The organism is Bacillus sp. AFS073361 (assembly GCF_002567005.1).
Lineage (GTDB): Bacteria > Bacillota > Bacilli > Bacillales > Cytobacillaceae > Neobacillus.
In genome coordinates this window covers 1-52,901 of record NZ_NUZU01000218.1, presented here as the reverse complement: position 1 = coordinate 52,901, position 52,901 = coordinate 1, and the positions used below count along the sequence as shown (strand labels likewise).

The 52,901-nt window shown below is 38.1% G+C and carries 56 protein-coding genes, 5 pseudogenes and 1 riboswitch; of the genes and pseudogenes, 18 read left to right on the top strand and 43 right to left on the bottom strand.

The window, feature by feature from the left end:
- A pseudogene (locus tag COJ96_RS26370) lies at positions 1–894 on the bottom strand (reverse transcriptase domain-containing protein); the annotation flags it as partial.
- Positions 895–976: 82 nt separating this feature from the next.
- Here COJ96_RS26370 and COJ96_RS26365 point away from each other — a divergent pair.
- Positions 977–2,902, top strand: coding sequence for a tyrosine-type recombinase/integrase (locus COJ96_RS26365; protein WP_098576609.1), 1,926 nt, complete (start codon positions 977–979; stop codon positions 2,900–2,902).
- Positions 2,892–3,854 (top strand): site-specific tyrosine recombinase/integron integrase, encoded by a 963-nt coding sequence (gene xerA, locus COJ96_RS26360; RefSeq protein WP_098576608.1) that lies wholly within the window; start codon positions 2,892–2,894, stop codon positions 3,852–3,854. Before COJ96_RS26365 ends, xerA begins: the two co-directional genes overlap by 11 nt.
- 92 nt (positions 3,855–3,946) lie before the next feature.
- Here xerA and COJ96_RS26355 read toward each other — a convergent pair.
- From COJ96_RS26355 to COJ96_RS26345, 4 genes and pseudogenes are all read right to left on the bottom strand, one after another.
- A pseudogene (locus tag COJ96_RS26355) lies at positions 3,947–4,477 on the bottom strand (reverse transcriptase domain-containing protein); the annotation flags it as partial.
- 874 nt (positions 4,478–5,351) lie between these two features.
- Entirely contained in the window at positions 5,352–5,537 is a 186-nt protein-coding gene (locus tag COJ96_RS29445; RefSeq protein WP_373561751.1) for a GNAT family N-acetyltransferase, read from the bottom strand.
- A gap of 60 nt (positions 5,538–5,597) precedes the next feature.
- Positions 5,598–5,816, bottom strand: coding sequence for a hypothetical protein (locus COJ96_RS29440; RefSeq protein ID WP_257148646.1), 219 nt, complete (start codon positions 5,814–5,816; stop codon positions 5,598–5,600).
- A gap of 140 nt (positions 5,817–5,956) precedes the next feature.
- Complete coding sequence (locus tag COJ96_RS26345) at positions 5,957–6,451, bottom strand: hypothetical protein (protein ID WP_098576606.1); 495 nt, start codon at positions 6,449–6,451, stop codon at positions 5,957–5,959.
- Between the two features lie 60 nt (positions 6,452–6,511).
- Here COJ96_RS26345 and COJ96_RS26340 point away from each other — a divergent pair.
- Both COJ96_RS26340 and COJ96_RS28960 read left to right on the top strand, forming a co-directional pair.
- Positions 6,512–7,750, top strand: a pseudogene (locus COJ96_RS26340) (IS110 family RNA-guided transposase).
- 403 nt (positions 7,751–8,153) lie between these two features.
- Positions 8,154–8,300 carry a hypothetical protein gene (locus COJ96_RS28960; protein ID WP_180230274.1) on the top strand — a complete coding sequence of 49 codons (147 nt, stop codon included), beginning with the start codon at positions 8,154–8,156 and terminating at the stop codon, positions 8,298–8,300.
- Positions 8,301–8,655: 355 nt separating this feature from the next.
- Here the strand turns inward: COJ96_RS28960 and COJ96_RS26335 are convergent, their stop codons facing one another.
- From COJ96_RS26335 to COJ96_RS26305, 8 genes are all read right to left on the bottom strand, one after another.
- Positions 8,656–9,759 (bottom strand): Ger(x)C family spore germination protein, encoded by a 1,104-nt coding sequence (locus COJ96_RS26335; RefSeq protein WP_098576605.1) that lies wholly within the window; start codon positions 9,757–9,759, stop codon positions 8,656–8,658.
- Positions 9,756–10,856: a GerAB/ArcD/ProY family transporter gene (locus COJ96_RS26330; RefSeq protein WP_098576604.1), complete on the bottom strand. Its 1,101-nt coding sequence runs from the start codon at positions 10,854–10,856 to the stop codon at positions 9,756–9,758. Before COJ96_RS26330 ends, COJ96_RS26335 begins: the two co-directional genes overlap by 4 nt.
- A 4-nt stretch (positions 10,857–10,860) precedes the next feature.
- The gene (locus tag COJ96_RS26325; protein ID WP_098576603.1) at positions 10,861–12,408 is read right to left on the bottom strand and encodes a spore germination protein; all 1,548 of its coding nucleotides are present in this window, start codon (positions 12,406–12,408) and stop codon (positions 10,861–10,863) included.
- 449 nt (positions 12,409–12,857) lie between these two features.
- Complete coding sequence (locus tag COJ96_RS26320) at positions 12,858–13,472, bottom strand: nitroreductase family protein (RefSeq protein ID WP_257148645.1); 615 nt, start codon at positions 13,470–13,472, stop codon at positions 12,858–12,860.
- 15 nt (positions 13,473–13,487) lie between these two features.
- A complete protein-coding gene (locus COJ96_RS29435) occupies positions 13,488–13,610 on the bottom strand; it encodes a hypothetical protein (protein WP_257148644.1) in 123 nt (40 codons plus the stop codon).
- A 290-nt stretch (positions 13,611–13,900) separates the two neighbouring features.
- Positions 13,901–15,607, bottom strand: coding sequence for a hydroxysqualene dehydroxylase (locus tag COJ96_RS26315; protein ID WP_098576602.1), 1,707 nt, complete (start codon positions 15,605–15,607; stop codon positions 13,901–13,903).
- 213 nt (positions 15,608–15,820) lie between these two features.
- Positions 15,821–18,445: a phosphoenolpyruvate synthase gene (gene ppsA / locus COJ96_RS26310; RefSeq protein WP_098576601.1), complete on the bottom strand. Its 2,625-nt coding sequence runs from the start codon at positions 18,443–18,445 to the stop codon at positions 15,821–15,823.
- Between the two features lie 328 nt (positions 18,446–18,773).
- The gene (locus COJ96_RS26305) at positions 18,774–19,364 is read right to left on the bottom strand and encodes a molybdopterin-dependent oxidoreductase (protein WP_098576600.1); all 591 of its coding nucleotides are present in this window, start codon (positions 19,362–19,364) and stop codon (positions 18,774–18,776) included.
- A 385-nt stretch (positions 19,365–19,749) separates the two neighbouring features.
- On the opposite strand from COJ96_RS26305, the gene COJ96_RS28955 reads away from it, so the two are divergent.
- Both COJ96_RS28955 and COJ96_RS26300 read left to right on the top strand, forming a co-directional pair.
- Positions 19,750–19,920, top strand: a complete 171-nt coding sequence (locus COJ96_RS28955) for a hypothetical protein (protein ID WP_180230273.1) — start codon at positions 19,750–19,752, stop codon at positions 19,918–19,920.
- Positions 19,921–20,046: 126 nt separating this feature from the next.
- Positions 20,047–23,079 (top strand): efflux RND transporter permease subunit, encoded by a 3,033-nt coding sequence (locus COJ96_RS26300; RefSeq protein ID WP_098576599.1) that lies wholly within the window; start codon positions 20,047–20,049, stop codon positions 23,077–23,079.
- A gap of 48 nt (positions 23,080–23,127) precedes the next feature.
- Here the strand turns inward: COJ96_RS26300 and COJ96_RS26295 are convergent, their stop codons facing one another.
- The 5 genes from COJ96_RS26295 to COJ96_RS26275 all read right to left on the bottom strand — a co-directional run bounded on the left by COJ96_RS26295 (position 23,128) and on the right by COJ96_RS26275 (position 26,510).
- The gene (locus tag COJ96_RS26295; protein WP_098576598.1) at positions 23,128–24,495 is read right to left on the bottom strand and encodes a dipeptidase; all 1,368 of its coding nucleotides are present in this window, start codon (positions 24,493–24,495) and stop codon (positions 23,128–23,130) included.
- A 217-nt stretch (positions 24,496–24,712) separates the two neighbouring features.
- Positions 24,713–24,985 carry a hypothetical protein gene (locus COJ96_RS26290; RefSeq protein ID WP_098576597.1) on the bottom strand — a complete coding sequence of 91 codons (273 nt, stop codon included), beginning with the start codon at positions 24,983–24,985 and terminating at the stop codon, positions 24,713–24,715.
- 49 nt (positions 24,986–25,034) lie between these two features.
- Complete coding sequence (locus COJ96_RS26285) at positions 25,035–25,235, bottom strand: hypothetical protein (protein WP_098576596.1); 201 nt, start codon at positions 25,233–25,235, stop codon at positions 25,035–25,037.
- 204 nt (positions 25,236–25,439) lie between these two features.
- On the bottom strand, positions 25,440–25,937 hold the full coding sequence (locus tag COJ96_RS26280) for a DinB family protein (RefSeq protein ID WP_098576595.1): 498 nt from the start codon (positions 25,935–25,937) through the stop codon (positions 25,440–25,442).
- Positions 25,938–26,084: 147 nt separating this feature from the next.
- Positions 26,085–26,510: a MarR family winged helix-turn-helix transcriptional regulator gene (locus COJ96_RS26275; RefSeq protein ID WP_098576594.1), complete on the bottom strand. Its 426-nt coding sequence runs from the start codon at positions 26,508–26,510 to the stop codon at positions 26,085–26,087.
- A 169-nt stretch (positions 26,511–26,679) separates the two neighbouring features.
- Between COJ96_RS26275 and COJ96_RS26270 the strand changes: the two genes are divergently transcribed.
- The 3 genes from COJ96_RS26270 (at position 26,680) to COJ96_RS26260 (ending at position 29,781) form a co-directional block, all read left to right on the top strand.
- Positions 26,680–27,996, top strand: coding sequence for an MDR family MFS transporter (locus COJ96_RS26270; protein WP_257148643.1), 1,317 nt, complete (start codon positions 26,680–26,682; stop codon positions 27,994–27,996).
- Positions 27,997–28,440: 444 nt separating this feature from the next.
- Positions 28,441–28,857, top strand: a complete 417-nt coding sequence (locus COJ96_RS26265) for a DUF1284 domain-containing protein (protein WP_098576593.1) — start codon at positions 28,441–28,443, stop codon at positions 28,855–28,857.
- Between the two features lie 126 nt (positions 28,858–28,983).
- Complete coding sequence (locus COJ96_RS26260; RefSeq protein ID WP_098576592.1) at positions 28,984–29,781, top strand: HAD family hydrolase; 798 nt, start codon at positions 28,984–28,986, stop codon at positions 29,779–29,781.
- A gap of 83 nt (positions 29,782–29,864) precedes the next feature.
- On the opposite strand, the gene COJ96_RS26255 is transcribed toward COJ96_RS26260, so the two are convergent.
- The 7 genes from COJ96_RS26255 to COJ96_RS28950 all read right to left on the bottom strand — a co-directional run bounded on the left by COJ96_RS26255 (position 29,865) and on the right by COJ96_RS28950 (position 34,433).
- Positions 29,865–30,404 carry a VUT family protein gene (locus COJ96_RS26255; RefSeq protein WP_098576591.1) on the bottom strand — a complete coding sequence of 180 codons (540 nt, stop codon included), beginning with the start codon at positions 30,402–30,404 and terminating at the stop codon, positions 29,865–29,867.
- Between the two features lie 26 nt (positions 30,405–30,430).
- Complete coding sequence (gene queE / locus COJ96_RS26250; RefSeq protein WP_098576590.1) at positions 30,431–31,159, bottom strand: 7-carboxy-7-deazaguanine synthase QueE; 729 nt, start codon at positions 31,157–31,159, stop codon at positions 30,431–30,433.
- Positions 31,156–31,632, bottom strand: a complete 477-nt coding sequence (gene queD / locus COJ96_RS26245; RefSeq protein ID WP_098576589.1) for a 6-carboxytetrahydropterin synthase QueD — start codon at positions 31,630–31,632, stop codon at positions 31,156–31,158. The genes queE and queD overlap by 4 nt, the downstream gene beginning before the upstream one ends.
- Positions 31,633–31,634: 2 nt before the next feature.
- Entirely contained in the window at positions 31,635–32,288 is a 654-nt protein-coding gene (gene queC / locus COJ96_RS26240) for a 7-cyano-7-deazaguanine synthase QueC (protein WP_098576612.1), read from the bottom strand.
- A gap of 229 nt (positions 32,289–32,517) precedes the next feature.
- Positions 32,518–33,390: a YitT family protein gene (locus COJ96_RS26235; protein WP_098576588.1), complete on the bottom strand. Its 873-nt coding sequence runs from the start codon at positions 33,388–33,390 to the stop codon at positions 32,518–32,520.
- Positions 33,391–33,457: 67 nt separating this feature from the next.
- Entirely contained in the window at positions 33,458–34,024 is a 567-nt protein-coding gene (locus tag COJ96_RS26230) for a tyrosine-type recombinase/integrase (protein ID WP_098576587.1), read from the bottom strand.
- A 235-nt stretch (positions 34,025–34,259) separates the two neighbouring features.
- Complete coding sequence (locus COJ96_RS28950; RefSeq protein ID WP_180230272.1) at positions 34,260–34,433, bottom strand: hypothetical protein; 174 nt, start codon at positions 34,431–34,433, stop codon at positions 34,260–34,262.
- A gap of 222 nt (positions 34,434–34,655) precedes the next feature.
- Here COJ96_RS28950 and COJ96_RS26225 point away from each other — a divergent pair, with 222 nt between their 5' ends.
- The 5 genes from COJ96_RS26225 to COJ96_RS26205 all read left to right on the top strand — a co-directional run bounded on the left by COJ96_RS26225 (position 34,656) and on the right by COJ96_RS26205 (position 37,774).
- On the top strand, positions 34,656–35,114 hold the full coding sequence (locus tag COJ96_RS26225; RefSeq protein ID WP_098576586.1) for a hypothetical protein: 459 nt from the start codon (positions 34,656–34,658) through the stop codon (positions 35,112–35,114).
- 162 nt (positions 35,115–35,276) lie between these two features.
- Positions 35,277–35,504 (top strand): acyl carrier protein, encoded by a 228-nt coding sequence (acpP, locus tag COJ96_RS26220; protein WP_098576585.1) that lies wholly within the window; start codon positions 35,277–35,279, stop codon positions 35,502–35,504.
- 365 nt (positions 35,505–35,869) lie between these two features.
- The gene (locus COJ96_RS26215; protein WP_098576584.1) at positions 35,870–36,451 is read left to right on the top strand and encodes a hypothetical protein; all 582 of its coding nucleotides are present in this window, start codon (positions 35,870–35,872) and stop codon (positions 36,449–36,451) included.
- Between the two features lie 179 nt (positions 36,452–36,630).
- Positions 36,631–36,714: riboswitch (cyclic di-GMP riboswitch) on the top strand.
- A 20-nt stretch (positions 36,715–36,734) separates the two neighbouring features.
- Positions 36,735–36,926, top strand: coding sequence for a hypothetical protein (locus COJ96_RS26210; RefSeq protein ID WP_098576583.1), 192 nt, complete (start codon positions 36,735–36,737; stop codon positions 36,924–36,926).
- Between the two features lie 221 nt (positions 36,927–37,147).
- Positions 37,148–37,774: a metal-dependent hydrolase gene (locus tag COJ96_RS26205; RefSeq protein WP_098576582.1), complete on the top strand. Its 627-nt coding sequence runs from the start codon at positions 37,148–37,150 to the stop codon at positions 37,772–37,774.
- A 121-nt stretch (positions 37,775–37,895) separates the two neighbouring features.
- On the opposite strand, the gene COJ96_RS26200 is transcribed toward COJ96_RS26205, so the two are convergent.
- From COJ96_RS26200 to COJ96_RS30585, 7 genes are all read right to left on the bottom strand, one after another.
- Complete coding sequence (locus COJ96_RS26200) at positions 37,896–38,339, bottom strand: DinB family protein (protein ID WP_257148648.1); 444 nt, start codon at positions 38,337–38,339, stop codon at positions 37,896–37,898.
- Between the two features lie 447 nt (positions 38,340–38,786).
- Positions 38,787–39,128: an IDEAL domain-containing protein gene (locus COJ96_RS26195; RefSeq protein ID WP_098576581.1), complete on the bottom strand. Its 342-nt coding sequence runs from the start codon at positions 39,126–39,128 to the stop codon at positions 38,787–38,789.
- Positions 39,129–39,238: 110 nt separating this feature from the next.
- Positions 39,239–39,652, bottom strand: coding sequence for an RrF2 family transcriptional regulator (locus COJ96_RS26190; protein ID WP_098576580.1), 414 nt, complete (start codon positions 39,650–39,652; stop codon positions 39,239–39,241).
- Between the two features lie 115 nt (positions 39,653–39,767).
- Positions 39,768–39,902 carry a BA3454 family stress response protein gene (locus tag COJ96_RS26185; protein WP_098576579.1) on the bottom strand — a complete coding sequence of 45 codons (135 nt, stop codon included), beginning with the start codon at positions 39,900–39,902 and terminating at the stop codon, positions 39,768–39,770.
- Positions 39,903–39,953: 51 nt separating this feature from the next.
- Positions 39,954–40,349, bottom strand: coding sequence for a transcriptional regulator SpxA (spxA, locus tag COJ96_RS26180; RefSeq protein WP_098576611.1), 396 nt, complete (start codon positions 40,347–40,349; stop codon positions 39,954–39,956).
- A 228-nt stretch (positions 40,350–40,577) separates the two neighbouring features.
- Positions 40,578–41,399 (bottom strand): DUF817 domain-containing protein, encoded by an 822-nt coding sequence (locus COJ96_RS26175; protein WP_180230275.1) that lies wholly within the window; start codon positions 41,397–41,399, stop codon positions 40,578–40,580.
- Between the two features lie 297 nt (positions 41,400–41,696).
- On the bottom strand, positions 41,697–41,900 hold the full coding sequence (locus COJ96_RS30585; RefSeq protein WP_483861188.1) for a YoqH family protein: 204 nt from the start codon (positions 41,898–41,900) through the stop codon (positions 41,697–41,699).
- Positions 41,901–42,117: 217 nt separating this feature from the next.
- On the opposite strand from COJ96_RS30585, the gene COJ96_RS26170 reads away from it, so the two are divergent.
- Both COJ96_RS26170 and COJ96_RS26165 read left to right on the top strand, forming a co-directional pair.
- The gene (locus COJ96_RS26170) at positions 42,118–42,489 is read left to right on the top strand and encodes a VOC family protein (protein ID WP_098576577.1); all 372 of its coding nucleotides are present in this window, start codon (positions 42,118–42,120) and stop codon (positions 42,487–42,489) included.
- Between the two features lie 21 nt (positions 42,490–42,510).
- Positions 42,511–42,909: a nuclear transport factor 2 family protein gene (locus COJ96_RS26165; protein ID WP_098576576.1), complete on the top strand. Its 399-nt coding sequence runs from the start codon at positions 42,511–42,513 to the stop codon at positions 42,907–42,909.
- A 225-nt stretch (positions 42,910–43,134) separates the two neighbouring features.
- Here COJ96_RS26165 and COJ96_RS26160 read toward each other — a convergent pair.
- Positions 43,135–43,647, bottom strand: a pseudogene (locus COJ96_RS26160) (GNAT family N-acetyltransferase).
- 156 nt (positions 43,648–43,803) lie between these two features.
- Between COJ96_RS26160 and COJ96_RS26155 the strand changes: the two are divergent.
- Positions 43,804–44,292, top strand: a pseudogene (locus COJ96_RS26155) (pyridoxamine 5'-phosphate oxidase family protein).
- 106 nt (positions 44,293–44,398) lie between these two features.
- On the opposite strand, the gene COJ96_RS29425 reads toward COJ96_RS26155, so the two are convergent.
- The 3 genes from COJ96_RS29425 to COJ96_RS26145 form a co-directional block, all read right to left on the bottom strand.
- On the bottom strand, positions 44,399–44,863 hold the full coding sequence (locus COJ96_RS29425; protein WP_098576575.1) for a CBO0543 family protein: 465 nt from the start codon (positions 44,861–44,863) through the stop codon (positions 44,399–44,401).
- Between the two features lie 171 nt (positions 44,864–45,034).
- Positions 45,035–45,202 carry a hypothetical protein gene (locus COJ96_RS28945; protein WP_180230271.1) on the bottom strand — a complete coding sequence of 56 codons (168 nt, stop codon included), beginning with the start codon at positions 45,200–45,202 and terminating at the stop codon, positions 45,035–45,037.
- A 149-nt stretch (positions 45,203–45,351) separates the two neighbouring features.
- A complete protein-coding gene (locus COJ96_RS26145) occupies positions 45,352–45,486 on the bottom strand; it encodes a BA3454 family stress response protein (protein WP_098576574.1) in 135 nt (44 codons plus the stop codon).
- A gap of 457 nt (positions 45,487–45,943) precedes the next feature.
- On the opposite strand from COJ96_RS26145, the gene COJ96_RS26140 reads away from it, so the two are divergent.
- Complete coding sequence (locus COJ96_RS26140; protein WP_098576573.1) at positions 45,944–46,417, top strand: hypothetical protein; 474 nt, start codon at positions 45,944–45,946, stop codon at positions 46,415–46,417.
- A 61-nt stretch (positions 46,418–46,478) separates the two neighbouring features.
- Here COJ96_RS26140 and COJ96_RS26135 read toward each other — a convergent pair whose 3' ends face one another.
- From COJ96_RS26135 to COJ96_RS26095, 7 genes are all read right to left on the bottom strand, one after another.
- Entirely contained in the window at positions 46,479–46,910 is a 432-nt protein-coding gene (locus COJ96_RS26135) for a DUF192 domain-containing protein (RefSeq protein WP_218936554.1), read from the bottom strand.
- Positions 46,911–47,374: 464 nt separating this feature from the next.
- Positions 47,375–47,689: a DMT family transporter gene (locus tag COJ96_RS26130; protein ID WP_098576572.1), complete on the bottom strand. Its 315-nt coding sequence runs from the start codon at positions 47,687–47,689 to the stop codon at positions 47,375–47,377.
- Between the two features lies 1 nt (position 47,690).
- On the bottom strand, positions 47,691–48,032 hold the full coding sequence (locus tag COJ96_RS26125; RefSeq protein ID WP_098576571.1) for a DMT family transporter: 342 nt from the start codon (positions 48,030–48,032) through the stop codon (positions 47,691–47,693).
- Positions 48,033–48,056: 24 nt separating this feature from the next.
- Positions 48,057–48,638 (bottom strand): TetR/AcrR family transcriptional regulator, encoded by a 582-nt coding sequence (locus COJ96_RS26120; RefSeq protein ID WP_098576570.1) that lies wholly within the window; start codon positions 48,636–48,638, stop codon positions 48,057–48,059.
- 145 nt (positions 48,639–48,783) lie between these two features.
- Complete coding sequence (locus tag COJ96_RS26115) at positions 48,784–49,755, bottom strand: tRNA dihydrouridine synthase (RefSeq protein WP_098576569.1); 972 nt, start codon at positions 49,753–49,755, stop codon at positions 48,784–48,786.
- A gap of 529 nt (positions 49,756–50,284) precedes the next feature.
- Positions 50,285–51,034: a GerAB/ArcD/ProY family transporter gene (locus COJ96_RS26105; RefSeq protein ID WP_180230270.1), complete on the bottom strand. Its 750-nt coding sequence runs from the start codon at positions 51,032–51,034 to the stop codon at positions 50,285–50,287.
- Positions 51,035–51,451: 417 nt separating this feature from the next.
- A complete protein-coding gene (locus COJ96_RS26095; protein WP_098576565.1) occupies positions 51,452–52,660 on the bottom strand; it encodes an MFS transporter in 1,209 nt (402 codons plus the stop codon).
- Between the last annotated feature and the right edge of the window lie 241 nt (positions 52,661–52,901).

The following is a 52,901-nucleotide window of genomic DNA, read 5'->3' as shown; positions in this document are numbered from 1 at the left end:
TTTATAATTCGGGCTTACTGTCTTTTTCCACCGTTGTGCGTGGATGGGGACAAAAACCATTTTTTGTATCATATACAGTTTTGCCTTATATCCCTTGTATCTTTTCTGTAAGGTTTTATTCATCTGATGGAAACTTGCCTCGGTTCTAATGTTCTTTAATTGATTATATAACGTTCTGGGTAGATGGGAGTTTAACTCATTCAGATTAATAGTGATGTTAGTAGCGACCGAGTAATAATTTTGGATGCCCATGACGACTGTATTGAAATTCCAAACTGTCTGAATGCAAGGCTTTTTCTTGATTGCCTTTATAGCTTCCTTAATATTTCGAAAGGCGTTTTCTTTAGCCTTTTTCGACATATCAGACCTTGCTACATAGCCAAATCTTGTTTTTCCTTTCCTTACAACTTTCATTGAAAATCCAAGGAACTCGGAAGAGTTTTTCTTTAGATTAATAACCTTCGATTTATCCTCACTTGTTTCCAAATAAAGTCTTTTTCTCAAGAAGTCTTTCAATGCGTAGTTCATTTTTATTGCGTGTGACCTAGTTCGGCATATTACCTTGAAATCGTCCGCATAGCGAACGATGAAGCACTCTTTCAATTCAGTTTTCTTTAAATGCTGATACTTACTACCATTGGTAGAGTAAGTATATTGGCTTTCAAATGTTTCCCATTGGTCACTAATCCACCAATCCAATTCATTTAATACAATGTTGGATAATAAAGGTGACAGAATACCTCCTTGCGGAGTACCTTTTGTAGGAATACCTTCTCCCTCAATCTCTGCTTTTAAAAGTTTGGATATTATAGAAAGAAGTGATTTATCCCTTATACCTAGTGACCACATTTGTTTTAAAAGTTTACTGTGATTAACATTATCAAAGAAACCTTTTTTAGCGATATAAGATAGAACTATAAATAAATTGTCCATAAGATCGAAAGATCTTGTAATCTATTTTAGAGGAGAAATTATTATGGATTCTATTATTGAAACATATCGTGAACATCAGACTGTAATCCAGGGATATACCCCTAAGGTTGTTTTAAGTTCTTGGAGGGGATTGAAGAAGCTAATTAAACATCTAGAAGATCGATCTCTTAACTTCGATACTGTTACCCTTGGCGATCTTGAAAACTATTGTATCGAACGAACAGATGGTAAATCCCTCGGTTACCGAAATCTAATAATTAGTCAGATTCGTACTTTTTTTACCTACTACCAACAACAGGAGTATCGGATGGACAATCCTAGCTCCCATTTGTCTTATACTAATCTAGATGCCCATCAGGAACTACCTGAAATAGCTTCTTTAGAGGAAATTCAAGATTGTATTAAAGAGTTAAGAAGACAAATTGTTTCCAGTTTAAATAGGCGTCAGTTTGATCCCATACGAAAACGGAATTTAGCCTTGTTCTCCCTTATGTATGCCACCGGCATACGAGCTGGGGAAACTGCTAATCTTCTTCTCCGTGATGTCATTTGGGAAGAGCAGGTGCTTTGTATCCGAGCGGGTAAAGGACGTAAGGATCGACGAGTACCTCTAATTGGGGAGGTTCTAGAATTGCTTCAAGAATATCTAGCCACACGTAAGGACCTGGATGGCGATGCCCCACTGTTTCTTACCTGGAGAAAAGAAGCAATGAACAATAATCTAATTGGGGTTACCTTTAAATCTTACTCTGAGATGTGGACCAAACCCTTACGACCACATCAGTTACGGCATACCTGTGCGACACACCTCTTTCAACAAGGGGGAAACATTGTACAAATAAAAGATTGGCTAGGTCATAAGAAAATTACTACAACACTACATTATGCAAGAATACAAAACCCAGAAATTGCAGCTACGATAGAATCTCATCCCATTAATGAATTGGCAATTTCGAAGCAACCGAAGCTCAAATCAATGGATAAAAATTCAAAGAAACCGATGAATACGTTACGGCGGCAATACACCGTCACTTTGCCTTTAGCGGAACCCCTTATCGGAAAGTTAGAGGAACAGATCGAGGAGTTTCTACGAACGGCAAAAGGGATGAATAAGTACACAAAAAGCACAATAAAGGAATTCCGTTTTAGCCTAACTCGATTTGCTATAGGTTGTCCTAACTGTCTTGAGAATGGCATTGAATCATTGCGAGGTGTGGACGTAATTCGCTGGTTGAGCTCTCGTAGACAGGCTGGGATTTCTCAATGTACCATAGATAAAAATTTGTCCCACCTTCGGTCTTTTATTTCCTATGCCATGGATCGTGGTTGGAGATCGGACAACCCAATGGAGGCGTTGAAAATAGTTCCAAAACAATCAAAAGAACAATCTTATTTAACAGAAGATGAAATGCTGTCTTTACTATCCGCACCTGACCGTTCTACTCAAGAAGGTTTTACTGACTATATGACTCTTCTTGTTCTATACACTACTGGTCTTCGTGTAGGTGAACTTAGTAACCTTAATATTGAAGACGTTGATGTGAAAAAGGGATGGGTTCATGTTCGTGAGGGTAAAGGGCGTGACAGACAAGTTTCCATTCCAAAAGCTGCTTTGAATGACTTCAAGCAATATCTTGGATTATATCGCAAGGAAAAATCCGGTCCATTCTTATTAAATCTTCAGGGCTCGCAGATAAAACCTTGGACTGTAACTAGACGCATTCGTCACTATTCAGAAATCGCAAAAATACAAAAACCTGTGAGCCCACATACAATTCGTCACACTTTTACAACTCACCTCATTCAACGTGGTGGGAGAATTGAAGTTATCGCAAAGGCTTTAGGACACAAGACATTAGCTGAAACAAGTACCTATGATCATTCAGATTTTGAAGATCTTAGAAAAGCAGTGAGCTTGTTACGTAAAAATATCCCACCATTGTTAGGAGATCATACAAATGATGAATGAATCTACGATTCAAGACTTTCTAGAATATTCACAAATGGTTCGAGGTTGCCGTCCAAAAACAGCTGAAGCTTATGCCATTGACCTAAAAGTATATAATACTTTTTGTGCTGTTCATTATCCACATGTGGATAATCCCTCAAAAGCTAAAATAGTTGTGGATTATATTCGTTATCTTCGCATTGAACGAAACAATGCCTCAGCTGCGGTCGGACGGAAGTTGGCTACTCTTTCTGCCTTTATTGACTTTCTTATCCTGATGGAATTGCTAGATTCAAAACAAGATCAACGTAAAAAGTGGCCGAAATTACTGGATACACCAAAGCGCCTTCCAGACGTCCTTGAAAACAAGGAAATGCAAGATATTCTCTCACAACCAGATACTACGACAATTCTTGGACGGCGTGATCGGGTTATTCTTACGTTGATGTATTCCGCTGGCTTGCGCGTTAGTGAAATCTGCTCATTAAGATTAATAGATATCAGTTTCACTGAAAAACGGATTCTTATTTGTGGAAAAGGAGGTCGTGAACGGTACGTCCCACTTGATACCATTGTTGAGGAAGCCCTGGAAGAGTACTTGGCTTCAAGAACTAGTGAGATTTCAGAACTCTTTGTAAGCAAAAAAGGAGGGGCACTTACTCCACGAGCAATTCAATACATGGTCAAAAAATATGCAGAAACAGCTAAAATCCAGAAAAAAGTGACTCCACATAAATTGCGGCATACCTGTGCTACTCATCTTCTTCAAGAGGGGGCTCATTTGGTGTCCATTCAAAAGTTACTTGGGCATAAAAGTTTATCCACAACTCAAATTTATTTACACATTACAATTACAGACTTAAAAGAACTTTCAAAGCAGCACCCAATGCGTAAAATGCGGACTATCATGGGATTAAAGGGAGATTCCATCAGTTCTTTTCAGACACCTTACGGTGCTCGAACAGGATCATAACGAAATAAGAAACAATACTGCGAATAAGCTAGCATACAGAAGGATTTTTGTTATTTACTTACCTAAACGGCATTATTCCGTCCTAAATTAATGTCGCTAAAAAAGGTAATATCTACATCGACACAATGATGTAGTCCAGATTGATTGATAAGAAATTCTAGCCTAGCTTTTGCATGATGAGTGCTGCGATTTGGTCTAAATCCGTAACTATGTTTATGAAATTTTGCTTCACAAATTGGCTCTAAAATTTGAAGTACACATTGTTGAAAGATTCTATCCCAAATCGTTGGAATCCCCAAAGGTCTTGTTTTTCCTTTACCTTTTGGAATGAATACACGCCTTACTGCTTGCGGTTTATACCATTTGAACATGGTTTGAACCTTTGCAATTACATTTTCCACTGTTAAAGGTAAAATATCGTTAATGGTTAATTTATCTGTTCCCGCAGTTTTGCTACCAGTGTTTCTTTTGATGCTTCGGTAGGCAAGTTGTATATTATCTTTAGAACTCTTTAATTCTGTTAAGTCATAGAAGTGATGACCGCTGACACTTTGAGCATATAGTTTGTCAAAACAATCTTGCATACTATAATATTCGCTGTGTCTCAGTTTCTTCCGTTTCAATAAGTTGGTGACTCCTTTCGGAGTTAAACCTCTTTTAGTCTCACAAGAACCTTATTAATCGATAAAGAACTGCCTTACGGTTGAATAAATCTTTGTTAGTCTAGTGGCTATCCCTCCATGTGGATTAGACATTTCATTGGTACTGTGCCACCACTTTCACTGATATAAAGACAAGTTATACAGTAACTAGTGTCATTAGTGCCTTCCTTGCAAACGTTTCATTAGAAGTAAGTCCTCCACGTTATCAGCTTACAACGTTGAGTTATATCTATTATAGAATGAACTTAGGTGCTTCCTCTAAGCCTGTCAGAATTCATACGCCTGTAACGTATCATGGACTTTCATATTAGCGATTCTTACTAATCCACATCTAATCTCACAATTTGGTGATATACACATTTCTATGTATTGCAGGTATAGACCCGTACATTCGGAAGTTTGTCAGCTTTACCTTTTATTGTAGGCAGATTTGCATTCTCACCATATTCATTCAACTCAAGCATCATGAATTACACCACTCCATCGAGTAGGCTTTCGTCAGCCGAACTGGTACTTTAATTTCTCACGCCTTTTCACCGAGCTTATAACAGTGTCATTCTTACTAAATCCAATGCTACTCGACTAAGAGAGAACCCTTCAAGGCGTTACCCTTTCATTTGATTCTTCGATATAACCCTTCAATTCCAACGGAATTGTCTAGTCTTTACCAGAGGAATGTGACCATTCTCCATTTTAACTAGAAACATTTGCACCGCTAACCTGCACTATAGTTCATAAAAAAGAAGGCTGCCGCAGCAACCTGGTCTTATTCAACTCTAGCCCCCGTTAGTGTAAGTACAACACTTCACAATCTTTTTAAAAAAGGTTGTATTCTTTAAATATTCCCTGACATTCTAACTACTTTACCATCCATCTCAGTTTTCATCTGCTTCATTCCATTTTTCGTATAAAATGCAATGGCATGTTTATTCGTTGGAGAAACACGAAGATGGTACTCACTAACATTATTGTCTTTATAGAATGTAATCGCATAGTGGTTTAAATGGGAACCTAAACCCATCCCTCGTTTTTCAGGGATAAGGTAATACAGATTGACATAGCCAATTTCTTTTCCTTCATATTACTTTATAGTTAGTTCGAGTTGACCGGTGGGCACATTATTTTCAACAACTAACACAAAGCCTTTAGGATTTTTTGAATACTGTTGCTGCAACCAATCGAGATACTGGTTATCATCCCCAAAATCTTTATCAGTACCAAAACTAATAATGAAAGAATCTCTACGAAACGGAATAACATACTCCTTGTGTTTGCTAATATCAATTGGCAAAAACTCCATTAGGTCTCCCACCTTCTTTGATTCTATACGCATTTAAATTCTCTACAAAAATAATGTATTCCTTCTTTTACTAAACTGCCCGTTAGCACAATAAGAAAACGGGATCGCCGTAGCATCCCGTCTTTTACATAAGCTACCAGTTAGTTTAATAACTTACCCTCAGCTTTTATAGAGTTTGCAATTTTAACAATTTCTGATTTAGTTAATTTGTTTTCACCTTGATATTCAACTGTTAATTCTAACTCTTCTTTTTCTTCTTCCCAATCTAAGTATTGCTTTCCGTTTTTTTCTTGATAAAAATATTTGGTTCCTTTAATTTTGTTTTTTTTATCCCATTTGGGGTCATCATACCAACTTACATAATCTGTAGCAGTTATAACGAGCTCGGCTTTTTTTGATAAGTAATGTAATTTTAGTTTATCGCACCGCTTACCACAAGAAGTAGTAGTCATATAACTCTTACTATATTCAAAAGGGATATAACTTGGTTCCGCTTCTATTGCTACCCAAGCGCCCGCCCAACTTATTGGCATTTTTAAAGTAGGAGAATAAAAAATTACATAAACTAATACAGCTGCTACAACAAGTAGAAGGTATTTCAATACTTTTTTCTTAGTAATTCGTTGATTTTCCAAAGTTACTCCTCCGAATTTAACTATTTTAAGAAAATTATATCAAATTATTCGATTAGCCGATTGAACCATACTGCCAGTCTGGATGTATCAAAAGGAGAAAGCTAGGTTCAAGCGTTTTTAGATAAAGGTAAACCATATCGTAAGAGTTTTAGTATCACTCATAATCTTAAAGGATTAGGAAGTTTATTAGAGTTCCTTCAAGATGTTGAAAAGGCTGCTGGTGGTCATCAACCTTCGGTCGTTTTGGAATCAACTGGTCATTATCATATTCCCGTTATTCAGTTTTTAGAGGAACAAAAATATGTTTATATTATCGTTAATCCTCTAATCTCTCATAGAGCCAAGAGCTCAAGCCTCCGAAAGGTAAAAACTGATGCAATTGATGCTTATCACCTTTGTGAACTGTTTTATAAAGAGGAACTAGAACCTTACAAGAAGCGTGGTGTTCAACTATTAAACCTTCGTAATCTGACAAGACAACAAGAGAGTATTGCGGAAATATCAGCTAAAACAAAGATACAGCTTCATTCTTTAATTGATCAGGTTTTTCCTGAGTATCGAGGTGTATTTGGAAGTCTATATTCGAAAGTATCAATGCTTACTTTACTAGAGTTCCCTACTTCTAAGGCTGTATTAAATGTGAGTGAAAAAGAATTAACGGATAAAATAGCTTCATTATGTATGAGTCGTTCGGAGACATGGGCAAAGGAAAAGGCACAGAAGTTAAGAGAAGCAGCCCTTCGTGATCCTTTTCAAAACAATCTCTACGATAGTCATATCTTTAACCTTGAAATCTTGGTTAAGATTGTACTTCAATACCAAGAGCATCTATCCAATATTGCGGATGAAATAGATGCCCTCGCTAGCGAAATTGAAGAATATGAAATCCTTCAATCTATCCCTGGAGTCGGAGAAAAAATCACTGCAACGATTATTTCTGAAATCGGAGAGATAGATCGGTTTAATGGTGCCAAGAAGTTAGTTGCATTCGCTGGAATAGATCCTAGCGTGTATTCTTCAGGAAAGTTTACTGCATCGGTAAACCATATAACCAAACGTGGCTCGTGTAGGCTTCGCCACGCCTTGTATATGGCTGTTCAAAGTGGTATTCGGGATTCCCGTAAAAAGAAAACGACTGATGAGATCATTCCACGCAATAGAAGACTACGAGAGTTTTATGACAAGAAACGAGAAGAAGGAAAACCCTTTAGGGTAGCGATTATTGCAGGTGTAAACAAACTTTTACATTGGATTTACGCCTTACTAAAAAGCAGAACTTCTTTCCAAGATATAGCATAGGACCTATATCTAACTAAATACAACAAAACCTTCCAATAAGGAAATTTAGGAAGGTTATTTGGCATGAACATTTTTAGTATATCATGAGGTTATTAAATTTTTTATTGAAAAATGTTGACAAACTATTAGCTGGTTTACTTTAAGTGAAATGTTTCACAATATGTTCTCTTATACAAACACGAATCTTTTTAATGCTCGTTTCCTTTCGCCTCTATTTGAACGTGTGAAATGAACAAAGCAGCATAAGACATACATATTAGAGTGAACTAGGTAATCTGATTTTCATAATAAATTCCATTATTCTTCTTTTATTTTGGAAATTACACCTGATTACATTCCTTGCAAAAACAAGAATAAGAAGAGGGGCAGAGCACAAACTATGCTAAAAAGGAGAGTGTAAATCATGAATGAAAAGGGCTTAAAACAGAACGCTAGTAATACTTTGCATACGAATAAACAGAAAACTTTAGATATAATAGCAAGTATTGATGAGTTGAAAAAAGAGCATGAACCAGAGTATGTCTTTTTATATTGGGATGAATTGAGATAAGAATCTTAAGTAGAGAAAATGAAATGGGTATTGGATAGAATAATACCAAAATAAAGCAATGCTCCTTATAGAGAATTGCTTTCAATCTTTAACATTTCCTTACCTCCCAACATTTGATTTGTTCTAGAAGTAAACTATTAATTGTGGAAAAAAACTCCCATTCACAATTATCACAAATACCTTCGTAATCAAATACAGGGAAGAGGTTAATATTTTGTTAATAATTGGTAAATTCTAATAGCTCACGACGATGTGAACAGCTTTTCCATCCGGTCACCTCTCCCTTAAAAAATGGCCCGCTTTAGCTGGAAAACTCATAAATTTCTTCCAAATGAAATCACATCATTGGCCCGTGTTACTTAATCGTTCCCATCCCGCCAATGGTTACACTTACCTTGACGTTAACATCAGCCTTTGAAAAGGCTTGTCCCCATTGATTTTGAACTTTTTTCCACTCTGGATATGTATAGGCTCTTGCATAAATCCCAAATCCAAACGGGTCAATGGTGGCGGTTTGTGTTTTCTTGATTAAGCGCTCGAAATCTGCTTGAAGTATCGTTTCAATACTCTTTTGCAGTTTCGCTATGTCCTTCCTTACATTGTATGGAAAAAGCCGTTCTGTAATGGCAATTCTCATTTTCACGTCTGTGTCAAATATAAAATGACCGTCATACCTTACCTTTGTTTTTACCTTGACGTTCGGCGTACTAAAGCTGATCCAATGATTATCCCGTCTATTCGATTCCAAAGGGACTGAAATGGTAAACGGGAAATCACCCTTTGTTTTATGCTGCAGGATGCGTAATAATTTGTTTTCAGGCGGTGTTATGCTTAACTTATATCTGCCCTTTTCATCCAGCAGAGCCGTACCTGTCAACATGATTTTACCGTCTTTTTTCATCTCAGTAATACTTGCTGTCATCCCTTTTTCCGTCGTTTGCTCATGAAACTCTTGAATGGTCGTTTTTACAGCGATATTTCTTCTGGAGGCTGTATCAACTAAATTAGTTAAATATAATGGGAGACGAGGCTTGTCTTCTGGCCTGAAAAAAATCACATCCGAAACAGGCCCATCTACGGCGACCACGCGTGTGGTTACCGTATTTTTGGGGTCTCGATAAAAGGGATCGATATAATCAATCCAATTTTTTTGTTTTAACAGCTTTTTCCCGACTAAGAGTAATTGCGTTTTGCTTCCCGATGTTAAAGCCATTACGGTCGTATCAAACAGTTCCCTGGAATCTCGAATCGTAACAGCCTTCACTTCGACTTTCTCCTCTTTTACCTTTGCTTCTTTGTTAAACACCGGACTTGACATGAACACCACTAAATTGTCATCCTCGTCCAAGTCTAAACCAAGTATTAGTGACAGAGTGACATCTTCAACATACATTTGGTCCACGCATCCTGTCATCAACATAGCCACAAGCGATAGGCAAAGCAATGTCTTCCTTTTCAATGGCTTACCCTCCGACGGAACTTTTCATAAATCCAGCAATAAACCCATAAAAAAGGCGGGGAAACGAATGCCAATACCAGCCCGCCTTTGACCACCTTCTTCTGCCACCCTTCCGAATCAAACCAAGTAGGATCGAGCCAAAATACCGATCCAATAATAATCAATAATAAAATAATCACGTAATTGCTGTGATCCTGTTTTCCAAGTAATTGACTAGAACAAAACGCTGCAATGTATACGCAAGGAATCCAGGCTGTGGAAACAACAATCAGATATACAGCCAATAATACCATGTCAAAACGCTCCAAAAAACGAAATTCAATAAGTTTAAGTAAATTCAGTACAGGTTGATTAAATTCAATAATCCCATCGGGGCTAAAATAGGCAAAGCAGACGACCGTCACAAATACATAAAACAACATTGTTAAGGTGTTTGCAATCGTGATTCCGAGCACCGCATGCTGCTTTTTTTGTAAAAAGGGGTACAAGAAGAACGCTACTTCAAATCCCAAAAAGGAAAATACAGTGGTCGGCACAGCAGATAAAACCGGCCGCCACCCTTCTTTAAGCAAAGGAAGGAAATGGAGCCAATTTCCATCCTTTAGCGGTATCAAAAAAAACAGAGGAATCCACAATACCATATAAAAATTTAGTTCCGAGTACCTGCCTAAAACGCGCAACCCGTTACGGGCAACAAAAAAAGTCGGAATCGAAAATAATAGCAAAATGATATAATCAGGGGTTTTAGGCAGAAACCATGCCTTGATATAGAGACTGGCGTTTACAAGAATGGTCCAAGCGTAAAATCCAAAATACACCATGTAAAAAGAGAAAATCACTTTCCCCAGTATTTTTCCGAAAAAACGTATTAGAATTTCGAAAAGGGTGTCCTCAGGGTATTTTGCAGCGGTTTTAACTAAAAAAATGCTGGCAGCCACAGAGAAAAGCCAGCCAATTATAATAGCAATCCAACCGTCAGTTCCAGCTTTTTCTGCCAGTATGCGCGGGAGAGATAAAACTCCCGTCCCCACCTGTGTTCCATTAATTAAAAAAATATACTGCATGAGAGTGATTTCATTATAGGCATATTTCTTCATCGTTTCACCTTTTCATGCGATTTCGTCCCTGTCGGATAGTTGAAATTGCCCCCGTTCCTTTTGGGCGTGTTTTCATTGTCCATAAAGGAAAGCGCAGAAATGCATCCTTCATATCTGCAAATCGGAATGGAGCAAGAGGAGTTCCATATGGTGTGCCTAATGATTCAAGACTAACAAGATGGGCAACTACTGTCATCCACCCTACCACAATCCCTACAATTCCAAACATGGCGGCGGATAGCATTAGTGGAAATCTTAACAGTCTAATGGACGAACTCATATCATAATTAGGGATGTTATAAGAAGCGATGGCTGTAACGGCAACGACGATAATCATAATGTTGCTGACAATACCCACCTCAACAGCCGCCTGCCCAATGATAATGCCACCTACAATGCCGATGGTCTGACCAATTGGAGTCGGCAGCCTTAATGCAGCTTCCCTCATCAATTCCAAGATCGTCTCCATAATTACCGCTTCCAGCACAGGCGCGAATGGAACTTGTATCCTTGATTCAGCAATCGAAAGTAAAAGCTCCATCGGGATGACTTCAAAATTAAAGGAAATAAACGCCACATAGCTGGCGGGAAAAAACAAGGTAATTATAAAGGCTAAAAATCGGCTTACTCGGATAAAGGTAGAAATTAACCAACGGGAACCGTAATCATCCACAGCCTGAAAAAAGGACATAAAATTTGTCGGAGCAATCAATACGCTCGGAGAACGGTCCAAAACAATCACAAATCTTCCTTGGAGAATTTGGGATACTGCTGTATCAGGTCTTTCGGTCAACATTATTTGCGGGAAGGGTGAATACGGATTGTCTTCAATGAACTCGATCAGTTCGCCAGTATTAATGATCGCGTCAACTGTAATTTTTTGAAGCCGTGACTCCAATTCTCTTAGCACGTCTTCAGATGCCACATCTCTTAAATATAAAAGAGAAACCTTTGTTTTTCCTCGTAAACCGATTGTCATTTCTTTCAGTATTAATTCGTGATGGGGAATATACCTGCGAATTAATGCGATATTCTGACTCCCTGTTTCCACAAACCCTTGATGTGCACCTTTAAGAGCTATTTCGTTTTGAGGGTCATTCAGTTGTCTTTGCGGCCATCCTTTTGTATCTAATCGATACCCGGTGTTTTGTCCATTTAACAATAAAACGCTATCTCCACCTAGAATCGCACTTTCGATCTGGCCCCACGTATCGACGACTTCTACATCTCCTATTGTAATGGGCAGTTCCTTATCAAGTTCGAAGGAGCTGCTCATCAATGGCTTCAGAACATGATTATGAATCGCCTCTTTATCTGTCAATCCGGGCAAGTACACCAAAGCGGCCTTCGTTTTACTCGCTGCGATGGGAAAGCGACGAATCACTAAATCAGGGGCTTGAGAAAATAGCAATTGGAGATTCTCTATATTTTGAGATAAATCAGAGACCAGGACATCATCTTCCATATTTTTTTTCTGATTATTAGAACTATAGCTTGCTTGATGGAACCGAGAAGAGCGCTTTCCTCTTAAAAACTTCAGAAAATATGACATCAACTCCGTCCCTTTCTGCAATTGCTTTAAATTATGTTTTTATTATGCATTGTCTAAGGAAAAATATTCTAATCTTTCCCTGATTCATCGTTCAAGAACAACAGGACAATAGGAAAATCGGGGTCTGACCCCCAGTTTATGCCCCCCAGTTTAAGTTGAATTATCAATACCCTTATATGAATTAGTATTTTCATTTTATAATAGCCCTTGTTTCTTCATTAATGCCCTTAGTTGTCAGTACAATTGTACAATTCAAAATTACATATAATAGAATTATATTTTTAGTCAAATATAGAAATGATTTTAATGAAATAATAGGAATCCACACACTATCGAGAGGTGTTATCAAATATAACAAAAAATCCCTTCTCCTAACGAGAAGGGATTTTTCTATAAAGTATATTAATCCTTGGGGTCCGTTGCTATTATCAAACATCGACCCAAACCTACTACTTGTAACGATATCCCTGTTTTTTTACCGTAGGACTAGAGTTCTTCGCGTATTGTTCAAATCCGTTATCATAAAATTGAGCTACTTTACTTGACCAGTCACTGGTATCTTCTCCCTTCGTCCGTTCCGAAATATAGGATGAGATCGTTTGATCGTATTGGTCAATGATTTCCTTTTGAATAATCGTTTCATACTGTTCTTTTTGAAGGGTTGCCTTCATTGGGAGCCTTGGTTTTTGAGCGGGGACGGATTTTGGATATCCGACAACCAGACCTGAGATGGGGAAAACATATTCCGGTAGATTCAATAGATCAACAAAGGTTTGCGGATTTCTCCGTAATCCTCCGATTGGAACAATCCCGAGTCCCATTGATTCAGCAGCTATTACTGCGCTTCCCAGCGCGATCCCTACATCTGTTGAACCGACAATAATGGCTTCTAAGTCCTCGACAATTTTAAACTCATTGCCATTTTTTTCAGCTGCCAGCTTCGCTCGGTAAAAATCCATGCAAAACACTAGAAAAACTGGCGCCTCCTCAATCCATCGTTGGTTGCCTGCTGCTTTCGCTAATGCTGCTTTCCGTTCAGGCTCCCTGACTTCAATCACGGTCACTTGCTGACCATTTATCTAATTGGGACCAGACAAAGCCACCTCAATAATCGTTTGTATCTGGGCTTCGCTTACATCTTTCTCAGTGTGGAAATCCCTAACTGAGCGATGATTTCTTAATAATTGGATGGTTTCGTTCATACTTATCACTCCTCGTCTATACGATACTATACCCCCAGCTTTAAATTCAAACAACTGCATCTAAAAATGTGTCACGATGCTGACACTTTTAATGCCACAGAGGAATATGCTGACTTTTCTGATCAGGTTAAGCTGGTCGTGGATTGCTATTAAATAACTCTAGTAGAATGCCTCATTATCTTTGGAAAAAAGTAGAGTTTTAAATTGCCTATAAAACAAAAGGAAGCACACGTTCACGTTCCATGTACTTCCTTTAGTAATATGATTGAATGCGTTGCGTTCAGGTTAGGCTACCAAAACCATCTAGACTGTTGCACTTTTCCCCAAGCATATTTACCTGCATAGAGGAGGAAGTAGACAACCCTTGAGCAGAAGGAGGAGCCGCCATTCCAGGGGAGCCCTTTCCTATAGCGAATCCAATCGTGAATGTGCCAGGGAGTTAATAGGTCAAATTTATACATGTCCCAAATCTTGCACTTCCTTTTCTTTGAATCTGCCGCATCAAGTATACTGTTGACCGCTCGGCGGGCCGCCTCATTGGCCGCTTCCATCGACGCCAGATCCGTATTTGTACGCACATAATCGGAAGCCAGGAAGAGATTGGGGATCTTTGTAAAAGCATAGGGTCTTAAGCTCCACGCAAAAACTTTGTTTATAAGCAAAGGCTCACTATTGATCATTTTGCCGGAATCGTCGAATTGAATGTCCGGATCCAAAAACCAAGAGTGAACATCCTCATCCCGGAGCAGTACTTTTTCATGATTTAAGGCTTTTTTCAGCTGTGCCCATACTTCCTCTTTAATTTCTTCTTTCGTACATTGTATTGCCTTTTTTCCTAAAAGCATGCCTGGTTGGTTCCATTCCGAAATATCAACCGAAATAATGCCCCTAACCTGACCATCCCCATATGCTCGAAAATCCTTCCCGTTCCAAAATTGCTTTTGTGAAATGGCCGTAATCGCCCACGGAGAATCCATAATGATAAGATGGCCATTTACGATGGGCACATCCCTTTTCATAAAGAACTGGAGCCCGTTCATCCAATCAACATCTTTGGCAAGCTTCTTCAATCCTATCAGTGCCGGGTCTGCCCTAAGCATATCAGAGGAAACTAGCGGAGCCATGGCTTCCACCGGGAGAGTGCTTAAGTAAAAGTCTGCATTGACAAACTCGTCCTTTCCTGACCTATCGATATGGACACCCGTGATTTTGCCTTCTTTGAGTTGAAAGCTGCGTACGGATGCATTGGTATAATAATGAACTCCTTTTTGTTTCAAATAGCTGATCCATGGGTCAATCCACACCTCATTGGTCGGGCCGTTCAGGACTCGGTCCGAATCATTTGTCGGCGTAAGGATACCCATAAGAAGTTGGGAAAGAACCGTACCGAAGGTCTTGGTGCTTGCTTCTGTAGATTTCGCAGCGACCAATGACCGGGAAATGGCAGCAAACACTTCATGGAAGTTCTTTGATTGGTTATCTCCATCAAGATAATCCCACCAGCTAATTCTTTCATATTCATCCATGATTCGTTCCCTGCAGCTCGTCATCACCTGCCAAAGCCGCTCCGTAAAGAAAACCACTTCTTCCTCATTAAGTCCCCAATCCGAATCGAACAATGCTTTCAAGTTCTTTTTGATGCCGGTCATCGATTTCGGAATAGAAGTGGAGATGGGAACTAGTTCATGATCAAAGCGGGCAAGTCCCATCTCCCGAGCCGAAACTAATTGATCATGAACACTTTGCTTTTGGTCATAAGGGATTCGTTTCATCGTATCAATGATATGGCGATAAAAACCTGGAAAGCAACGGAATCCGTGTTCTCCAGGTAGATTTTTTCTCCCGTTCGTACCGGAATAGGGAACAGGAATCGACCGTGCTTTTCCACCCGGAATTGTTTTACTTTCGTATACCGTTACGTCAAACCCTCTTTCTACCAGTTCATGTGCAGCACTAAGGCCAGCCACCCCGCCTCCCAAGATGGCCACTTTCTTCATAGACTCACCTTCCTCGCATAGTGGATTAGAGTAATCCAATATATGCAACAGGAGTTGGAGGTGTTTGGACATTCAGTAACATGAAAGCGGAAAGGTATTGGTCTCTTTTCACTCCAAAACCCTCATTGGTTGGATGACTGACGTTGGCGGTGTTTTCGGCGGGAAGAAGTCAATGACCTTATGCTAATTACCTAGTTTTTATGAAACATAATATCATAATAGCTCAATATACCCTTCAGTACCGTTCACTCGGATCCTCTGCCCGTCTTTTATTTCCTTCGTGGCGTTTTCCACTCCTACAACGGCCGGAAGACCGTATTCGCGTGCAATGACGGATCCATGAGTCATTAGCCCGCCTACTTCTGTCACCAAGCCTTGGACAGATACAAACAGCGGAGTCCAGCTGGGATCCGTGAATGTGGTTACGAGAATATCCCCATCCTCTAATTGAGTTTCCTCCATTTTTAATATGACACGTGCGCGGCCCTCGATTATGCCGGATGATACGGGGATTCCCGCCAAGGCACCTTGAGGGATATAATCGGTGTTGTATGCACCGGTTACGACCTCGCCCTCAGACGTCATCACCCTTGGTGGCGCCAACTTCTCAAAAACTTGATAATTCCTTTTTCTCTCATTAATCATCTTGTAATCCAAATGGTTAGTTCGAACGGTTTCATAAAGCTCCTTAAAGGTTAAATAGTAGATGTCCTCTTTTTCTTGGATGACCCCGTTACGAACAAGTAGAGCGGCCTCCTTCATCAGCGCCTGCTTGTAGATATCAAAGCGTCTAATATAAACGTACTTGGGATATTCGCGATAGCCGATAAAATTGCGCAAAACGCTAATCATCTTCTCTGTCATTTTTGCCTTTCGTTTTCCGTCCGGCAATTGCTTCAATCGTTTCAGCAGATCCTGCCCCTTTAGGTCTGCCTCCCTCTTGCCTTGCTCAAATCTAACTCTGCCGAAATGAGGAGGAAAATTCTTTATATTGCTAAGAATCATGGGGATCAGTGCGGTCGGCTGTTCTCTCCAACGGGTCCTTGTGATATCAATCTCTCCAGAACAGCGCATTCCGTATTTTTCAAGGTACCCTCTCAAAGAGGTAATAATTGCCCGCCCGCCTTCCAATTCGGCTAGGTCCTCGAAAAAGGTGTCATCGCGAGCATTTTGTAAAACTTCCATCGCGTCAGGATATGGACGAATGATGTCCGACACAACCATGAGTGCAAAACCCATTTCAGATGTCACGTTGTTTGGCACCGATTGGGAAAGTGTGTCGGCCGCATTCCTCTCCCCCAACCATCTTTCCATTTTTTTATTGATCCAGTCCCATGCTAATACCCCCACCATCATGACTCCTAATCCTAGAGGGTCATAAAAGAGTTCTTTTAATTTCTTAAGGTCATTCCTAATGAAAGTAAACAGGTCTACTCCCGATACGACTGCAATCTGTTTTTGCAGTTCCATTATGGATGCTTCGTTTAGAGTGATGAGATTCTGAGGGATCACAGGGTCGTTTTTTCGGTAGATGTTGATTATGTGTAAGGGTAGTGTCCAGGAAAGTCCCTTTGTGCCAAATTTGAATACTCTCTTTCCCCGTGGCAATGAATTCTTGAAATCCTTTCTGTTCATTAAGCTTAACATCGCATTCTTTGAGAGAGGGTCGTTCTTGCCCATCACAAAAGGCAGGATCCTCCGGCCAACGGGAGAGGCCAGGTCGTGAGTAAGGTCAAGAAACAGTCTTCCACCCGCTTTACGAAGCGGAAATTCATCGAATAGATCCATTAAAAAGGACATACCCAATGGTCTAATAGCATCTGTCATCATTTGTTGATGGCCAAACGACAAGTAAACCCTGTTCTGCCCATCGGTATCTTCCGGAATTGGAAATAAGGTTGTGATGGGGCGGCTTTGCACGATATATAACGCCTCTTCAGCAAGGCACCATTCAATGTCCTGCGGGCAGGAAAAATACGCCTCAATCTTTCTTCCTACTTGCTCCAGCTGTAAAATCTGCGAATCTGTAAGGGTTTGCCGATTCTGTTGGTCCCACTCGATCTCTTTTTCCTCTATACCACCCTCTTTTAATGCATGAATGGCTAGTTTCTTGGCAGAGACCGTCTTTTCAACAATGGTTCCCTCTCGAACCTTATAGTTATCTGCATTCACTAAACCAGAGACAAGGGCTTCCCCAAGTCCAAAGCTAGCATCGATTGATAGCACCTTGCGGTTGGAAGTGACAGGTTCGGCCGTAAACAAGATCCCTGAAGCTTGCGGGAAAATCATCCTTTGGATCACGACTGACAAGTAAACCTTTCGATGGTCGAATCCATTCATAATGCGGTAGATCACCGCCCTATCTGTATACAGGGAGGCCCAGCACTTACGGATATGCCGAAGGATTTCTTCTTTTCCTTTGATATTTAAAAACGTATATTGCTGCCCTGCGAAGGACGCATGAGGCAAATCCTCGGCAGTGGCACTGGAACGAACTGCGTAGGCCCACTCCTCGCCAAACTCTGACAGGTACTGAATGATCTCTGTTTCTATCTCCAGGGGTATTTCCGCTTTCTCGATAAGGCTGCGGATCTTTCCACTAATGACACAGATTTCTTCCCTGTCATCGGCTCTTAGCTGATCGAGTTGATGGAGGAAGTAATCAAATGGACTGTTATCGCTGATAATTTTTTTGTAGGCTTCTGTAGTAATGCAAAAGCCTACTGGCACCCGAATTCCCTCAATTCTCGACAGTTCTCCAAGGTTTTTCCCTTTTCCCCCAACAGTCATAAGCTGCTTATGGTCAATTTCTCGAAAACCTAGCACGTAGGCATTCATGGCACACCCTCCCCATAAATGATGGCTTTTTTTATTTTATTGAGGGTATCGCCAAAGTGCCCCTTGCATTCGAATTATTTAACCTGGCACCTTAAAATAACCACGATTGCCAATGTTAAATATCCGTTGCCATACGAAGTGATTATGTGATTACATTTCAAACAAAAAAACGATACCCTTTATTGGGTACCGCCACATCGGACAATTTTATAGGATTGATTTATGATTAATTCCTCCTCTATGCGGGAAATGAAATTTTGAGTTTATTATAAAGCATAAGAAATGCCTGTCCTAAATAGCAGGGACAGGCATTGTATATGCATCAACGTTAACGGTATCGTTCTTCTTTAAATGGATTGGCTGTCATCGAATAGCCTAACTCCTCCCAAAAACCGGCCTCGTCATCTTTCATAAATTCTATCCCTGAAACCCATTTGGAACCTTTCCAGAGATAAAATATTTCTGGTGGAATAAATCTTAGTGGATAACCATGTTTTGGATCGATATCCTGCCAATCATGTGCGTTATCCTTCCAACGGTAGACAAACAAAGAATCGTCCCCCAATAAAGGCTCGAGCGGCAGGTTAGCAGAATAACCGAAGTTGTCTCCATTGTAATAACCGTAAATTTTAATGTATTTTACCTCTTCATTTATTTCAACGAAATTTAATAACTCTCTAAGGGCAATACCTTCAAAGGTGGTATCAAACTTAGACCAGGTGGTAACACAATGCATGTTAACGGTTGAAATGGTCTTCGGAAGATCCATGATTTCTTTATAAGATAAAAACTTTTCTTCTTTTACCTCACCAAAGAGTCTGAAATTCCATGTGGCTTCATTAAACTCGGGAACATCCCCTTGATGCAATATTGGCCATTTTTCGGTTTCGAATTGTCCAGGTGGAAGCTGTTTGTCCATCATACACCATCCCTTTTCACTTTTAAAAATTGGCTTGGTTATCACTGAATTTGGATTTCACTGTGTTTGAAAAATAAACGGAAAAATTCCGTTTAAATTGGGAAATACCTCTATTTCCTAAAAAATAAAGGAAGTTTTTCCGTTTATACCTTCCAAATCTTTGGATAGTGTCTTATGTAGAGCTGTTAATCGGAATATCTCCGGTTATATCTGCTTCTTAAGCTTCCTCAAAATACATTAGACGGAAATTCTCCGCCTATACATTCTCATACCTACAGAGCAAAGAATAATAATTTTAATTGCTCATACACACGAATACCTTCTTCTGTTATTTTTACCCGAGTTCGTCTTTTATCTTCAGAGTCTTGAAATAGAGTAACTAAATTTGATTGCTGCAGCCGATTACAGCATTTCTTCTTTTAATTCACCGATGGAGATGTCTCCTCTATCCTTCACACAAGAGGGTCATGGAGCATCAAAAGCAAGTCCAACAATAAGCAGAGAGCCGCCATTTCTTGGCGGCTCTATTTCTATCTTACAAGTCTCTTATTCTTGAATTTTGGATGGTATTTATTTTCCAGCAGTATTTTTTGTAAAATTAGGAAAAATACCCTGTTAATAGTATGAGCGAAATGGTATAATTTACCTGGTTTTACCACTTTATTACTAGGGGGGGTCCTTTATGACTTGGTTTACCAAATGGGCATTACGGAACAAGGCGGCATTAGCTTTCGCTGTTTTTGCCTCAATGATTTTTGGTATTTTTAGTTACACCACGATTCCAATGGAGCTGATGCCATCGGCAGATCAACCTTACGTGACCATTTCAGTGGTTGGAAACGGCATGGATGCTGTAAGTATGGATGAACAGGTAACACAGCCGATTGAAAAAGCATTAAATGGCGTCAGAGGAAAACAAAATGTCGCAGCGCAAACAGGAAATAACTTCACGCAGATGACCGTCACCTTTGAATCTGACATTAATGTGAAAGAAGCGAAACAGCAAATTCAAGAAAGAATTTCCATGGTTCATCTCCCCAATGGAATCATGAAACCTTACGTCGTTAACCTGAACACATCTGAAATTCCAATTGTGGAACTAGGTCTCACCTTTGACAAGGAAATTGGCAATCATGAGCTAAATCTAGTAGAAAACGAGATTATGCCGATGTTCCAAGACCTAAAAGGTGTCGGCAATGTCATCACCAACGGCGGCAGCAATCAACAAGTGCTGATCAAAGTCAATCCTGACAAATTAGCAGCCGCACAATACCCGCTTGAAAAGCTCTACACTCTTCTTCAAGGAAAAAATGCATCGGTTGCAGTGGGCGAAAAAAACCTAAACAACGAAGCAACAAGTATCATCGTAACAGGAAAATTAGAATCCGTTGATGACCTCAAAAACATTCAGTTAAATAATAAGACCAAACTGCAAGATGTCGCTGAAATAACCATGCAAAAAGATACCGCAAGCATCACCCATTTGAACGGGAAGAATTTTATCGACGTCGTAATTCAGAAGGATTCAACCTCCAATGCGGTAACCCTCGGGAAACAAGTAGAAGATGCGGTTAAACAAATTAACAAAGACTATAAAGGAACACTACAAGCTACTATTTTTATGAATTTAGGGAATACCGTTCTTGATTCAATTAACTCGATGACTAGAGAAGTATTGACCGGAGCATTATTTGCGACTCTTATTATCTGGTTATTCCTTCGCAGTTTCCGAATGACCCTGATCACGATTGTCAGCATTCCACTTTCTCTTTGTATCACAATGATTTTACTCTCATTTTTTGGCGTTACGTTAAACATCCTCACCCTTGGAGGGATTGCGGTATCAGTCGGACGACTGGTGGATGATAGTATTGTTGTCGTTGAAAATATTTATCGAAGAAAGAAAGATCATGAACTAACCCCTGCCTTTCTTATCGAAGCTGTTAAAGAAGTGGGCGCAGCCATTACGTCCTCCACCCTTACAACGGTGGCCGTATTTCTCCCAATGATGATTGTTTCGGGAGGTTTAAGAGACCTGGTTGCCCCGTTTGCGATTACAATCACTTGTTCCCTGCTTGCTTCATTGCTTGTTTCGCTGACCGTCGTACCAGTGCTCAGCGGTCGCATGATGAAAAAGGTAAAGGTGAAAGAACACAAGACCAATTCGTTCTACCCAACTATATTGAAGTGGTCGCTTAACCATAAATGGCTTCCTATCATACTAGTAGTTCTAGTAGTGGCCGGGTCAGTTGGGCTGTTTGTCAGCATGCCTAAAGGGTCTGTGGATCAGAAGGATTCTGCTTACATAGCCATCAGTCTTCGCTATCATAACGGAACCCCAATAAGTGAAATAAATGACGGGATTTCGAAAATGGAGAGCATTCTTGCATATAAACAAGGGGTAAAAAACCGTATTGCGATCGCAGGAGTCAATGAAGCTGCCGCACAATATGGCAATCTGCAAGATGCAAATGTGGTTCAATTTATGATTTTCCCTAAGGAAGGGACCGATTCTGCCAAATTTGTAAAAGAGATTCGAAAAACAAAAGATCAGTTTCCAAATGCGGAACTGACTGCTGATACTGCTGGTTTGTTGGGAGTGAATAAAACGACGGTTTCAGTGGATGTGATTGGCAAGAATGAAGCGGACATAAAAAAAGCAGCTGACATCGTCAAGAAAGAAATTAATACTATTGATGGCGTCCAAAAAGTGGAAAGTAACGATCAAAATACAAAGCCAACGGTTACGATTACCGTGGATTCGAAGTTATCCAACGCACAGGAAATCTCTCAGTCTATTTATGCCATGATTCAGCCTGCTGCGATTGGAAGCATCAAAATAGATGGTCGGACCACGACCGTTAAATTGGGGGCCATCAAAGAAATTCAATCGGTGAATGATTTAAAAGATTTGCAGCTCATGACACCAAATGGGCCAGTGGCTTTATCAAGCTTTGCTAAAGTAGAAGAGAGTAAGGAACCAGGTACCATTTATTCAAAAGACGGCCATCATTATCTTCAAGTAAACGCTTTTGTGGATTCAGATAAAATGGTGGACGTAGCAGGCGAAATTCAAAAACAGATCGCTGGATGGGACAAAAATAATACATTTGGCAAAGAAACAAGTGCAGAAATCACTGGTTCTGCCATGCAGTCATCAGATGATTTAGTAGAACTCGGTAAACTAGCAATGTTCTCGATTGGTATTGTGTTTATGATTTTGTTGGTTACCTTAAAGTCGTTCCGTGCAAGCATTGCTATTCTGATTTCTCTGCCACTTGCAGCTATAGGTTCACTTTTAGGGTTGGTGATCACTCAATCTAGCATTAATATCTCTTCTGGGATTGGAATGTTGATGCTAGTTGGAATTGTTGTTACAAATGCGATTGTGCTGGTTGATCGAATCCGTCATAATGAGGAGAGTATGAGTATTCGCGAGGCGATTATGGAAGCGGGAAAGGTACGTTTAAGACCAATTCTGATGACAGCACTTGCTACTGTATTTGCGATGCTTCCGCTTCTGGTTGCACATGAATCCGCGATGAGTTTAAATCTTGTTTCAAAGGGACTTGCGGTGGTCGTCATTTTTGGTCTCATCGTATCCACCCTTTTAACACTGATTGTGATTCCAACCTTCTATGAATTATTTCATTTCCGCAAAGCAAAAAAACAAAGGCTGCATGGTATCCACGTATCAGATACGTTAGACCAATAATATGGAAAAAAGGCGATGACACATCTATCTGTCATCGCCCTTTCTTTTTTACTTTTTAAGAAGTTCTAAAAACGAACAAATCGTTAAGATCCCTTTATCGAAGTTTTCCAAGTTAAAGTGTTCATTCGGTGCATGTAGATTCTCATCTGGCAATCCAAATCCCATTAAGACAACAGGCGCATTTAGAGAATGGTTGAAATCCGATACAATCGGAATCGAACCCCCTTCTCTTTTGTATACTGGTGCTCTTCCATAAACCGTTTCATACGCTTCGGCCGCTTTTTGAATCATTGGGCTGTCGATCGGCGTTAAGAATGGATTCCCCGTATCTTGAAGAGACACGGTTACCGTGCAGCCTTTTGGAGCATGTTCTTCTATATGTTTTTTGATCAATCCCTGTATCTTTTCAGGGTTTTGATTGTGGACGAGACGGCAAGTAATTTTGGCATGTGCCTCGTTCGGGATGACTGTTTTTGTTCCTTCCCCCTGAAATCCTCCCCATAATCCATTGATTTCTAAGGTTGGCCGGGAGCTGATTTTCTCAGGGTATGGGAAATTGTTTTCCCCTCCGGTTAAATCGGTTAACCCTAATGATTTTTTTAGCTTGTCTTCATCAAATCCTAACGCTTTAATTTGTTCCTTTTCAAAATCTGTAAGAAGAACAACATCATCATAAAAATGATCTACATTTACTTTTCCGTTTGCATCATGAAGGGTCGATAGGAGCTGGACTAATAAATGGTTAGCGTTTTGAACTCCTCCGCCAAACATGCCTGAATGCAAATCCGAATTAGCGGTTTTTAACGAAAATTCCAGTGCACAAAGACCTCTTAACGAATAAGTGATGGCGGGAACCCCTCTATCCCACATATCTGAGTCAGAAATAACTACTACATCACAAGATAATTTTTCTTTATTTTCGGATAAGTATGGCGGAAGATGAGGACTTCCGATTTCTTCTTCTCCTTCAATGCAAAACTTAACGTTTACCGGTAATTTACCTTCTGTTTTCAAAAGTGTTTCCACTGCTTTGATATGTAAGAATGTCTGCCCTTTGTCGTCGGTTGCCCCTCTGGCAAAGATCTTTTCATCACGAATCGTTGGTTCAAACGGAGGCGTTTCCCATAAGTGAAGAGGATCCACCGGCTGCACGTCATAATGGCCGTACACTAAGACAGTTGGGGCGTTCTCCTGGTGAATCCAGTCCGCATAGACAATTGGATGTCCTTTTGTCTGGATGATTTCCACATGTTCCATTCCGATGCTTTCTAATTTATTGGCAATCCATGAAGCTGCTTTTTGGATGTCCTCTTTATGCTCGGATAAAGAACTGACACTTGGAATTCGAAGCAATTCTTTTAATTCCTCAACATTCTGATTATGTTCCTTAGATAATAACTCAGATAATTGACTCATATTATCACCTTTTCTAGTTTATTTCCCCTTCTTATTATATATATAAAGACATGATTGGCATCAAGTAATACAACTTGGCTAACACCTATCACGTCAAAAAATAAAGACCCCACTCGTAGTCTTCACCTCACCTTTTATATTACCCCGCAAAAGCTGGAAAACTCTATTTAATAAGTTTTTATAAAATTGCCAGCCCATAAAAAAGTCTTATTGTGGTTTAATAAAAATATAAAAATAATCCCCAAGCTAAAACTCCAGCAATAAATACTAAAAACCATCGTTTTGAATACGTTATTCCTAAAATTGCTGCTACGCAAAAGAAAGGAATAATAATAATAAACATCCAAATCGACCACAAACTTAAAATCGTTGAAATGATAGAAAGAAAGAGAGCGATCCAGATATATTTCGTATTTTTCTTCTTAATGCCAAGCGTAACAAGCATTAAACTCACAATAATTGACATATAAAAAATAACGCTTAGAAACATCGCATTTTTCCTTCCTTATGGCAGCTTAATTTGAAATGAAACCAGTTTACTATTTACCTATATTTTCTTTTCCTTTTTGATATTTCCACTCCATAATGTTTACTACAATTAGAAAAATAAGAGCTGTTCCAGATGTAGAATAAAGAATATTCCAAGATATATCGGGAACGATATTCAACCTGGATATAAACATTGGAACAAGAAAAAAAGCTAAACCAAAACTTTTTAATAACAAAACCTTCTTACGCAATTTTGCTCCCCCTAAAATTTATCAATAACGATCAATAATTATTCGAATATTTAATCCACAAAAAGACGCCTTCTTATTTAAGAAAAGCGCCCGATGTTGAACAGTGAAATATGTGAAAGATTACTCTGCAAATACGTTCTAATGAATTTGACTAACACACCTGTTTCTACGGCTTGGCGAGGAAGGCCGCTAGATTATGGTGCTTTAGGACCAGTCAACGCCACCCCAAGAGGATTGCAACTTTCGCAACAGAACAATTTGGCCGATATGATACGTATCGTGCATCATGATATGACTAAGTAAACGCTCGATAGAATATCTGTTAGCAGCATATGGAGCTTTTAACTTTTCATCGTCAAGATCCGCAATCACCGTTTTTAATTTATTCATGACTTCATTAAGGCGCTGCACTGTCCGGGCCCACCCAATTTCGTCTTCTGGATCCCCCGGTTTTCCAAAGGTCTCTACATTGTTTTCTGCCTTTTGCTGATTCTCTGTACCTTTAATTCGATGGATTACGTCTTCATTCCAAAATATCAAGTGATTAACAATCTGCCAAATTGAATTGCTGATTCCCGAACTTGTCCATGCTGCCTCAGCTGCGATGACTCCATGAAGCGCTTGATCCATGGATGCAAACCAATCATTCTCATGCCAATGCATGTCGTGTTGGTCTAAAAACATTTGGGTTACAACTTGCATTCAACCAATCTCCTCACTGTTTAGTTTCATCATTCAAATCATTTATTTTGAAAATTCAACAAAATCATGATCCTTATGATTTATTCGGCTCATCCAACTTTTATTCCTTCATCATTTCAAATAAAGTACACAATAGGGCAGACGTTTTTATTTCAAATGATCAACGAGCCGATTGAGTAATTCACTTAAAACCACTATCTCTTGATCATTGTATATATGATAAGACTGGGCATTAAAATCATTCCGTAACGATTTCAATTGCTCATACACACGAATCCCTTCCTCTGTTATTTTTACTCGTGTACGTCTTTTATCTTCAGGGTCTTGGAAAAGCGTAACTAAATTGGATTGCTGCAGACGATTGATCATCCCGGTCATATTTTGTTTCGTTACAAGCAATTCTTCTTTAAGGTCCCCAATGGATATTTCTCCCCTATTTATGATCGTCCTTAGAATCACCCATTGCTGTATGCTGCTCAGTCCAACTTCAGCGACCATCTTAGCTCCATGTCTGCTTAGGAGATTAGATAATCTAAAGATATCTAACGTTATATTCGTTTTTACTTCTTCCATACAAACCTCCGCGTCTATTTATTATTGATTATACTAAATCAGTGAATTAATATAGTCAAGTTGTTGACTATATTACAAAGGTAACTTAAACTAATTTAGTCAACAACTTGACAAAGTTAAGAAATTTTCTATTTTTTTATTTCATTTTTTTAAATAAAGGAGACAAAACATGTCAAAATCAACGACAAATCGTAAAATGGTTACGGTTGCGATGCTGGTTGCGATCCTATTAGTCGCCATTGACGTCACGGTTGTCAGTACCGCCATGCCTCAAATTGTCAGTGACCTCAGCGGCTTAAAATTAATCAGCTGGGTATTTGCCATCTACACACTTACCACTTCTGTAACGACGCCTATTTACGGGAAATTGGCTGATTTATTCGGCCGAAAAAAAGTTTTTATCTTTGGGGTTATTTTGTTTGTGGTCGGCTCGATGTTGTCGGGAGCTGCCCAAACGATGAATCAATTAATTTGGTTCCGTGCTTTTCAAGGAATTGGTGCTGGTGCGGTTATGCCGTTAACCTTTACAATTATTGGTGACCTTTTTCCCGGTGAACAACGAGCCAAAATGCAGGGAGTCTTTAGTTCGGTTTGGGGAATCGCCGGTCTTCTTGGACCATTGGTAGGCGGATTCTTTGTGGACCAAATCAGTTGGCGTTGGATTTTCTATATAAATTTGCCGATCGGTTTAGTCTCGCTCGTGTTAATCACCGTGTTCTTCCACGAAACCGTTGAATTGAAAAAGGACCGTAAAATTGATTATTTAGGAGCTATCACTTTTACCATCGGGATATCCACTTTATTATATGCACTATTAAATGCGGGTCCGGGACAAAAATATGCATGGAACTCAACGATTCTTGGCCACAGTGCGACGAGCTCAGGACTGACACTTATGCCAATGTCAATTGCCTGGCCTTTAGGTGCAACTTTTGCCGGTCGGTATATGTATAAAATTGGCTCAAAGTTTACAGCCATTCTTGGTGCTGTTTTGATTGCCCTAGGTGGAACATGGCTGCTTGCTGTGGAACTTGACTCTCCGTATTGGTATTTTGTAGGAATTATGATTGTGATCGGTCTGGGCATGGGTTACGCGACCACCCCAACCACCGTTCTCGTTCAATCAGCGGTTGGCTGGCAAATGCGTGGAGCCGCAACCGCATCAAACAGCTTTACTAAGTCCATTGGCCAAACGGTTGGGGTTGCTATATTTGGAACTATTTTTAACAACTCATTGATTACGTTTGGAAAAGAACATGCAGGGGGAAGTTGGAGTGGAGGAGACAATATTAGTAATCTCTTAAGCTCAGACACCCTTCATCAGCTGCCTGCGAACGTTATGACGATGATCCAGGAGGCGCTCGCCCATGGGATGCACCTTGTATTTATCCTCGTGTTTTTTATTGGGATCGCAAACCTCCTTTGTACTCTCTTCCTTCCTTCACACAAGAAGGTAATGGAACATCAAAAGCAAGTCCAACATTAAACGTGAAGAGCCGCCAATTTGGCGGCTTTTCCTTCTTACATAGGCAAAATATGCTTTAACACCCCTTCTTTCGGTGAAATGTAATCCATGTTTTACCTCCTAATAAAAATCCATGCAATAAAAGGAACAATCACCACATACAATGCAGAAATAAACCAGTTGTTTGTGTAATAAATCCGCTAAAAATTAAGGAACCTACTTTAGTCCATGAAGGTATTTTAAAATATATTTTTATGAAAAAACAGTCGCACGCAAACAGAAAAGAGAATCCCTCGAACAAAATTTATAAAACCAGCACACACATTTATGTGTATAGAATTTTTTACTCCCCTAAATGAAACAAAAAAGGGTCCAATTGTTTAAGTATGATATGGTATGATGAAAAAAAAGCAATGTTAACTCGACGTTTTTTATAGTTAACATCTATAAACTAGGAGGAGAAAGATGTTTAAACTACGAGGCCATCATCTTTTTTGCCTGTTGGGCTATCGGGGAATGGGCTATTCAGAAGAATACGTAAAAAATATGACTCGATTGCATCAAACCTTGAGAAATAACCCAAAGACGTTAATTCATATTGTTAAGGGTCCCGATCAGTTGTGTGAAAAATACCCCAACTCTGGTCAATACCACTGCCAGGACGAAAATATTTATGAAAGAGATCAGGCAATTTTAGAGAAAATAGGGCTTAAAGTCGGAGAAATTCTGAATTGGGAAGACGTTGAATCATGCATCAGAAAGTTTGTTGTCCCCTCCGATATTCAAATTGTGTGTAAAACTTGTTCCTGGCGTTCCTTTGGAGTTTGTGAGGAAGGTATTCAAGAGATTCATGAATGGAAGGGTTTAAGGAAGGTTACATAAGCCCATCCGCCTTTAGATTCATCATTTGCCTCCACTTAAACTTAATTTAATCTATACACTGAGTTTACAAGACTTTAATATTCAGATGTTAAGATTGGATTAACAACAAATGAGGAGGCAGTATATATGAATATGCGTGCAATGTTTATTGATATGGATGGTACACTATTAAAAGCCTCAAATAACATTTCCACCCGAAATATGGAAGCCGTTAATACGCTCATGAATCAGGGGGTCAAGGTGTTTCTGGCTACTGGTCGACACTATGAAGTAACTGCTCCTTACCATAAAGAACTTGGATTACGAACACCGATGATTTGTTTGAATGGTGCCGCTATTCACGATGCAGATTCAGGAAAAACAATACAAATGAAAACCGTCCGACTGAACGATGAACGATTCCACCATGTGACAGCTGAAAGTGCTTGGAATGTTATTATCCATACAGCAAATGGTGTTTATTGCAAGAAGACAAATGAAGAAATTGATTATTGGACACAAGTGGGGCGGATTCCGCCACATTATATTGGAGATTTAAGACAGGCAAATTATCAAGATGTACTTAAATATAGTGTTCGAACAGGTACACCTTGTCCAAACATTTCCGCTTTGTTTAACAAGGAAGCAGAAGTCATCAATTGGAATGACGGGTTTGAATTGCTTGCACCTAATGTTTCGAAATGGTCTGCTTTAAAAAGCCTCCTTCGTGAATATCGAATCAGTCCAAATGAAGTTGTCGCTATTGGAGACGGACCCAATGATATCGAGATGCTTCGTCATGTAGGTACTGGTGTAGCCATGGGGAACGCAAGTGAAAAGGTTAAAGCGGCGGCTGATTTTATTACAGGACACCACGAAAATGATGGATTAGCTCAGTTTATCGAACAATATCTTCTTAAATCAAAACAATCCTATGCGATCTAAAGTTGTTTTATATCTACTATAAATTGCAGCGATTATCAAAAAGCTCCAAACCGATTGAACATGGTTTGGAGCTTTATTTTACATTATTTTGACAGTGCATGTTTAGTCATTGAGTTAGTTACCTGGCTTAAAATTACTGCTGCGATTCCCTGGATGATCGATTTCACGATGACTTGCCCAAGAATAGCTGCTGGCACGGCTTCCCATGGTAAGAAGTTGGCTCCAAGCGGGCTAAGGCCAATGATGACGAAGATCACCGAATCCAATAAGCCCCCGACGACTCCACTATAAAAAACTCTCCAGCTCATCGGCAGTTTCAATCTTGTATAAATCTCTGTATCTGTTGTTTCTGCCACGGCAAACGAGAGAGCCGAAGCTAAGACGATAATCAGTGTATCCCCTAAAATGAATGATACAACCGCAGAAAGGAATAAAGCTGTTCCTATGAAAATATAAGTCTTCTTTCTGCCATATTTATTTTGAACCAAGTCTCGAAAGATAAACGTGGCTCCGATAAATAAGGTACCCATAGGGACAATAAATACCCCCATCTGCAATGGGGCAAAAGCTGCCGTAACCACGTTCGCCGTTACGATGGAAATTAAATATATTATGATTCTCATTCTATCCCTACTCTCTTTCTAACCTCTTACACGCCTCGCTTATTTCCCCAAAGCAAGGCATGCAATTGCGGCAATACTTTAACATCATTCAACGCTGGGTCTAAAACCACACAATCAACTAACCACTCATATTTATTCAGAAGTTTTTGAATCAATTCATTGTTATTCATATTCGTAATATCATCATTACCAACCTGAAGGTAAAAAGGAATCTCTGGGTAACGATGATGAACCTTTTTCGCATATTCAAGATCGTTTTCATCAAAGATGACGACTTTCAAACTCACTTGATGTTTAAAATCATTGTCGTTTAAATTTTGAAAAATAGAATCTAAGATTTCAAAATTGGTGATCATATTGGAACTTGGCGGTTTCGGTGAAATCGTTAGTTCATCAACGTTTAAGAACCAGTCTTGCCATCTGCTCCCTTGTGTTTCGATCCCAATCTTGATGTCTTTTTCTTTTAATAAATCAATAAACACATCTAAATTTTTAAGAAGTGCCGGATTTCCCCCAGAGATTGTCACAAATGAGAAATTATCGCCGCCGACTCTTTTTAGTTCAACCCATATTTCTTCAGCAGTCATTTGCTGGATATCCTCTTTTGCGCTGCCATCCCATGTAAAGGCAGAATCACACCAGCTGCAAGAATAATCACAGCCGGCGGTCCGAACGAACATTGTTTTTTGACCAATGACCATCCCTTCTCCTTGGATGGTTGGGCCAAAGATTTCTAGAACAGGAATCTTGCTCATTCCTCCATCCACTCCCTTCTAGCTTCTGCATAGCTGGTCGGAGTTTCAAAGAGACGGACAAATTCCACTCTTGCTCCATGATATTGTTCCATCCGCTCTTCTGTATCTAATGCTTCCTTCATTTTCTCATAAATCCAAACCACCATATTTTCTGCGGTTGTATTCATGTATGGTAAGGTTTCATTCAAGTATTGATGATCAAGGAATATTTCAATTTCATTTTTCCAAATCTCTTTAATATCACCGAAGTCAATCATTAAGCCGCGTTCATCAACAAATCCGCTGATTCCGAAAATAACGTGGTATGTGTGGCCGTGCAAATTTTTGCATTTCCCTTCATAACAATGCAAGTGATGCGAAGCATCGAAGGTGAATTCTTTGCTTACAAGTACACGTTTATGATGATATTTTAATTGATGTGGATGAATGTCCTCATTTATTTTTTGAAGTTTATCAACGATTCGAAAACCCATCGCTAAAACCTCCCATTTAAAAAGTCTTCAAGCCCTCTTTTTCGTAACACACAGGCTGGGCATTCGCCGCATCCATCCGCAATCACACCGTTGTAGCAAGTTAATGTTTTTTCACGAACAAACTCTAATGCGCCCAATTCATCCGCTAGTGCCCATGTTTGTGCTTTGTTGATCCACATTAACGGGGTATGAATGACAAAGTTATCGTCCATCGAAAGATTTAACGTAACATTCAATGATTTAATAAAAATATCACGGCAGTCCGGGTAACCGCTGAAATCTGTTTCACATACACCTGTGACTAAATGCTTCGCTCCCACTTGACGAGCTAAAACACCTGCAAAAGTTAGGAATAATAGGTTCCGACCTGGCACAAATGTGGAGGGAAGTTCCCCTTCACCGCCATCAGTCACTTCAATATCTGAACGCGTTAACGCATTAGGGGCTAATTGATTTAGTAAGGCCATATCTAAAATATGGTGTTTTACACCAAGCTCATTGGCTATATTTTTGGCACATTCAATTTCTAAACTATGCCTTTGATTGTAATCAAACGTAACGACTTCTACTTCTTTAAATTGTTTTAATGCCCAAAATAAACAAGTGGTGCTGTCTTGTCCACCACTAAATACAACAATGGCCTTCTCATTTTTCAACATTTCTTTCTATACTTCCTTTCAAATAGAAAAAACAGTACCCCAAGATAGAAGTACTGCTTCATCTTAGTTTTTTTAATGAGGGGGGCTAGAACCTCGTTTGCATACATGCAATGATATATTAATTTCTATGACTAAATGATTATAAACTATTATCTTAATTTTTTCACCTATTTATCGACAAATTGTGCATTCTTTTCTTTTCAAGGTTCTGATCTCGCCCATTCAGCTAATGAATGTTGTGCTTTCTGAAATTACCGCCCTTCACCTCTGCTACATCATAAACGGTAACAAAGGATTTTGGATCCAGTTCATTGATGATTTCTTTTAATTTTGTTTCTTCTAAGCGGTTAATGACACAGGTGATTTCTTTAAATTTTTCATGGGAAAAACCGCCATAAGCTTCTTTATACGTTGCACTTCGGCCTAAACGATCACAGATGGTCTCCACCATTATTTCAGGCTGGGTGGTGATAATATTGAAGGTTTTAGAACCGCTTAACCCTTCTTCCACAATGTGAATCACTTTCGAAGCAATAAAGTAAGCAATGGCCGATAGAATCGCCCCTTGTAAACCAAATGCGATGCCAACAAAAATAAATACAAATATGTTTAAGAATAGAATGAGGTCACTGGTACCAAACGGTAATTTTCGAGATAGGAGGACGGCCAGCATATCAATTCCATCCAATGCACCGCCATTCCTTAAGGCTAACCCCATCCCAAATCCAAGGATAATACCGCCAACCACTGTCACTAACAATGTATCTCCCTCAATAATAGCAGGCGTATGGTGCAAGAGACTGGTTCCAACCGCTAGGGAAGCAATCCCGATAATCGAAAATAACGCGAAACTTTTTCCAATTTGCTTATATCCCAACCAGATAAAGGGAATGTTGATCACAGCAATGAGAACACCCAATGGTAAATCAAATAGTTCTGATCCAACGATACTAAGACCCGTCACTCCTCCATCTGATACGTGGTTAGGAATAAGAACCGTTTCTAGTCCATAGGCAGCAATTAATCCCCCGATAACGACCATTAATCCGCGCAGAATAAATTTTAGTTTATTAGTTTTATGTATTTTGTTTGTAGTCATATATTTCCTCTCTTCCCTTTACTTTTCAACTGTATCTCTGACTTTTTCTCCAATAGATTTTTTCTACTCATAAATTTACATCGATCTGAGTGGTAATCAGGTCTTCTTTTGTTATTCCTAAAAATTTAAGTGTCTCCGATGGTGTGGAATGGTTAAAGTGTTTTTGTAAGAGTGCAATCGAGACACCTTGTTTAAAGGCATGATATCCGAAGGTCTTTGCTAGTGAATTCGTCCCGATTTTTCCTTCAATACCTACCTTAACAGCTGCATCATGGATGATTCGATAGGCCTGTTGTCGTGTAATCGGTTGTTTAAATTTACGAGATTGGAATAAATAAATTTGTTGTTCACTGTTGACCTGGTCTAAGTAAGAATTTACCGCTTCTTTCACTCTTTTGTTTAAATAAACCGACTTCCTCTTTTCACTCTCCAGTTCAGAGTAATGATAAAAATCCTTCATTTCCCCATCCCCATTAAAAAGTTCCTTTACCTTAATCAGTAGCAGTTCAGATATTCTAAGCCCTGTATTTATTCCAACAACAAATAATAAATAATCCCTATATGAATGTTCCATAAGGTAATTTTTCATGGCATTTATTTGTTCTAAGTCTCTAAGTGCATCCACTGTTTCCAACGAATCATTACTCTCCTTCAATGTTACATAACTAAATTATAATATATGTTTGAGTAACATTCAAATATTCTGCCTAAGAATTATGATTTATATATCATAGGAAAATAGATGTACAAGTATACTAGCCCCTAAAAAAACGAGAAAAAGGCCTTAGCCCCTGTTATATAGAGCTAAAGCCATATACTTATGATGATCATTTTCAAGCAGCACGTAATTATAAACACTTAGTATGTAATTAATGATGGTCCAAAAATTTAGTAACTGACCGAGCAGACCGAATAAGAATTGGCCCAATTAATTCCACTAAATCCAAAGAGATATCAAGGACTTCCCACCAAATGGATTCCTTCCCTTCTTCTTTCCTCTTGTCTCTTCGGGCCTTTCTTTTCTCTTTAAATGTATTCACCATACTCTCTCCCCTCTTACCATTATTATACAATTATCTTTTCGATTTATTAACAGTTAACATACGTTTTGCAACTAAAAGTACTTCCTTTTGTTTCACAATTTAGAATACACATCTCGTGCCAACCCAAATGAGGATAGAAATCTCAAGTTACACAATTGTACAAGCATTTCTTACAATCTCTAATATCCTATATTAGTAGATTAAAAAGGTGGTGATTTAATAATGTCTGATCGAAATAGGCAAGATTCTTCAGCAGCTTATGGCTATTTTGCATTCGTAGGAACCGAGCCGATTTTAGTAAATCCCCAGGAAAATATACGATTTAATCAACATGGTTCATTAAAAAATATACGATTTTCCACGAATCGCAGTACAATAAAAGTTTTGAAATCGGGAGACTATAAGATCGAATATACATTACTCATAGATGGACCTGCTTCCACTTCTGTATATGGTATTTTCTTAGGCGATTCTTCTGAGCCAGAAAATCTCACAAAGTTTGGCATAACAAGGCAAGTGAATAATGCGACTCTCATGCTTATAGGACAAGCAATTATCCATGTTTCCAAAAAATCCACCATTGAGCTAAGAAATATTGGTACGACCACAGATACACTTTTACCGGTTTTAGGGGGACAAGGTATAAATGCCGCATCACTATCCATTGTGAAACTTAGCTGATAATTGGTGTTTCCTTTGACAGCCGATCCATTGGAAGTTATTCCATACGAATTGTTTCCTACTCATTCGTCACATGTCCGCCGGAATTGGCAATACTTTTATGTTTTACACTTAGAATATGATTGTTATAATGGTGCCTATGTATACTTAGGAGGATACCCAATGACCATATTTGAAAAGTTAAAGCCGATTATTGCCGATCAACTCGGTGTGAAAATGGAGAATATCAAATTAGAGGCATCTTTTAAAGACGACTTCGAAGCAGACTCGCTTGATATGGTGAACTTGACGATGGAAATTGAAGATGAATTCGCGATTGAAATTAGTGAAAAAACTGCAGCAACGCTCCAAACGGTCGGTGATGTTGTAAAATATATTGAAAACCGTTAAAAAATAGAAAAGGCGGATCGCCCATTTTAATCGGACACCTGAACCTAGGTGAACGTTGGCAGAAAGCATCCGCCAATACTCTATCAAATTTCAACAGCCATGCTGCGTTAATAAAAAAGCGTTCTACATATGAAGAAACGCACCTAGGTTACAAGAGAAAACGAGACCCATAATGGCAATTCCAAACTGAATGAGACGCGATAACATTGATACTCCCTCATACCCATAATCCTACAGCCACCCCCATTATACCATTAAATTCCAATTAAAATCCCTTTATATTAAATCTATGTCTTAGACAGCGTGTAGTTTATCATATAATTGACTTAGTACTTAAAAATTATTTTCAATTAGGGGAGATTGGGATGAATAAAAAAATTTTAATAGCTGTACTCTGTATAGGGTTAGGTGCGGTAATTTATTTTTTGTCATCACGGCCAACAAAACCTGCAATTCCTGCTAAACTTAATATTCCTACTACCTCCTTGGAAGAAAGTATCTGTGAAAAAGTAACAGCACAATTTGGAGATTGCCAAAAAATTCTTTTGTTTGATGCTCATTCTAATTTAGTTTTTGCCGAGAACAGTTCTGGAATCTCGCCTGTGCTTACAAATAAAGAGTTTACTAAATTTAAACAATTCATTTTTCCAATGATGGATTTCCAGGAGTTCAAGGAAGAGAAAGTCGAGAGAGGACCAATAGACTGGCGGGCTAAAAATCATATCCAAAAAGATTTGTCGGTTATATATGGTTTTGCAGAAGACGAGGCGAAAACCATTGTAATAAATAGTGAAGGCAACATCCAGCCAAACAGGTTTTTGGTTCGTGATCACTTATGGGTTTGGTATGCTGTTTTTCAGAAAGATAAAGTTACATTGCCAGTAAAGGTAACAGTTTATAATGCAGAAGGTCAAATTATTTTCGGAGGAAATGGAAAGAAGGAATAAAGCTTAACTCCCCCACCCTACCCGAAATGAATCACGAACCCCGGCAGGGAATTGAATGCAAAATGTATTTTATTCTCTTATCACTGGATTTTATCATTATTTGTCGTATTTTTTCGAATTATTTATATTCGTTTCTTGTATTTTTTATAGTACTATTAATCTAGTTCTTTAATACCAAAACTAGATAAAGGCAAACCTTTCGAAAGAATGGGACGCAAAGTTACAGGTCTAAGGTTCTATACTATGATGGCTGTGCTGCCTCAATTAAGAGGAGAGAAAATGTATGCAATTAGATTCAAACTATCCACCATATTTTGATGGGAGAAATTTAGACCAAATAATAGCAAAAATTCAAGAAAATCAAGAAAAGTGCCACACGGTAGTTGTCAAACCAGAAATTCCAAAGGGAGAAGTAGTACAATTTCGTTATCCGCACCCGCTAGACGGACTATTTTTAAATCTTTCTGGCAATTAATAATGTCGATTCATAATGATCAAAAAAGAAGTTTGCAAAAAACACGTTGAGTTGCACAGCGTGTTTTTTGTTATTTTAACTACCATTACTTCTGCTGATGTTAATTATCCATAAAGTTTACTTAAAATCTACAAATCTCTAAACAGAACAAATGTTTCGTTGTACAATAGTTATGTCAGATTTGATTTTCTACATAAATAATTTATAGAGGTGGAATTTAATTGAATGGTACATCACACGCAGTAATTGGGGCAGCAACTGGATTTATTGTTGCGAATACATTTCATACTTCTCCTTCTGCGACACTTTTGTTTGTAGGATTAGGAAGCGTCTCAGGATTAATGCCTGATCTTGATATTGACGGGAAGCTTCGTGAAAAAATTACTTTGTCGCATAAGGTGATTCGACTTTCTGCGATGATCATTGGAATGATTATGATTCTATATAGTTTCTTTGAAAAAACAATGGTAGATAGATGTCTGGGGATTGGAATCGGCTGTTTGATCGTCTTGGTTGCATCCTTCATTAAGCAAAGACATATGTTAACCATCACAGGAATTGCCGTCCTGGCGGGCGGATTCTCTTTAGGGGAACTATGGTTAATTCTGCTAGGGATTTATATAGTCATTGCCTCCTTTACTTCTCATCGCAGCTATACTCATTCGGTTTTAGGCACTGTGTTCTTTGGGATTATTGCTTCCAACTTCCAAGCTTCAATCGGGATTGATGGTGTTTTCTATTCGTGTTTGGCTGGTTACATCAGTCATTTAATAGCAGATTTAAAAATCCTGCCATTTAATAAACGGGGCGTTAAGCTGTTCTTACCACTGTCTTCCAAGGAACTATGAAATATCTGTGAAAGATTAATAAACACTATCTGGATTGTTTGGAGGAAATGGAACTTTCACAAACTTATTCAACAAAAAAGGCAATGTCCATTATACATCGCCCAATTACGTCTAGAAAATATTAATCTTCTGTTCCTAAAACATCTGTATTTGGGGGCTCATAACCCATTTGACGGAGCATGGCTACTATTTGTCCCTTATGATGAAACTCGTGTGTTATAGTGTGCATTAGCAATTTACCGGGAGTAATAGTTACTAGTTCAGATGCTTCTCTCCAAGGGATTTCTCTTTCAATTGGCACGTTTAATTTATGTCCATGTTGTTCAATTAATTCATTTACCATTGAATCTACTTGATCAAATCGTGATATTATTTCCTCTAAACTGAGATTATGTAATTTTTCCCTTGGAGTAAGTGGTTTATTTGTCTTCAGCAAAACAAATGAGCCAAGCCATGCAACATAGCAATCTGCTATATGAACCAATGTGTCTCTTACACTTTGCCAACCAAAACCATTTGTTTGTGTAAAATGATTAGAATCTACTTTCCCACAAAAATCTAACAGTGTTCCTCTCGTCTGTCAAACCCATCCATATTCGTGTTGAAGCATCCAAACACCCACCTTAACATTTATAGAACATGTTCTATAAATGTTAGAAAAAACCTTTCTATTAGGAAAAAAACTCCTGTAAATAAGTTATAAAGTGCCTATATTTCTTTATCAAGTTTTACCAAATATTTTAAATCAAAATGGAATTTGAGAGATCCAATTTGATTTTGCAAAAGATGGGGGATCGATTTTAATGAAGCATGGTTGGATGGAGGAACCGCCTTCATCTATTGACCGCTCAATATCCTCCCATACTAAATAACATTAAATAAAAGGTAAGGAGATATGCGGACACTAAGTTCTTTTATATCACTTTACCTTCGTTATGGATATAGTTTATCCGTATTTGATTTTCCTGATTTATTGTCCTCTTTTCAAACCTGCCCTGAATCTCAGTAAGACTTAATGTACTCCATTTGCAAGCTGCTTCATTGCGTTTAACTCTGAAGAAAGCGCCAAAAACCATTCCTTATCTCCCGTTGATAAAGCCAGATCGAGGAGAAATTCAATTTGTGCCTTATTGGTTACATTTGAAACGGGCAGTTTTTTCACCCGTTTACTTAGAATAGGGATGGTTTTTCCAATTGCTTGCTTATTGTCACTCGTAACAACGGTTACTTTCACAACACCTTCTAGACCTTCCGGTGAAAGTGAATCAATATAACCAATAATTAATTCACCCTCCCGGGATTCTGCCTTAATCCAATCACCCGTTTTTAGATTTGTATTATTATAGAAGAACATCGATTTTCACCTTCTTGTTTTTTTCGTTTAATACCAGGATATGCATCGTAAATTAATCTGTAATCTTTTTTATTACATTTCCATTAAAGAAAAATTCAACCAATTATCGGTCACTGGCGCTTTTTAACAAGATCCACGACTTCTTTGATTGTATAGTCCCTTAAATATTCTCCCATGTGTTCTTCTACACCAAAGAAAATGCTGCATAAGACTTTTTGCATATTTGCCCCGACAATACATTTTTCATTGGATTCAGGACATTTGGGCTGCAGAGCCCCTTCAGAGGTGATCTTATAGATATCCCAAAGATTTACTTCACTTAAGTCAAGCACAAAAAGAAATCCTCCGCCCGTTCCTTCTTTGGATTTAATAAATCCATGTTTTTTCAATAAACTTAGAACTTTTCGAATGCGAACCGGATGGACGCCAGTACTTTCAGAGATCGCATCACTAGTGGACATGCGGTCCGTCTGTAACGCAAGAAATGTTAAACTGTGAATGGCAAGAGTAAAATCACTATTCATTAGCTTGCCTCCTAAGACAAAAAACTTCTCATCTATTTTAAAAGTTCATAACTTACTGTAATAATAAACATTACAGATTAGCTAGTCAAGCATATCGTTAACTATGTCTATTACATTAAACATCCCATTGCTTTTTTACTTGTTCTTCAGCAATCTGTTTAATTTTTTCCCAGGTCATCTCTTTTTCCACTATGACATTGGTATGGTAATTTCGATCTTTATATAATACTTTTACGAATACTTCAATCATCTGTTGTTCCTCCTTTTGTAAATTTTACTTGTAAAGACCATGCTTTTTGCCTTAATTTGCTTCTTTCTGCAATTCGTTATACAAATAGTTTCGAATTCTCCGCGGAAGGAAACTCCGAATTTCATCTTCGTTATAGCCCACTTGTAATCTTTTTTCGTCCATGATAATTGGCCGGCGTACCATTTTGGGATGTTCGATGATTAATTTATACAATTGATTAAGCGGAAGTGTATCAATATCTACCTTTAAATCTTGGTACGCCTTTGAATTCGTTGAAATAATTTCACTCGTCCCCTCTTCTGTCATCCGAAGAATCGATTTAATTTCATCGATTGTAAGAGGATGAGATAGGATGTTTCTTTCTATATAGTCTATTTGATGTTCCTCAAGCCAAGCTTTTGCTTTTCGGCAAGACCCACAGCTTGGTGTCGTAAACAAAGTTACCATCGCCATACACACTCCTTAGTAATATTCTGCCCAACATATTAAATGTAACAAAAACCATTACAGTTATCATACTGTAAATATAATCGTTACAGTTCATTTTGTCAATGGGTGTTTGATTGAATCTTATATGCATGGTTAAGATTCCATTAACCATTCGCTCTAATGATAAAAAATCCCTTAAGTTTTTAATACCTAAGGGATTATTATTAAGAAGATCAGTCTGAATGGTTATTCTATCTCATCGTGGATTCTATTTCTTATGTTACTATTGCTTTTCCCTATCCTGTTGGAATTTTCCCCTTTAACCTGCTTTAAGGTCGCTACGATCAGAAAGCTAACGATTACTAATAAGAGCCAAGAACTCACCTTTCCTAAATGAACGAGACTCCATGCATCGGTTTGGTTTGGATATTCCCATGCTCCAAAGAACGTTGCGATATTTTCAGCCACCCATATAAAAAATCCAATGAGTACAAATGAAAGCGCGAGAGGCATGCGATAACGCGTTCCACCAACCTCGTATGTGACCCACGATTGCCAGAAAACGATGATGACAAGTCCTGTTAACCACCAACGAACATCCAACCAAAAATGGTGGGTGAAAAAATTCAAATAAATCGCAGCGGCAAGAGGGACTACCAGCAAAAACGGCGGCCACTTCACCAATTCAACCTTAAGCCTCCTCCACGCCTGGCAAAGAAAACTTGCTACACTCGCGTACATGAAACCACTATACAAAGGGACTCCAAAAATTTTAGAAAATCCTTCCTCCGGATAAGACCAAGAGCCCATATGCACCTTGAAAAGTTCAAGAGTAAGTCCAATAAGGTGAAACAAAGTGATCACCTTAAGTTCATCCCGAGTTTCAAGCCCAGAGCGCACCATCCCCCACTGCATCAGAAGGCAAATAATGAGCAGCCAGTCATACCGCGGCAGAAATGGAAGTGGGATGATTTGTGTAATAGCCAAAGAGGCAAAAATAACGACAGGAAACAAACATGAAAAGGCTTGCTCCCAGCCAAAACGAACGAGTTGTTTAAGCGATCTAATCATTTGTATCTTCAAAGGTTTTTTCTGAGAATCACTTTGGATGGTTAAATTCATGCGGAACTCCCCTTTTATGAATTTGATTCTAATTTTGTAAAAGCGATATTTCTTTTTCTATTGAAATGATTTTACCATCCGTTTTATCGTTTTACAATAAATAATTAATGATTATAATTATATTTTTATTGGTTAAAGCATTCTTCCGATCTGATAAAAAGTTAAAAAGCACTCCTTATTTTCAAAGGAATGCTCTAAAATTTTTATGGAAATTTATTGTCCATAACAGGAGGAATATTATTCCTAGTTATGGCATCCGTGAAGGGTGTTTTGCAAAATAACTGGTCCTAATTTGTTGGTTTTCGAATTTGAAAGACGTACTTCTACGCTTGTATTAACTGGTAGTTCCGCTGAAATCTCATCAATTTTACCCACCCATGAATTACCGCCAAACCAGCTTGGAACGTTCTCTTTAACTAAATACAGCTTAAACCGCCAACTTTGAATCTAAATTTGATAAATGGATAGACGATAGTGAAAATAAGTAAAATTATGCTTTTAATAACGTGCAGCCAGATAAAATTCAATTTTAATACTTTGGAAGTGATCGTTGCTATGGGATTTTCCATTACACTTAATGGAAAATGTTGTGAATTTCAACATTCTCATTTATAGTTAAATTAAATAATTTGATTTACCCACATTACTTAAACAAGGAGATTATATGAAACTAGGAGCATTTTCTGTAAGTTTAAACGTGAAGGACATTCATTTATCCAAGTCGTTCTACGAAAAACTAGGATTCCAAGCTTTTGGCGGTGATATTACTCAAAATTGGCTGATTATGAAGAATGAAAATTGCGTCATCGGGCTATTTCAAGGGATGTTTGAAAAAAACATTCTGACATTTAATCCAGGATGGAATCAAAATGCAGAGAATCTCGAAACGTTTACAGACATTCGAGACATCCAAAAGAAACTAAAGTCTGAAGGTATAAAAATGCTGACTGATGCAGATGAAGGCACTGTTGGACCCGCACATATGATCATTGAGGATCCAGATGGAAATCAAATTCTTCTCGATCAACATCGGTAAGAGGGAAAATGGAGGTATAAAATGACTATGGAACAATCAATTACAACGAACCTCTCATTCAAAGAGATGGCCGTGTCTTTTCTACAGCTCGCTTCATCTGGGAAGGCCCGCGAAGCATTCCAGCGTTACGTAGGTCCCGATTTTTGTCACCATAACCCCTATTTCAGCGGAGATGCGGATTCGCTCATGCTTGCAATGGAAGAAAATGCAGCTTTAAATCCGAACAAAATCTTTGAGGTCAAACTGGTGATTCATGAGAAAGATACCGTAGCCGTTCATTCACATGTAAGACAGCACCCAGAGGATCTCGGAGGGGCAGTGGTCCATATCTTTCGATTCAAAGATAACCAAATCGTTGAATTGTGGGATATCGGACAACCCTTACCTGAGGAATCCCCTAACGAGAACGGTATGTTTTAAGTTCATTTAAGGGAATTGAAAAGGAATTAACGAACCAACCTACTATTATTAAATATTAAGTTGTCAGACTGTCGACAAACCCGAAAAACTTGGGATTTTCCGGCAGTCTTTTTTACGGCTCTGTTAAATGGTTTGTTTTATTCGCCCCTGCTCCTTCCCTCCATACCTATCAATTGGGTCTTAAATATCTGGATCTTTTATAAAAATTAAGAACTGAAAGTTCAGCTATTGTCCAATTAAGTTATAACTCCAATTATTGCACCGCATAAATCTTCCTGGAGGATATTCAAATTCGCATTCAGAGATAAACTGAAAGTCAAGCTTTCGACAAATTGCATTAGAAGCAGGATTATCAATCGATGGAAATGCGTGGATGTATGTATATTTGTTCTCACTAGATGCTTCTTCAATTGCTAACTTTACCGCTTTTACAGCTATTCCTTTCCCTTGTTAAGAGGGTAGAACGCTCCATCCAGTTTCATATACACTTTCATTATTCCAAGTAGTTTGCCAATAACCCACAGAACCTACTGGTTCTAATTCTGGTAACAATTTAATACTGAACATACGTCCTCTATTACCCAGTTCAAGATATCGTTTATGTCGCTTCAAAATCTGCTCTTTACTCTCTGGACCTCCAAGATACTGCATCATTTCTGGAGCGTTTATAAGAAAAAGCAAATCAAGGTCATTATCCTCCCAAGGTTTTATCTGAATAATATGGTTACTTCCTTCCAAATTTTCTTCATCCTCTCACCTTTTATTTTTATTTACTCTTTCTTTACGAAAGCTTCAAACACACACTGCCACTTTTTAGCAGTGTATCTGCCATACCTGAATAAATGTTGGTGGAAAGGGTAGCATACCTCTGTAAACTTTAATGAGGTGATGAAAATGTCTAACATGTTGAAACAAGAAGAAATGGAAACATTAAGAGAGTTAATCAAAGACGTAGACACGGCCATGCTGACTACGGTAACTGAAGAAGGGCTTGTTTCACGTCCTATGAAAACACAAGAAATAGAGTTTGATGGTGACTTATGGTTTTTCACTTAGAAAGCAACTAATAAATATGAAGAAATTTTACATGATCGAGATGTTAATGTGACTTATGCAGGAAAATCCTATGTTTCCGTCCGTGGAAGAGCAGAAATCGTTGAGGATTTAGGCAAGAAAAAGGAATTGTGGAGCAAAGCAAATGAAAAAATCATGCAAACTTCTTATGATGATCCCAACGTTATTTTGATAAAGGTAAATGCGGAAGCAGCTGAATATTGGGAAACCGGTAATTTTACGAAGAAAATCGCCTTTTTCTATAAACGCATGACAGGACAAAGTTCTAAATCGACAGATATTAATGAAACGGTTGAATTAAATAAATAATAGAAAAAATGGGTTGTCTGGCCATAGGACAATCCATTCAGCTGTGTTGAGTTATACCTAAAAACAAGCTGCCATTATTGACAGCACTGATCTTTCCCTTCCGCACCTATAATTTTCTTTCTTTCCTGTTTATCAAATGCATAAGGAAACGGATAAACAACATTAGAAGAAAGGTGCTGATAAATGTGTACTTCCATGTCCATGTATGGTATTTAATTAACTCGGTATATCTTTCAAACAAAATCTCAATTATCGTTAAAACAGTGGTGTACAAAATACCTTGTAGTACAATGTTGAAATATCTCGAACAATAAGTTGTTTGATAAAAGTAAATACAAACAACTGGAAATAGAAGATATTCATAAAGAAGACTGGAACTAAAATAGTTACTTAAAAATCTCACTGGATATTCGAGCATTTCCTCTTCTACAACAAGAACACCAAAAAACGTTGAAAAATATGAAGACAATGCAAAAATTACAATCCATTTTATGATAGGTGGTTTTCTTAAGCTATAAATCAATAGCGTGATCCCGATTATGAGCAGTGACCACAATATTATTCTTTCCATAGATAAAATAGCTCCTTTTCTTTACTTTGCTTATCAATGAGTATAACCAAAGTAAAGATCAAAGATAAGATTTTATCAATAGCCTAAAACTCATTAAAAAAAGACGCTTTCCGGAAAAGCGCCCGATTGTTGAAGATCATTGTAAAGTCCTTTTTATATGTATTATATTATTTAAAAAGTATAGGAAGCCTTGGGCTCTTTAGCATTCTTTAGTTCTTTTAAACTTTCTTTGATTAACTCTCTTTGTTCCTCGGTAATAATAAAATCCATTAGACGTTCCTCAAAATGAGCAATACGTCTTTCCAATTCCTCCATAGTAAGGTTATTAGTATTCTTCATAAACCTACCAACTCCTCTTATAATAATTAGTATTCTTCATAAAATCTTTCAAAGCCACTATTAGCAGCGCGATATTTAAGTAATGGAAGCTATCCAAAATCTATATACAAATGGTAGTTCTATTCGAATCCTTTTAATCCCTGGATTCTTTAATTTTCCCATTGTTTAAGAACTTGTTCTTTTGCTATACGATAAACTTCTTCTTCTGTTTGGTTTTTGGTAGCTATTACGTTGGTTTGATAAATTTTACCTTGATGTGTTACATAGATGGTATACTTGTACATTTTGTTCTTTCTCCTTTTTTCATTCTAATAATCTTAACTTCTCATTCCACTTTACTAATAAATTTAGTTATTCCTGCAATTGTTTATTAACTTTTTTATATTTTACAAATAATGCGAAAGTTATTAAAGCTAAAAAAAAGGACAATTTTTGACAAATTCACAACTTTACCAAAATTGATATCATCTCTAGCAACTGTGATGACTGGCAAAGTCAATAAAATCAACAAACTTTTTATAATTCTGATCTCTAATGAATTTTTTTACACTTCTTTGAATGCAGAAAATTGTCGAAATATAAATCTAAAAAAGGGGATATTCCCAAAAACCCAGCAGCTAAAATAAAAAAACTAAACTGAAACCAGAATAGATTCATCTGATTCCACTCCTTACCTTCTACATAGGATGGTAATGCCTGGTTAAACTAAAGTAGAGAATAACCAGAAAGGGGGAAAAAGCTGTGACACGGAAACTTATAGCCTTTTTCCTATTTGCCTGCCTTCTTTTCACCGGAGATTTTCAAACAGACGGCATGCCTCCGCCGGACCCCGTCCAGATGGGGATGGAAGAAGGATATTATGAAGGAATCCGTTCGGGGCTTGAAGACCGTCACAACTTCAGGATCTCCCGTGCTTGGCAGCAGATGCCGCGCTCCAAACTAAGCATTGACAACAAGATGGAAATAGCACGGCCCCTCATAAAAATAGGACTTCTCCGACAGGTATACCTCTCTTTTTCGTCTGGGGAGAAATTCTACGACTACCTTCATGCTCATCCGGAAATGGATGCGGTACAGGCCGCCCAGCGGAAACTAGGACAAAGGTTTGTAAGGGCGTACGAAAAAAGCTTCCAAAAAGGTTATGAGAAATCCCTCACTGCTCCACCCGATAAGGCGGCAAGCTACGCAGCCTTATTGAGGGAGAAGAATAGATAAGGGAAACCAAAATGGGCATAAAAATCACCACACGTCTAAGAACTCATAGAGGTGTGGTGATTTAATCAAGGTTTACATAATCCCCTACTTTGATTTGATACTTTTCAAACCATCCAAGATTAACTTCGATTGCATAATGATAAAAAAGTTCCGGATCATAAGTAGGACATTCATCCTGTTTACAAGGGACCATATCTAAAATTTTTAGAATTTTCCCGTCTGAATCAAGAAATGCAATAGATAAAGGAATTAAGGTGTTTTTCATCCAAAAACCGCCATATGTTTTTCCTGAAAACACAAATAGCATCCCCTCGTTTTCGGGTAGTTTTCTAACAAACATTAAGCCCTTATCTCTTTTTTCTTGAGTATCTGCAACGTGAACGGTTAAATTGGTTATCCTTTCTCCACTAGATACTGTAATCATTTTTGTGTGAAGACTTGTTTTTTTCGCTTGACGAAAAAGAAAATCGATTAATTTAAATCTATTTTTCAACAAATTCACTCACCTTGTCTTTTCCCTTTTATTATTTGGCTCTTATCGTAAACTTTGTTGCTGTGTTCGATTCATGGCCTATTCGGACAGCTCTGGTGAATCCAAAGGCACTCATGTCCGAACATCAGTCGTCTTCGGACAGCTCTGGTGATTCCAAAGGCACTCATGTCCGAATGATAATTCCTTCTTTAGATTTTTATGATTAAACCGGTTCCAAAAACACAAATTATTCCGAAAACAGCCTATTATTTAAAGGAAGAAAGTTGGAGATATTAAATAAAAACAACGTGGAAAACGCCTTTTCACTTTCTATACTTATTATATGGTTATACATTTAAGACTTTATTTCATCATCACAGCTACAATATATTAGCCAACAAAAAAAGCTGCTACAATGACAGCTCCGTTGCATAATTAATCTTGTTCTTCGAGTTCAATAAACTAATGGTACCTACTGCTAAATTCTACGATGTCATTTTCAATCCAATGACTGCTACTAATATTAGAGCTATAAATAAAATACGTCTCCAATCCTTTGCTTCTCCATAAAAAAGCATTCCAATAATTGTCCCGCCTACAGTTCCGATCCCTGTCCAAACGGCATAAGAAATTCCCGCGGGGAGGGTTTTCATGGCTAAACCTAGAAAACTAAAACTAAAAATAAATCCAATGAACAGAACCATATAGGACTGTATGTTTTTGTCTTTAACAACTTTATTCATACCTGTAACCCCAACCACCTCAAAAGCTCCTGCCAATATGAGATACATCCAAGCCATATTACACTGCACCTTCTTTCTTACTAGATTCAGTTGTGACAAGCTTTAAGCCTACAACACCAGACAGAAGTAAGAAAATAAATAATACTTTCGTCCAACTAAAGGTCTCTCCGAATATCAACATCTCCGCCACAACAGTCCCAGCTGTCCCAATTCCAGTAAAGACCGCGTAAACAGTAGCAACGGGTAGACTTTTTATTGCCTTTATTAATAACACAAATGAAATATATATAAGGAGAGCAATACCAACCCAAGAAAGCCAATTACTCGCATGCTTTAATCCTAATGCCCATAACACCTCAATAAGACCAGCCAATACAACAAATACCCAGTTTCGTTTCATAACCTATTCCCCCAAAAAATATCCTTATTCCTTCGAAAGTCCACGCCAATAAAGATACCAAGAGGCATCCAATCTCTTCATTAATCGTTCGGAACCTCCATATAACATTTCAACAAATATTCCATCTAACACTCCTAAAAATGCAGAAGTAGCTCGTTGTGAGTCAATGGTTGAGCTAATTTCTCCCTCCAACATAGCTTTCTCAACGACCAAAAGGAGATGTTTTTCTACCTTATCCAGATACTCATAAACAGAATCTATAACCTGTTCATAAAGATGAGCAGGTGGAAAGAAAGAGATTCGAAGCCAAAATTTTGTTATGTTGTTCTTCTCATATCTTTCTTTATATAGCAAAAGAAAATTATATAAGAATTCCTCAATCGGTTGTGTTTTGTTACTGTCTATATAATTAATAACGAATTTTAATTCGGCATCAAAAACATCACGGTAAACCTGTAAAAAAAGTTCTTCTTTCCCTTTGAAATGAGTGTAGATGGATTGTTTTTTGATTCCTACATCATCAGCGATATGTGCCATCGATGTTCCCTCATATCCCTTATTCGTAAAATGATTCAGTGCAACATTCTTAATTTGATTAAAAGTCATAAATACCACCTTCCGAACGGTCGTCAGTTATAATGTAAAACTTATCACACATTCATTTTTCAGTCAATCTAGTCTAAAGTTTTACCATTCTTACAGATCTCTTTAGTCAAATAAGAAAAAGGCTGCAACATCGCAGCCAGATTAGTTAGAATATTCCCGTCCCTTTTCCAAAGTTATCAAGCAATGCACGCACTTCATCTGTTGATTTCGTGTTCATCAATTGATTTCTTAATTCAGCAGCTCCAGGGAACCCTTTAACATAAATTTTGAAAAAACGATGAAGCCCTGTAATGGAACGTGGCAGTACTTCCGCATATTGATCTTGAAGATCAAGCTGTAGCCTTAATAGATCTAGGTATTCTTTACTGCTATGCTCTCTAGGCTCTTTTTCAAAAGCAAATGGATTTTTAAAAATACCTCGTCCGATCATCACGCCATCAATACCATATTGTTCAGCAAGCTGCAGGCCAATTTGACGGTCAGGAATGTCTCCATTGATTGTTAGTAGCGTATTGGGTGCGACACGGTCACGTAATTTTTTGATTTCCGGAATTAGCTCCCAATGGGCATCTACTTGGCTCATTTCCTTTCTTGTCCGCAAATGAATCGAAAGGTTCGCAATATCCTGATTTAAAATATGCGTTAGCCACTCCTCCCACTCATTGACATCCTTATCGCCAAGTCGAGTTTTCACGCTGACAGGCAGCCCGCCCGCTTTTGCTGCTTGAATAAGTTCTGCCGCAACGTCTGGGCGCAGAATAAGACCACTGCCTTTCCCCCTCGATGCCACATTCGGTACTGGGCAGCCCATATTAATATCGATGCCTTTAAATCCTAGCTCTGCCATACCAATACTCATTTGACGGAAATATTCGGGATTATCCCCCCAAATATGAGCTACAATTGGCTGTTCATCTTCTGTAAAAGTTAAACGGCCACGCACACTTTTCATGCCCTCTGGATGACAATAGCTATCCGAGTTAGTAAACTCTGTGAAAAACACATCCGGTCGGCCGGCTTCACTTACGACGTGACGAAAAACAAGATCTGTCACATCTTCCATTGGGGCAAGTACAAAAAATGGCCGTGGTAAATCACGCCAAAAATTATCTATCATTTCAAAACTCAATTCCTCTCACTATGGATCAACTTCAAACACTCGGTCAAAAAATATAAAGCCAAAAGTCCATTTCTTATAAACTTATATCATGATTAATAACTTATTATCAAACACAAGGACATTTTCACATTGATGATTTATGAAAAACTATTGTGAAAATCAGCAATGTTTATTTTATCGAAAATCAGTCCTAAATGCTATGTTTATAGACAAAAAAGTTACCTACCCTTTGTCCTTTTAGGTAGGTCTTTCACTGTTGTTGGGTTTTACTCTTTGCTTTTTTAAAGGTTTGTAAGATGAGATAAAACACAAACAATATGGGTAAATAAATATACAGAAAGCTAGTGGTGACTATGTTCATAACAGTCCCTACTTCCTCAACATCTACTTTACTTTTGACATTAATCACCATGAAATGAACGATAATAATGGATATCCATAATGAAAATCTTGGTTTAAATTTAAACGATTCTTTCAAAACTCGAATCGCCCCCCACAATGCCATACAACAAGGGGGAAGGATTACTCATAGCCATAAAAAAATAAAGATATATTCAAATCTTTCGATAAATGGAAAGCGGATAATTTTTGACATCATGAGGGTTGGCCAAGTAACATGTTCAAGCTGCCCATGACTAAAATAAACAAAGGAGATGATGGTAACCACTAAATATAAAATAGTTGTATACATTTGTGAAATGTGAGCCCATTTTTGGGAATTTTGATTATTTTTAATAAAAGGAAAATAAATAAGTAAAAATTCTGGTCCTGAGTACATAAAAATACTTTCTTTTGCTGATACCAAATAGTCACTTAAACTGTGATTAAAAACGGGTAATAAATTCGTCCAGTAAGCATATTGGAGTGGAAAATATACCGTTAACAGAAGGAGCGAAGGGATTAGCATCCCCCAAAAACAAATACCGGTAATAACCCTAAAGCCCCCAACAACTAAATATGAAATCACAAAAATCATAGTAAGTGATAAAAACCAGATAGGGGTATTAGGAAAAACCCAAGTAATCAGCACTGATAAATAGGACCTAATGATAGATGCAACAATTAAAAGCATATATCCATAAAAGAAAATATTTAATATGTTTCCTAGCCATCTCCCAAATATTTGTTGATGTAAAGACATAATATCCCCATTATTTGATTTCTTTAATAGGAAATACAGTAACCAAATAATGAGATGAATACTGATTCCGACTAATAAAACTGAAATCCATGCGTCTTGTTCTGCTCCCTTTATTATTTTACTTTGAAAATTCAACAAGCCTACACCGGTTAATTAGTTTTTCTTCCACATCTAATGGATTAGTTGTAACTAAGCGATCCTCAAATGGAATAAACTTTTTTATATCATTCATTCCACTAATCTTCTCCATATTTTCATGAATTGCGGGAAGAAGAAGGTTATTTATTTTCTTTGGATCCACCATACTTTTATAGTAACTAATAGTAATATCCTGTTCTCCAGAACTTGAAAGGCATTTATATCACCTAAATTGATTTTATGAAACTCTTTTACTTTGCCCCTGCACTTAGTTTTCATTCCCAATGTATCTTTTTACTTTTATTTTTTAACGACAAAAAACTAACCAGAAAATTCTCCAGTTAGTTTTTTCTCTCTATTGATTCGCATTTTTGAAGGAAGGATTTTGTTAATTAAAATCCTTCCTTCATAATGTTATTTTTGAAATACCTTTCTAATAAACAGTTGTTTATTCTTATAAACAATTATACTTACCAAAGCTAGTATTGCCCCTGATAATACGAATACCATTCTTACCCCTAACAAGTCTGCTAATATCCCCATTACCAAAGAGCCAGCCCCAAATATCCCCGTTCCAATCGCACTTAATGAGGTATATACAGTAGACAACTGCTCTTTGGTTACACTAGTTTGTATAACCGTTTGTTGAGGAATGTATTTGATTTGTCCAAATAGCCCCATAAAGAGCGATAGACATAAGGCCATGAGCGGATTACTATTTAGACTAAAAAATATGGTGACTATGAAACCAGTGAATGATCCAACAAAAATTAAAGTACCCAGGTTCTTTTCCACAAAACTAGGATATTTAATACAATAAATGCTTCCTATGATTAAGCCTAGAAAGAAAGCACCATTGACAAACCCCCACCACTTTTCATCAACGTGTAAAGCATCGTTAACGAAAACATATAAAATCGCCGCAATCCATACCGTCCCTGCAATGGTTTCTAACGTGTCTATCAAAGCAATTCTTTTCAATACAGGTGTATTTAATAATGTTTTCCAGCCCTCTTTGAGTTGTTCTAATTTCCCTTTTTGCTCCGATGAGGTATGACTAACAGTTTCTAATAAACTTAGCAAAACACTTGAAATTACGAACAAACATCCAACGAGCCAAATGAGTTGTTGCGGACTTAATATTATTAAAAACAGACTTCCTACGAACCACATTACTGCTTGGATGATTTGAGTAACTGTTTCAGCAATTCCATTAGCTATTATTAAATCATCATTGTTAACATAGTGTGGAATTAATGTTTGTCTTATGGGATTTGCACAACCGTCAAGAAGCGCAATCAATCCAATTATGAAGAAGATTAGATAATAATTAGATGATGTAACACCTACTATCATCAAACCCAAAATAACAAGCAGAATCGTCTTTCCAATTTGTGAGCAAGCCATTAACCATTTTAAATTCACTTTTCCCACTAAAAGAGGAGTTAACATGCTGGAAACAAACATAGATGAAGTAATCGTAAATGGAACGAATGATGACACTGTTGCAGAATCTGTTAAGTTGAATATCACACTAATAACACTGACGATATATAGGACATCGCCCATATTTGCAAGCGAATGACCCAACAGTAACAAAGTAAAATTTTTATTCAATTTCATTCTAAATCCCCCCGATATTTCAAATTTAGTATTGTTTACGGGAGAACTTAGATCGGACTGTTCATTTTTTGCCTATCTCCTTTCAAAATAGGATAAACCTGGGGGATGTAGATTTATCTCAAAATTTTTTCTAAAAAATGATTATATAAATTTTAGCAAATTTAAAACATTCAAAACAGGTGCGGAGCTAAACAATCACAAAAAGATTAATCTTCAATTAATCTCAGATTGTAGACAAAAG

What these genes read in the sequence shown, in the direction of transcription:
- spxA (WP_098576611.1), bottom strand. Translation starts at nt 40,349, where the DNA reads ATGGTAACTTTGTTTACGACACCAAGCTGTGGGTCTTGCCGAAAAGCA.
- COJ96_RS26315 (WP_098576602.1), bottom strand. Translation starts at nt 15,607, where the DNA reads ATGAAGAAAGTGGCCATCTTGGGAGGCGGGGTGGCTGGCCTTAGTGCT.
- xerA (WP_098576608.1), top strand. Translation starts at nt 2,892, where the DNA reads ATGATGAATGAATCTACGATTCAAGACTTTCTAGAATATTCACAAATG.
- COJ96_RS26170 (WP_098576577.1), top strand. Translation starts at nt 42,118, where the DNA reads ATGAAACTAGGAGCATTTTCTGTAAGTTTAAACGTGAAGGACATTCAT.
- COJ96_RS26290 (WP_098576597.1), bottom strand. Translation starts at nt 24,985, where the DNA reads ATGTTTCTAAGCGTTATTTTTTATATGTCAATTATTGTGAGTTTAATG.
- COJ96_RS26365 (WP_098576609.1), top strand. Translation starts at nt 977, where the DNA reads ATGGATTCTATTATTGAAACATATCGTGAACATCAGACTGTAATCCAG.
- COJ96_RS26185 (WP_098576579.1), bottom strand. Translation starts at nt 39,902, where the DNA reads ATGATTGAAGTATTCGTAAAAGTATTATATAAAGATCGAAATTACCAT.
- COJ96_RS26255 (WP_098576591.1), bottom strand. Translation starts at nt 30,404, where the DNA reads ATGAGAATCATAATATATTTAATTTCCATCGTAACGGCGAACGTGGTT.
- COJ96_RS26260 (WP_098576592.1), top strand. Translation starts at nt 28,984, where the DNA reads ATGAATATGCGTGCAATGTTTATTGATATGGATGGTACACTATTAAAA.
- queE (WP_098576590.1), bottom strand. Translation starts at nt 31,159, where the DNA reads ATGAGCAAGATTCCTGTTCTAGAAATCTTTGGCCCAACCATCCAAGGA.
- COJ96_RS26235 (WP_098576588.1), bottom strand. Translation starts at nt 33,390, where the DNA reads ATGACTACAAACAAAATACATAAAACTAATAAACTAAAATTTATTCTG.
- COJ96_RS26280 (WP_098576595.1), bottom strand. Translation starts at nt 25,937, where the DNA reads ATGCAAGTTGTAACCCAAATGTTTTTAGACCAACACGACATGCATTGG.
- COJ96_RS26190 (WP_098576580.1), bottom strand. Translation starts at nt 39,652, where the DNA reads ATGAATAGTGATTTTACTCTTGCCATTCACAGTTTAACATTTCTTGCG.
- COJ96_RS29445 (WP_373561751.1), bottom strand. Translation starts at nt 5,537, where the DNA reads ATGGGTTTAGGTTCCCATTTAAACCACTATGCGATTACATTCTATAAA.
- COJ96_RS26145 (WP_098576574.1), bottom strand. Translation starts at nt 45,486, where the DNA reads ATGTACAAGTATACCATCTATGTAACACATCAAGGTAAAATTTATCAA.
- COJ96_RS26125 (WP_098576571.1), bottom strand. Translation starts at nt 48,032, where the DNA reads ATGAAACGAAACTGGGTATTTGTTGTATTGGCTGGTCTTATTGAGGTG.
- COJ96_RS26115 (WP_098576569.1), bottom strand. Translation starts at nt 49,755, where the DNA reads ATGATAGATAATTTTTGGCGTGATTTACCACGGCCATTTTTTGTACTT.
- COJ96_RS29440 (WP_257148646.1), bottom strand. Translation starts at nt 5,816, where the DNA reads ATGGAGTTTTTGCCAATTGATATTAGCAAACACAAGGAGTATGTTATT.
- COJ96_RS26305 (WP_098576600.1), bottom strand. Translation starts at nt 19,364, where the DNA reads ATGGACAAACAGCTTCCACCTGGACAATTCGAAACCGAAAAATGGCCA.
- COJ96_RS26300 (WP_098576599.1), top strand. Translation starts at nt 20,047, where the DNA reads ATGACTTGGTTTACCAAATGGGCATTACGGAACAAGGCGGCATTAGCT.
- COJ96_RS29425 (WP_098576575.1), bottom strand. Translation starts at nt 44,863, where the DNA reads ATGGAAAGAATAATATTGTGGTCACTGCTCATAATCGGGATCACGCTA.
- queD (WP_098576589.1), bottom strand. Translation starts at nt 31,632, where the DNA reads ATGGGTTTTCGAATCGTTGATAAACTTCAAAAAATAAATGAGGACATT.
- ppsA (WP_098576601.1), bottom strand. Translation starts at nt 18,445, where the DNA reads ATGAATGCCTACGTGCTAGGTTTTCGAGAAATTGACCATAAGCAGCTT.
- COJ96_RS26210 (WP_098576583.1), top strand. Translation starts at nt 36,735, where the DNA reads ATGCAATTAGATTCAAACTATCCACCATATTTTGATGGGAGAAATTTA.
- COJ96_RS28945 (WP_180230271.1), bottom strand. Translation starts at nt 45,202, where the DNA reads ATGAAGAATACTAATAACCTTACTATGGAGGAATTGGAAAGACGTATT.
- COJ96_RS26325 (WP_098576603.1), bottom strand. Translation starts at nt 12,408, where the DNA reads ATGTCATATTTTCTGAAGTTTTTAAGAGGAAAGCGCTCTTCTCGGTTC.
- COJ96_RS26195 (WP_098576581.1), bottom strand. Translation starts at nt 39,128, where the DNA reads ATGTTCTTCTATAATAATACAAATCTAAAAACGGGTGATTGGATTAAG.
- COJ96_RS26270 (WP_257148643.1), top strand. Translation starts at nt 26,680, where the DNA reads ATGTCAAAATCAACGACAAATCGTAAAATGGTTACGGTTGCGATGCTG.
- COJ96_RS29435 (WP_257148644.1), bottom strand. Translation starts at nt 13,610, where the DNA reads ATGAACGAAACCATCCAATTATTAAGAAATCATCGCTCAGTTAGGGAT.
- COJ96_RS26095 (WP_098576565.1), bottom strand. Translation starts at nt 52,660, where the DNA reads ATGAAATTGAATAAAAATTTTACTTTGTTACTGTTGGGTCATTCGCTT.
- COJ96_RS26120 (WP_098576570.1), bottom strand. Translation starts at nt 48,638, where the DNA reads ATGACTTTTAATCAAATTAAGAATGTTGCACTGAATCATTTTACGAAT.
- COJ96_RS26265 (WP_098576593.1), top strand. Translation starts at nt 28,441, where the DNA reads ATGTTTAAACTACGAGGCCATCATCTTTTTTGCCTGTTGGGCTATCGG.
- COJ96_RS26275 (WP_098576594.1), bottom strand. Translation starts at nt 26,510, where the DNA reads ATGGAAGAAGTAAAAACGAATATAACGTTAGATATCTTTAGATTATCT.
- COJ96_RS28960 (WP_180230274.1), top strand. Translation starts at nt 8,154, where the DNA reads ATGAATGAAAAGGGCTTAAAACAGAACGCTAGTAATACTTTGCATACG.
- COJ96_RS26330 (WP_098576604.1), bottom strand. Translation starts at nt 10,856, where the DNA reads ATGAAGAAATATGCCTATAATGAAATCACTCTCATGCAGTATATTTTT.
- acpP (WP_098576585.1), top strand. Translation starts at nt 35,277, where the DNA reads ATGACCATATTTGAAAAGTTAAAGCCGATTATTGCCGATCAACTCGGT.
- COJ96_RS26165 (WP_098576576.1), top strand. Translation starts at nt 42,511, where the DNA reads ATGACTATGGAACAATCAATTACAACGAACCTCTCATTCAAAGAGATG.
- COJ96_RS26225 (WP_098576586.1), top strand. Translation starts at nt 34,656, where the DNA reads ATGTCTGATCGAAATAGGCAAGATTCTTCAGCAGCTTATGGCTATTTT.
- COJ96_RS26130 (WP_098576572.1), bottom strand. Translation starts at nt 47,689, where the DNA reads ATGGCTTGGATGTATCTCATATTGGCAGGAGCTTTTGAGGTGGTTGGG.
- COJ96_RS26295 (WP_098576598.1), bottom strand. Translation starts at nt 24,495, where the DNA reads ATGAGTCAATTATCTGAGTTATTATCTAAGGAACATAATCAGAATGTT.
- COJ96_RS26215 (WP_098576584.1), top strand. Translation starts at nt 35,870, where the DNA reads ATGAATAAAAAAATTTTAATAGCTGTACTCTGTATAGGGTTAGGTGCG.
- COJ96_RS28950 (WP_180230272.1), bottom strand. Translation starts at nt 34,433, where the DNA reads ATGGTGAATACATTTAAAGAGAAAAGAAAGGCCCGAAGAGACAAGAGG.